Genomic DNA, 57,671 nt, shown 5'->3' on the forward strand with positions numbered 1-57,671 from the left:
CCCCGCCCGGTTTCGCGGTTGGGTATACTTTTATTCCCGGCCGTGGGGGGGGGGCGCGCCCCCCCCCCCCCCCCCCCCCACCACTGTGCGCTGTGGACTAGGCCGCGATCTTCCGCGCTGCCTTGCGGGCGTGAATCAGCGTACCAATCAGAATGAGCAGCATGCCCGCGACAGCCCAGATCGCCAAGGTCCACCACTGCCCGGACGTAGCCGCCTCGGGGAAGTAGTTGATCGACTTGATGAGGTTCACTAGCGTGCCAGTGGGCATGTGCGAGCCGATAGTGGCCATCGTGCCGGGAAGGAACTCAGAGGGAACCATGACGCCGCCCCAAGGCGTGCCAATCAGCATCACCAAGATGACGCCGAGGCCGGCTCCGGCTTTGCCCAGGAGGGATCCGAATCCGGAAATTGCGCCGGAGATGGCGAGCGCCGCACCCCCGAGCGCGAGGGCGTTCAGCCAGTAGCTGCCGGGAAGCAGATCGAACCACGGGCCGAGCACGGCTGCGCCCACGAGGCCAACGCCGATCGCACCAACCGAGATCGTGATGATGCGGTGCGCGGGGCGCCGAACCATGAAGATCGAGAGCATGCCGCCCATCATGCCGCCGATGAGCGCGGGGAGCATGGAGAGGTTACCGGCGAAGGCGTTTCCGCCACCGACCACATCGGTGACCGTGACGGGGAGCGGACCGTTCTCCTTCATGCCGGCTGCGACCTGGCCAAGCATCTGCGTCACCTGGGCGTTGCCTGCTGACGCGGTCATAAACTCCACGCCGTCAGCGCCGATCGCGATGCCACCGAGCACCTCGCGCTCAGCGATCGCCTGTTCCACCGCCGCGCGGTCGTCGAGTTCGGTGAAGAGGAAGAGATCTTCCTGCTGCGCCGTGAGCGCCTGCTCGATCTGCGCGACCTGAGCTTCGGGGCCTGCGATCGCGAGCGAAATATCTTTCGGGGCCATCTGGCTCATGGGCCAGAGGAACGCGGAAGCAAAGAGTCCGCAGACGACGGCAACAAGGAGACCCGGCATGAGGGCCTTTAACCATTCGGGTCGCGCAGGCTTGCTGCGATTGGGAGCAGCCGCCTTGGGCGTAGTAGATGTTTGCGCCGCTTCGGGATTCTGCACCGGGTTTACGCCAGGCGCTTCGAGGTTGGCTTCAGCCATTTTCTGATTCCTCAACTGTTGTGCGAGTTTTGTGAACTGTTTCACTATAAACTCAACAGCCGTTGAATTCAACATACGTTGAATTCGTTTTGACCGGCGATAGACTGAGGTCATGACCGAGACCTCGCCCGAGCAGCCAGCGAAGCGCCCCAGCGGCCGCCGCACCGGAAACGCATCGACCCGCGAAGCGCTCCTCAAAGCAGCAGTCGAGACCTTTGCCGAGAACGGCTTCGAGGGCTCAACGCTGCGCGCGATCACTGCAAAAGCGGGCGTAGATGTCGCACTCGTCAGCCACTTTTTCGGAAACAAACAGGGCCTCTTTGACGAGGCCGTACTGCGCCAGAGTGAGCAAAACCTGCAGCGAGTGATCAGCTTCACGCCGGGCGATGAGCCAGCACAACAGCTCCTCGAGATCTACCTCGACATGTGGGAAAACCCCGCAACAGCGCTCACCGTGCGTGCACTGTTCCGGGCGGCCTTCGAATCAGAAGACAACCGCGCCCGACTGCAGGCACTCATCTCAGAGACACTCAAGTCGGGGCTTCAGCTCATGGCAGAGCAGCGTGGGCCAGCCGCACTCGCCCAGCTCGAACAAGACCCCGCACTCGTTTCCGTGCGCACCCAGCTGCTCGGCGCACACCTGCTGGGAATCGGCATCAGCCGCTACATCATGCAGATCTCGCCGCTCGCCGACCTCTCCCGCGAAGAACTCCTCGCGCAGCTGGTTCCTGTCATTGAGGCGTACTTACCGTAACCACGCGGAGGCGGGCTGGTCGGGCGCCGCGATGTGTCGAGTGAACCCCGCGAGATGGGCCTGTTCTGTCGAAAACACCAGTTTCTTCGCACAGAAAGGGGCCACCTCGAGAGAAAGGGCCAGTTTCGCGGAGTTGACGCGCGAAAGCCCGAGGGAAGGCAAAGCGAAAGCCCCCGACTCAAGTAGTCAGACTACGAGTCGGGGGCTTTCACTGGCGGAGGGTATCGGTTTTCGACCGAAGCCCCATACTTCCCTTTATTCACATCGAAAAATAGTTTCAATGCCTCAGGCAAAGCGTAAAAGTATAGTTGGAAGTATAGTTAGGAACTTTCGTCTACCGCTCTCCTCGACCGTCTTATCGCCGTCGTTTACGCGGCTCAAGTTCAGCCAAGAATCCGCCCGTTAGTTGGGAATATTGGTGGAACAGCTCTTCAAGCACCCGTTCATCAGTGGCATTGGCTCGGAGACCGAGAGCATTCAGAGTTGCTTTATCAAGACGGGCATGTGCTTTACGGAGCTTCGTCGGCATCGAGAGCCTGTCATACAGGTCACCGAGCGAAGCTTCTGGGAACTCCGCACGAGCCTCAATGACAGCCTCAGCACTAGCGGCGATTTCCTCTTTCGCCGCGTCGTCAGCCTGGGGGAATGGGAAGTTATTGTAAGTAATCGTGTTCGAGATTCTCGGGTCTGACTTAATCCGTCCCGAGACGGCATGCGTCCACACGTTGAATGGCCGGGACATCAGCCAACCGAAGGTAAGCATCGAACCGTCAGGTATGACGGAGAGTGCGTTATTGATGATGACTTCAGCGGGCATTAGACCCATCGGAATATAGTCACGGTTCTCTGAAGTGTGGAGCGGGACCGCTATGTAGTCACTTTCAGGCTGTCGAATTTCTTGAAACTCGGAGGCCCGTTTGGCATCTTCAACCGTTTTTGCTTTGGATGAGTCTAGACGCATCTCCCGCACCGCTGTGATGCGTTCCCGCAAGACCGTTGAGTTCTTTAAGTCAGAAGGGCTCGCCTCCACAAGCCACAAGCAATATCGTTCTGTTCCTTCTATCAGTTCCTTCGCCCCGATTATTCTGCGGAGGTATTTCGCGGCGATGAAATCACTTTCGCGAATGCTTTCAGCATCTGTGATGGAAATGTTTGAGAGATGCTTGCCGTCGGTGGGTTTACTCCCGTAATCCATTTCTTGAATCTGAGGGTTCAACGGTTTCCTTCGCACACTAATGAGCACGTTCTCTGCGTTGAGTAGATACGCGTTGATATTTTTTACGGTTTCAAGTTCTGGCTCAGATTTTGGTGTTTCGTATGTCCATAGCTGTCGTGATGCGGATTTTGGGAGTGATGAGAATCCGATGATGACTGCGTGAACTGATGCGACCTTGCCGCCTTCGTTCCACCATGCGAACGACCGGTGGGCGAAGTCAATTCCGAGGCCCATTTTGTAGAGCTCGCCCCAAAGAATGGGTGGCTGTTGGCCTTGGGTGATTGAGTTCGTCGACACAAAGGCAGCTCGTGCCTTTATGTTGCGGATGTATTTTCCGGCGAGATAGAACCAAGATGCCACATAGTCGAGATTTCCAAGGCCTTTTACGTTGCCCCACACGAGCTTCTGGTCGACACTCTGTTCAGCGTTTAAGTCTGTTGCTGCCACAAATGGGGGGTTTCCCATGATGATGGTGTTGTCATCAATTGGGCATACTTCGTCCCATGCCGTTCGTAGGCTGTTGCCACAAACAATATTGGCACTCTCTTTAAGTGGAAAACGGTTGATTGGTTCGCCTATTACCTCTGCGAGGGCGAGGTTTGCTTGACGGTCTGCGAGGAACATCGCGACTGTTGCGATTTGCGAGGACCACTCTTCGTATTCGATTCCGTGAAACTGTGTGAGTTTGACGCGAACGCCATACTCTGCCGTTCCCGCGAGTCCGACGTTTCCTTGACCGCCACGAATTTCCTGAATTCGTGCCACCATTTTCAACTCAAGTTCGCGGAGTCTCTTATAGGTAACAATGAGGAAGTTGCCTGAGCCACATGCTGGGTCAAGATAGTTCTTCTGGCCGAGTTCTGTTCGGAGTGCTTCGAGTTTCTTCGGGTCGTCCCATGCTTTCCGCATGCGTGATGTGTAGTCGTCAAGGAAGAGTGGGCGAATAACCTTCAGAATGTTTGCTTCTGAAGTGTAGTGTTCGCCAAGTGCGTGACGATCTTCTTTGCTCTTGACGGTTTGGAACATCGCCCCGAAAATAGCGGGTGAGATGGTTGACCAATCGTATCGGCACGCGTCGAGGAGAGCTTCACGCATTTCTCGGTTGAAGTAGAAGGTTTTGAGTCGCTCATGGAAAAGCCCGCCGTTAACCCATGGGAATAGCGATATTCGCTGAGGGAGAGAAGGTGGCCGCTGTGAGGTTTCGCTGTCGAGCGTCTCGAATAGTTCCTGTAGCCAAGGTCCGAGGTCTGAGCCGTCTTCTCTGCTGTCTTCGACAATTTCCTCAAAAGCTCTCGGTTTGTGCCACATTTGGGTATCATCGCCGAATAAGAGGAAGAGGATGCGAACGAGGAATACCGAAAGCTGGTGACCTTCGTGTCCTTCTTTCTCAAATGCCGCGTATAAGTTCGCCATTTTCTGGACTGCGTGCTTGTCAGCTTGAGTTTCGTTAATCGCGGCACGGTGCGAGTAGTCACGGAACACGGCATTGACGCGATCCAAGTTTTTCGTCAAGTCACCGATGGGGAACTCAACTGTTTCATCGAGGAGAATGTTGACGATTCGGATTCGAGCGAAGTCTGAAACGATAACGTAAGGGCTTCTTAGTTTGGCGTCGAGAAGCATCATGTAGCCACGTGCTTGCTTTTCGGCCGCGTCTAAGCTTTTACCTGCTGACTTGTGCTCGATGAGGGCAACACCACCCCATAACACGTCAATGAACTGGACCGATTGAGTCGCATGATTCTTCACGGCATGCTCAAATTCGATGCCTGCGTTCATAAGATCACTGACTCCAACTACCTTATGGAAAAAGTCAGACCAAAAAGACTGTGCTTGTTGTTTCTCTTGGGTAATGGCTGCCCATTTGTCAGAGAAATGCTTCGCTGCGAGCCTCTGCTCGGCTATATCCAAACCCATAGCCCGAGCATATCGAGCAAATTCAGGCGAAGCACCCAAGAGATCAGTTACGACTATTCGGCTACGCACCCGTTGTTTACCCCCACAGGAACGAAATATCCTCTCTACCGAGGCAGCGATTCGTTACCAAAAGGTGCTTTCTATGCGATCCCCTAGAGAAGTCCATTTGGGATACATTTGTCATCTAATGGTGGTATCTCTCAGACAAAGGACATCATGAAGACAAGAAAAGGCCTTTTGCTCACCCTCGGAGGAATTTCCCTTACAGCGGCATTGACGTTGAGTGGATGCGGTGCCGTTGAGGGAGCACTTGAAGCCATTCAGGGAGACCAAGTCGAGGGGGCACTCAGCACAGAAGCACCTGAGCCTGTCTGGAGAGCGGAAATTCAACATGCCACGCCTCAGGTCGCAATTTCCCAAAACGCCAACGTGGCAGTGACCTACTTCATTAAGGACGAAGCACTCATGCTTGGCGGCTTCGACCTGAAAGATGGAAGCGAGCTATGGGCTTACCCGGCGAACACCGGGTCACAAACTAATAGCTATCCGCTCAAGATTCGGACGCTCGTGGACAATGGAGAATCTTTTGTTCTGAACATACTTGATCCCGTCGACGGTCCTGCTGACGATTCTGGCCGTTTCGACCGGTCGCACCCATTACAGATAATTAACATCGCCTCCGGCGAAGTCGCAGCCACGACCGAACCGGAGTATTGGGTAGGGACCTGGGCGACAGTTTGCCTCGACGAGAAGAAGGCTTGCGTTCCGGCAAGGAACGGTGATGTTGTCTCGACGCTCAGCGTCTCCTCACGGGGAGAGGTGTCTGTAGACGAAGCTGTGTCGGTGTTCCCGGGCTATGCCTTTATTGACCGCGTTGATGACGACGGAACGTTCATCGGCGAGACGAAGGAGGGCGTCCCAACTTTTGGTCTCTTCCGGGACAACGAGATCAAGTGGAGCAGGCCAATATCAGATCTCGGGGTTTCCGATCTGCGGCGATCAGACAGCCGTGTCGGGTATGAAGATCTCAACATTGTGACAAGCTTTTTCAATAAGGATGGAACAGAAGTAGTCGGCCAAGGGGAATCCGATGTGCTCACCATTGCTAGCCGCATGATTGACGTAGCTCCGATGAAGGACAGCGTCGGACACTTCTCGACGCTTGCTCTTGACACTAAGACAGGTGAGACTCTCTGGGAAGCCGAAGGAACTCCCTGCTTAAACGGCGTCGCTGTCATGTGTAGCGGCGAATCCACTATTCAGGAGAAGCAGGGTCGTTGGGATTACCTTCCTTCCACCCAAGCCGTATGGCGATTCGAGCCTATGACCGGAAAGAAAATCTGGGAAACGGAGGTTGAAAAGCTGACCCTTCTTGACAACGAAGGGTGGGAAGTCCCTCGCGGAAGCTCCATACAGGTCATCGCTGTCGGTAATGATCATAAGCTCATCGATCTGGAGGACGGCACCCTTTCAGCACCGACCGCCGAACAAGTGTTCCGCTGTGAAGTCTCGGGGCCGGACTATAAAGCTTACGAACGCTCAATTCCCGCGGAAGGAAAGATTACTTGGACGGGTAACAAAAGCACAGTGGGATGTGGTGTAGAAAGCAACGATATCCCCGTTAGTGGATTCTCGAAAGCGGTCGCTGTCACAGGTTCGCCACGTCCCTTTGATGCTTCTGAAGATTGGGATGTTTGGGATAAGCAGGTTCGAGTAGTTTCCACCATGGATGGACTTGTCGCTTACGAGTTCTGACACGGGAACTCACGAGCCACGTTTTCACGACGGTTCAGCGGTTCACAGTCTAGGGCCGGTCACCTTCAGTTGTTTGAGGTGACCGGCCCTTTGGCTGTCCGTAGTTCTTGAGGCTGAGATTGTCAGATGTTTTTCTTCAGACTGACGACAATTCCTCTGTCGCACGAATAGCTCTTACCTGATACTTACCCACACACGGGGCATGTGTTCACGCCTGAGATCCGTGTTCTTTTTCTGTTGAAGAACTGAACCTTCCGGGACATGGCTCGGCTACTTTCGCAGCCCAAAAATCGGTGATGATCAAGACGTCATTGTCGGTGTATTCCGCCTCGCTCTGATCAAGAAGCTCTTTAATACCCTCGGATAGCTCGCTTACCTCGTCGGAACACCTTTCACACACAGCCCCGCCGTGGGAAGGCGGTTCTTCTTCAGCCTCGAAGAATGCCATATACAGGTCATCCATCCGTGTGTCGATGAAGTCTTGTGCCTTTTCACACAGGAACGCGTCAATAAGACCCCCGGAGAGGCTGTCCGTGCGAGCGGCCGCGATGAGTTCATTCAATTCGGTCATACGGATAATCGTCCGGGTTTCAGACAATCCACGTCAAGGCAACCGTCAAGCCAAATATTCAGCCTGACCAAACGCTTCAATTTCGGTCCGGTCGTAACCCCTGAGGATGCTCAATGATTGGTGCTGAGAAACGCGAGCAATACGTTCGGCGGGAATGCTCTTTTGTGAGCTGAGCGTAATAAAGGTTGACCGAAGCGAGTGCGAAGAGAAGGCTTCCGAGCCGGTGCGTGAAACAATTTGTGCGGAGACAAGGGTGTCTCTCAGTAGCTTGGTGATGGATACGGCAGGGTGTTTCATCTCGGTGTGCTTGACCTGTTCGCCCCTCATGACCGGGAAGAGCGGGAACTCAGGGTTCGCCTCACGAGTGATGCCTTGAGCTTCAAGAACGCTCAACCACGCGTCAAGAGCCTTCACGGGGCAGATTCGAGAAGAAGGTGCGGCTTTTACCGGAATATCAACCCCGTTCGCCGTTTGGTCGGTTTTTGAGAAACGGACCCGGAGAAGCAAACCGTCATAAGTGCGGGTTCGATTTACGTCCTTAAGCTTCAGCTCACTGATGGAACTGGCTCGTAATGCGGCGGCAATGCCAACGGCAATGAGTGCTCGGTCGCGAACAGCCCGTGGACGCGAGTCGTCTCTCAAGTGAGCGTGAACCTGATGGAGCTGTTCAACCGTGAAGGCGTGAGCTTTATGCGGGGTCTCTTCACGTGCGTGACGACGAGTAAGGCCCGCCAAGAACTGAGAGACAAGCTCACCGTTAAGAAGCCCGAGAGCAAGCGGCGAGCGGCGAGAAGCATCGAATTTTAGTGCCGAGACAGTCTTGTTGATCGTTGAGAGAGTGACCCTCTCATCCTTTCGTTCTTGAAGGTAGCTCAACAGCTGTTGTGTGAAGAGTGAAGCATCAAGCTGACCCTCTTCGCCTTCAGGGTAGAGTGCCCACCCTTTTTCACTGAACCGAGACTGAAGGGTTGTTAAGGCTTGGGTATAAGCGAGCTGAGTAGAAGGAGCGACGCTCGCATCAAGAGTGCGAAGAACTTCTGACAAGTTGTTGATGGGTGCGACTTCAGTGTTCACGGTGGACCCCTTTCGATGATGATTTCATCTTCCCTTGGACCACCGACAAAACTTAAAGAATGAAACTTAAAGAAGGACAGTTCTTTAAGTTTGTGCCGTCGCTCAGCTCACGGAAGAGCGTTGCGGGTCAGCATGTGTTCAGGGGGAGGTGTTGAACGTTCAAGCTTGAAAACAGTTCGCTCAGGTGAACGGCGGGGCTTGAACTCGTCGCGGCTTCCTGAAGAAGAAACATCAGCTCGGGCGTCGTCTTCTTCACTTCAAGCCATTCCTTAGGGTCAACCACCGCTAATGGCTCTACGGAAACAGCTCGCCTACTCGCTTTCTTAGAAGCCCGAAATTCCTTCACGCGGTATCGCTGTAGAAGGCTCGGCGTTACGCGGTAGAGATGGATACCCGAGAAGAGAGCTTCGAGGTTTTTCCACAGGGAAACAGCCCCAACCGGAACCGGAAGCCCTTGAGCATGAGCTTTTGCGGCGTCAATAAGTGGGGCGAAGAGGCTTCTACCCTGAGTTCTCTCGGACCCGTCATTTGTTTTCTCAGACAAGCTTCCTTTGGGGAGGTAAGAGCTGAGGCGGGTGGCTGCGTTTTCGGAAGGAACTACGGAGACAAGCTGTTGGTGCTTGAGCCGCGAAGTGAACCCATGCTTCGCCAACACCCTACTCCACCGGCCATGAAGGGAGTCCTTTAAGGCTGTCACTCGCGGGTCAGCGTCAGGTATTACTTCTTCAGTGAAGAGAAGGAAATGAGCATGAAGGTTAGCTCTTATTTTCTTCCAACCAAGTTTTGGGTGGGGGTAAAGCGTCACCTCAAGACTTGAGACACGACCAAGAACACCAAGCTTTGAGGCTTCACGAACCCATACATTTCCCACGAATGTTCGCATCAAGGCTTCGCGAACGGCTTTCAGCTGTGTGGAGAGGGTCCAATCCTCCCAAGTGTTAGCTTCTACCTCGTGAGTATATTTCTCTTGGAGCTGAGCAATCAGATGCCGCCGTTCTTGATTTGACGCAAGTGGCATATTTTTTATCTCTTGATACTCCGGGAGAGAGCGGACCGCGATAGCAGAATTTGAGAACCCACGCGGCGAAGAGATGAAATCACTCTTTAGAGTAAGAGTTCCAAATAGAAGGCCACCGCCCGTCTCAAAGTGTTGAGTCAGCATGTGCTTCAACTCTTCAGAGTTTTGAGCTGAAGCGGAAGCGACACCTTTTGGGCAAGTAGTAGGAGAACACTTCTGAGTTCTCGACGCGGCAATAAATGAGGCTCTTGGAGTCGTGATTTTTTTAATCACTTGACCTCCGCTCTGTTGCCCCATCACCGGAGCTGAACCACAATATCTCCCCCCAACCGTTCCTGCTTTCAGGTTGAAGAATTGGTGTAGCTCTTCACGGGAGAGGCTCACTTCCTCCAATGATGATGCGGATGATGCGTTGTGCTCTGAGGCGTTGAGGGTGGACAAATGGACAGCTTTCTTCGGTATTTAGGGTGAGTTCTCCAATCAGGTCAGGAGCGGACAGAGGGAGGTGGTGGGCGTTATAAGGTCAAGTGACAGTTATTCAGTCGGAATTCCCTTGTTACGGCGGCGGGTGCGAATCTCGCTTTCACTGAACCACGTCTCAGTAACAACTTTCAGCGTTCGCGAACCTTCCATAATGGTGATTTCCGGAAGGTCCGAGAGAGTTTCACGAACGTGTGCGAGAGCTTCAGCAATCTCTTCCAAAGTCACTGAGCGAGGAGAATTCGGCTGTGACGGGGCGGTCAGTAGAGCGTCAGCGAACCGGAGATATGCGACAGGTTTTCCGGAGTTCCTGAATGACTCAGACGAGCGGACGGCGGTTTCGCTGTTATACCAAGTGCGGACACCACTCAGGATGAAACCGCGTTCAGCGAAGAACGCTTCAACCTCGGTTTTTATGCGTCGGATGTTGATGATGACCTTCGGGGGTGTAGACGAAGTGATGAGCGAATTATCGCTTGTGAGTGTGGGATTGGGCATGGGAGTATTCCTTTCTTATAGAGACCTCGAAGTGAGGTCGTCACCTTCTAATATCGGCAGCTGAAGTCGAAGCATGTGGGCTGTATTAGTCGTCACGCGACACCGCCCTGAGCACTGAAACTTCAGGTGAGTGTGAACTGCCGCAGGAAGCTTGGTCACTCGCCCAAACGGTTACAGGAGAGCTATTAATGGTGTCCTGTTGTTGAACCCGGAAGTCGCCGGTGAAGCGGTTCTTAGCGGTGAAACTGAAAGGGTGACCGGGGTCACTCGCCCAATGGAAACGAAGAGTGGACGGCTTCTTCGCTTCCCATTTGTCCCATTTCCATGAGGCGTCAAAAAACTGATTCTTCGAGTTCGGGTCACGGTTCTGTGGGTTCAGGGGCGTTGCCCCGTCAGTGAGCGAGACTCGCACTTCCTCGCCACGGACAGCTTTGACAGCTTCACCGGTGATTTTTAGGGCCGGAAAAACAACCGTTACAGGGTCACCGTTCCGCATGACCGTCAACGGGCCACTTTGTCCCGCCACCTTGATTTTCCCTTCGACTCCGCATTCCCACAGTGAGGAAACACAGTCAGCCGGACGGAATTTCGCACCCGCTCGTAAACCCTCTTTTAGGGGCGGTATTGAGTCACACGCGTAGGTGTATGGAGTCAGGATGGTGTCATAGCCCGACTGTCCGCAGTCCCACCGTGGAGTGTGCTCAACCCAAGACGGGTAACCCCATTTTTCACAGCCCCGGTAGTCGAGTCGCCATTGAAGGGAGTAATAGCCGTAGAGGGGGTCGCCGCTTGGTTTTGTGCCTGTGCGAGCGGTAAAGCTTGGTGTCCATGACCCCGCCCATTTTTCAGGAGAAGAGAGGTTGACACCTCGCGACACATACCCTGTTGTCGAGGTGACGGTTCCTTCACCAAGTGTTTGAGCGGTGACTGTAGAGAGGGAATGTCGGAAGTCGCCTTGACCACCGGTATAGATTTTCGCGACTGATTTTCGCGACTCGACTACCGGGTCGCTCGGGTAAACGCATCGCTCCCCAATCAGCTTTATGGTGGGGTTTCCAAGGCTGTTCCACCCATTTTTATATATCTGAACCCAACCGACAGGGGAACGGTCGGGAAGGGGTGGGCAGATGTTCTTCCATGGAACTTTCCCGCAGCTTGTCGCCGTTGTGGGGAAACTGATGCTTGAAGTGTTTCCGTAGAAGCCACAGGGAACAAATTGGGTTTCGATTGTAGGGTCCACCACCCCACCGTTACTTGACGGCGGCGACGCTACGATATCTGAACCGTCGGATTCAACGGTTGAATTTGTTGGAGCCGTGGAAGAAACGGAGCAAGACGGAGCGGGTCCACATTCAACCGCGAACGCGGGAGCGGAGATAAACAACAAAGAAGCGAAGACGGTCGTGCTGAGCGACAGGAGGGCGAAGGCGAGGACCCTCTTCAGCGGGGTAGAAGTGAAACAGTATTTGAGCATTGACGGGTGGACATGAGCGAGAGGTTTTTCTCTTAGTTGATGTCGATTCCTTCCTCTTCAAGCATCCGAAGAAGGTCATCTGACGCGGGATAACCGCACGTCAAGAGGACCCATTCCCCGGTGTCGAGCTTTACAGCATCGGTGCTGTTCGCGGGCACAATCGCAGTGTTGATGCTTGTCGCTTGACCCACTTCGGGGTCTTCAGCACAGGTATGTTCAACACCCCCAATCGTGAGAGTTGAGACACCTTCGGGAAGCTCATAACGTTCCTGAATGACGTCTTCTGTAGGAGTCTCTGTGGGAGCAACAGACGATGATGATGCCGGGTCGTCGGAGGTCTTCTCGGCGGGAGAAGACACAGTGCTACAACCCGCGAGCACTAGTGCTGTGAAGACAGTTAGCGTAGCCACGCTGATTGTCTTCGGCGTAGGGAGGTTCATAAAGGTTCCTTCTTTCTTGTATTTCCATAGTGACGCAAACGGGCGACAATTTGGTCGAAACGGCGATTTTGGGGCGTCTCAACTTTGAGTATCGGTAGAAACAGCCCCTCCAACGCCGGGTGGCTTAAAGCTTCACGCCCTCAGGGATAACATATTCAGCTTCATCCGCCGCGTTAGGTGTATACATCGACCGAATCTCTTCGATGAGGTCGTCAGAGGTGTAGAAGAATCGCATCATCGAGAAGGCGTTCGTTTTGGCGTCAAAGCTATATGCGAGACCCGCCGTTTTATAGTTGTTCGCTGAGCTTGGATTTTCAATCGCTTCAGGGTGGACACCTGACGCTGAGAGTTCAGCGGCATCCATACCGAAGAGCGTGGAAGCGTCAGCTTGTTTAGAAAGCCTCAAAGCAGTTTTCGAGAGGAAGTTGTCACGAAGAACCATGGACTCTTTCGTTACTTCCTGTCCATAGGCATACACGAAGATACCTTTGCTTCGGCCCTTGACAAGGATATTACGGAGCAAACGAATCGTCTCTTTGTCAGCTTCCTGAAGCATCGCTAGCACTTCATCAATGACAAGTAGCAGGAGGGGAGCTTGGGTCGAAGGAGTGAAGCTTCGGCCTTTCAGCTTCAAGATACGGTCTTCCATACGGCGTGAGACTTCACGGATGGTTCCCGCAATTTCATTTCCGTCTACAGCGACTCGCCATGAGCGATTTTCCTCTTCAACTTCGGTGAGGAAGAGAGCATCTGAGTAGCGTTCCAACTCGGTGAATTTCGGGTCAACACCATAAATCTCAACGAGGCCCTGAAGAAAGAATGATTCCTCACCCTCAGGAGCGAGCAGGTAGTGGTTCAGGACCGCGTTTACAGCGGAACCCTTACCTGAGCCTGAAGTGCCGACGAACAGGCTCTGTGACAGTGGCATATGGACCACCTCAGCTTCAGCGTTGAGTCCAACAGCGATATTTGCCCAAGACCGGTCTTCCATGGGGTAGTTCTTATAGAATTCCGCAGCGTCTAATGGGGCGGAGAAGAGTGGGTTGTTAGCGGTGCTTGGAGTAATGATGACACGGTGAAGCCCGCCTTCCGAGAAAGACGAATCTTTCCGAATTTCAGCCCACCCGAGTTCGTGTTGAATGTCACTCATGAGTTTCTGTAGTTTTTGTGGGTCAGCGAGAACGCGGAACGTAATCAAGTAACTCTCAATCGACGTGTCTTTTTTCGTGGCATCCACAATGAAGCTCTTCACGACACGGGAGCGGGTTCTCTCGTCAACAGCTTTAGTTTCAGGGTTTGTGAAATCACGCTCAGGAGCATAGAAATCCTTCAAGTGAGAGGAATTTGCGAGAGCGGCAACAATCGCTTTCACTTCCCCGCTGTGCGAGCGTTCCTTGAGCTTGAAGCCAAGGAAGATAGGGAGTGAAACCACACCTATAAGAAGGGTGATTCCGCCCAAGAACCCAAAGAAGCCTGAGTTAATGAGCTTCAGTGAGAAGGGTAAAACAACAGCGAAACCGAGGACGGCTGAAGCTACAACGGGGGCCACCCGAAAGAGCTTCACAATCCCCTTCACGACGTGCTTCAAGAAGAGTATTAATAGCCCGCCTAAGGCGAGAGCGATTGGGATAAATGGCATGATTGACCTTTCTGTAGTGACCGCCGATTTAACGGTCACCCTTAGATATCGGTCGTTTTCCAAGGTGGCGTCCAAATTTGAGACGCCACTCGACTTAACCCTCGCGGCTCTTCAGAGTGGGTGGAGATTTAATAGCGTCGAGGATGCTCTTCACCTGTTCTTGCTCAGACACAGCTGTAGTGACACCGGTGTGAATATCTTCTACGCCCCCGTCGTTGGCCCACCCAAGAAGGGAACTCACGACGAGTAGAAGAGCGGTGGCGGTGATGGTGATTTTGTTAAGAATAATTCGTGCGAACATTGTTTTTCCTTTGGTATTTAAGTCTCGATTTGAGGCTTCTACTTAATAGCTAACGGATGATTTTTTCGCGGCGAACATTTTCTGTCGTTTCTTGGTTTTTGTCTCTCACTGTTTCCGTAGAAACAATGTTGGGCCTACGCCGGTGACTCTCTTACCGGCGTAGGCCCAACAGGTTAGAGAAGCTAGCTAGAACTTTCTTAGCTTCTTCTTCCTCACGACAGGCGGAGGCGAGGGTCGAGCTTCTGATACCTGAGCTTGGGCTTGGATAGTTTTCCGGCGGGCTTCTAAGAACTCTTTCTCAGCATGCTTCTTGGAAGAGGGCGAAGAACGCGTGATGCTAGGAGGCGGAAGTTTCTCATGTTTCCGTGAAGAGGGTGTTTTGTTTACAGTATTGGTGTCGGAGGCGGCAGACTTCCCGGCGACAAGCTCACGCTTCGCAATAGCGAGAATTTTTGCTTCCTTCTCGCCGTATTCTTCCGAAGCTTGTTCACGAAGAAGCTCCATCAACTCGACCCGAGCCTGATTTAACTCGGGCAGTTTCCCGGAGGCTCTGTAAGCCGGGAGAGCCTGTTTCGCTCTCACGAGGCTGTGAAGAATCTTGAACCCCTCAGGTGAGCGAGCCTTCAGAGCTTCCACGTCAGAAACAGTTTCTGTAGCTAGTAAAAGAGCTTCGCTCGGAACCGCTTTCTGTTCTTCTTCAGCTTGTTTTAAGAGAGCTTTAGAGGAGGGGTATCGGGAAATCGCATTTTCAAGGGCTTCAAGCTTTCGCTTCTCTAAGACCGCATGAGCGGTCGTTAGCCGACGAGAGATTTTAGGGGGAAGCTCACCTTCCTCATATGAAGAGGCAAGCTGTTGAGCTGTTTTCAAGGCACCTTCGGCCTTCTTCAGCTCAACTTGAGCGTGAGTGTAACAACGGAGAGCGGGTTTTTTTTGACACATGGTTTTTCCTTCGAGGTAGATGAGCCGGAGATGACTCACCCGTAAATATCGGCATCTCATGGCGGAACGTGTCAGAGCGTCTTTAACGACAATGAAGAGGGATGAGTTCCCAAGCATCGTCAGTGCTGAGGAGCATTGGCTTCTCTTTAGTGGACGGACGAATCTCTTCGCCGTGTGGTGGAACAATCCACCAATAAACCTCTAACCCCGTCATTTTTTTGGTTTCTTTAACCTTCGAGAACAGGCGACGGCGGTCAGCTTGAAGTTGAGGGTTTGAGGGGCCACCCCTAAAAAAGGAAACCGGTTTCACTTGAATGAAGTAGCTCTCTAAACCTTCTACCCAAGAGAGGGCGAAAAGGTCAGCTCCATAGCGAGCGTCGGCTTCAGAAGTAAGAAACTCCACTTCCTCATACCCGCACATGAAAGCGTTAATGAAGGCTCGGATAGCATCTTCGTCTTGATAGCCGGTAAAGGTTCGGTCACAGAGGAAAACAGCGGTGAGGAGGAATGCGGTGGCGAGAGGTGAGTGGCGACCATCAACAGACTCAAGGCCCATCTCAACGAGTCCTTCAGCACAGAATCGCATGTGGTCTTCCTTCGCTTCAAGATAAGCAAAGAGCAAATCATCGGCAGAGAGAGGGAGAGTCTTCTTGAAAAAGTCGCCCATACTTCCGGCACGGTGAGGGGTTTGGTTTCGGAAGTCGGGCCGGGAGTTCCATAAGGTTCTCTCAACATGACGGTATTGAGTCGCGAGTGAACGGCGATATTCAGCGGGGTAAAGCTCGTAGAGACGGCGAATTTGTTCAGTCGTTGGGGTGATAGTCATGGGTGTTGTTTCCTTCACCCTTGAATATCGGCAGTTTTCTCGAAGTGAGACTCAAAATATTTTCAAGCCACAAAAGCTTGGGGAACTGAGTGACCCCTTCCGGGAATACCTCGGAAGGGGTCACTTAGGGTGAGTGGACTTATTCGCCCGCACCTTCTTCGCGGCGAAGAATTCTCGTTAGTAGTAAGCCACCACCAAAGAGTGACAGCAATCCGCTCGCGGCAAGGAATGAAATATACGAATCACTACCTGTCTGAACTAAACGCTCGGCGGTGGAAGGGTGTTCTTCAGGGCTTGGCGTGTCAAAAGTCCACTTCCTTGTGACGCCGTAGTCGTCGTCGTCAATGCTTGGGCCGGAAGGAACTTTGGTGATTCCCTTGTCAGGCTCTTCTACCGTTGGTTCTTCCGTGGTTGGAGGGGTCTTATCTTCAGGCTCTTCTACCGTTGGTTCTTCCGTTACCGGAGGTGTTTCCACCGAGCAGTCTGAAACCCCGTCATTTGGAAGCCTCAGAGGGCCTCGTTCGTCAGCGGGGCAGACAGCGGCAAAGTAGCGTTCAAGAAGGAATGGCATTTTTATGTAGCCGGTTTCTTGGTCAACTATTAGGTCCGCGTCACCAACCACGACTGAACCCTGAGGACTCTTGACATAAACAGCGAAGTCGTTGAAGTTCACGCCGAGCCGGAAGTCACGGGTTTTCGTTGACTTCCACTCGCCCGGAACGCCGGTTGGTTCCCACCCCTCACCAATAACTTCGTATGAGACCCCCGGATTGGAAGCATCAAGCTGAAGGTAAGCGGAGGCTGTCAGCAAGCCTTCGGGAGTGATGCTGTCACTCTCGAAACGGATGTCCGGGTGAGCTATGCGAATCTCTGAAGGCTCGTAAGTGAGCCACCATGTGTGGGTCTTCTGACCGGTCTCGAAAATATAGCCTTCGTCTGCGACCGCATCAATCCTGAAGAGCGAATATTTCATTCCGGTTGGAGTATAATCCGTGGAGTGCTCTACGAGCTTCCATGTGAAGTCGAGTTCTTCCTGCGGGAACTCAATATCGTCTTGAGTGAACCCATGAACTGACGGAGCTGAGGGGCGAGGAATCGGCGTCAGCATAGCTTCGCTTGGGTATGAACCTTCAAGCGTGAAGAATATTTCGGTTTCGCCGTTCTCGAAAATGAAGCCGTCAAGAGGCGTGGCCGTCACAAAAAAGGTATATGAGATTTCACCGTGGCGAGCTGAAGAGAGAGAATTCGTGAGTGTGTAGCTGACACCCTCACTCTCAGGGAAGACAACTTCAGCACCTCGTGGCCCCTCAATTACTGACGGTTCTTGAGCGAAGGTGACGGTCAGTTCAGGTGACTCTACAGCATCTTGAACAACCTCTTCCGCACCCTCGGGTTCAACGGTGGTCTCTTCCACGACGGCGGGTTCGGCGGGTGGTGGCGTGTCTAAAGCAAAAGCTGTTGTGACCGGTGTGCTGACAAGCAGAGCCGTCAAAGTTAGAGCTGTGGTGGATGTAGTGATGAATTTCATGGGGTTCCTTCTTTCTAGGTATTTACTGAGCGTTTGGCTCACCGTAAATATCGGCTAATCGAAGGGATTTGAGCATCTTAATTTCAGACACAAAACCACCCCATTACTCAGTAGTGAGTAATGGGGTGGTTTAAGAGCGGGGCTGAAGGTGATTTAACCCGTGAGGACGAAAAGCACCCGAGCCACCACGGCGAGAGCCAAGGGGACGGAGAAACAGAAGACTACGAACCACCGAAGCGGCGTTCCACCAAGACTTTCGCTCAAGACGAAAAAATCCCCACCATGTTGACGGTGAGTGAAAATTGTTTTCCCGCCGCTAAGGGTTAAAAAAATACCGAGCGAGAAGGCAACCGGCCCGGCAAGAAAAGGAAAAAAGAACAACCCAACTACCGCGACTGTCGCCACAATGAGAAAACCAAGTGAACGGAGGGAGTCACCTTTCCACACGGTGAAAAGATGATTCCAAAGCCCAATGAGGCTGACGGCGTAAATAGCGACAATGATGAGGGCGGCGGCCGCCGGGCCGGGAGCTGTTCCACCTGTCATAAGCTCAGGCGGGGCGATTAAAAGAACAACACCCCCGAGCCACAGAGCGAGAGTTAGGAAAATTCGAGCGGCGGGAAAAAATATGAAAAGCGTGGAGAGGGCCACAAAAATACCAAGAAGAACAAAAAGAATAAACGGGGTGTTCACTTTAGGGGTGACACTCAGAACAATAAGAGTCGGGCCGAGAGCAATTGGGCCTAGATACCCGCCAAAAGCGGTCACAATCGCGGCAATCCGAGAGTCCGTCGTCGTGAGACCAAAGACTTCGGCTTCAGCCTCACGACGAAGAGTAATCCTTAAAGGAAGCGTTCCACCCACGGTGAGGGCGGCGAGCGAATGGCTCACTTCATGGACGATAGTCTCTACAACCTCAGGGAGACGCCTGAGTCGAGCGTTAAAAACTACTGCTGCTACGGCGAGGATGCCAAAAAGAGCATAAAGGATGACGGTAATAGGGGTGCTTAGTTCAAGATTCATGTGGGGTCCTTCAGTATGAATTGAGGGGCCTGAATGGACACCTCATATAGAGGTATCGGTTCGTTTCGGGTGAACCAAGCAGAATTAATGGAGGGGACGGAGATTTCTCTCACATCCCTTCACCAATCGAACCTGAAGGGTCAACGCCTACGGGCGAAAAGACCTCCACGTTTCTGAGTTCGCTCTTCTTGAAGCTGAGCCTTCAATTTCTCTACTTCGAGCTTCAACGCTTCAACAGCCTGTTCCGCCTTCTGAAGCGGTGAGAGTTCCAACGTGGATACTTTCTCAGCCGAGAGCCACCCGAGCTGAATCAAGACCACCACCGGGATACTCCACCCTGAGGATGTAATTTCGACGCCGAGCTGTTCAAGACGCGTTCGGTTGTAGCGGAAGCGACCTTCCGAGAAACCGGTTGCGGTCGCGGCTTGGGCGAGCGAGAGGGAAAGATTTTCAGTGGTGAGAGCAGTGACAGTCATGAGCGGGTTCCTTTCAGAAGAGGAGAGTCCTTTGTAGGGGGTGGGTGTAGTTTCTCCCGGACCACCGACACTCACATAAGGCATCGTTTTGCCTCCCATTGCTAAACCTTATGCCTCCAAAGTCTCACAATGAGGCCGCAAACGCCCCCTAACGCCACTCTCAGGGGGTTTTGCGGCACGTATGGACCATTGGGTGCCCTAGATGATTTAATGCCCTCAGATGCGATTTTTTCTCATTTTTGCTGACAGAAGCATTTTTAACCCCTCCCCTACAAAAACACCCCTCAGCCTGAGGACTCATGAACAGGCGTTGAACCCCTCCCCTTCAGAATCAACGTATCGACGGAATTAGAGGGGACGAAAACGGAGAAGCTCTCTCATTTCTCGTCCCCTTAATTCCGTATACAAAATCAACGGAATTACAGTCGGGACAAATTGGCCGATAACTAAGGTGACCGTCACTCGGCGGTCACTACAGAAAGGAACACAAATGTGTCGGTCAAAACAGCAGGGTGGACAAAGATGCCTCCCGCACTTGAAAGAAAAGCTCGGCCCCGCAGAGAGAAAAAGCGAGAGAGCGGTAGCCATGCTTGAACGAATCGAGCAGCAGCTTATGGACGACTCTTCACTCTCACCTCGCCAAAAGGAGAGGCTCGAAGAGAAGAAACAGGAAGCCAAAGCTTCGGTTGAGGGAGCACAATCATGGCTCAAAGAGCTGAAGAACCTGATAGAAGTGCGGGAAGCAGTTAAAGCAGAAAGGGAGCAGCGAGCAGCAGACAAACTCCAAGAAAAGGCTGACGCAGTTCAGGAGAGAGAAGAACACGGGCGGCGGAAAGCAGCGAACAGCGGTCAGACAAAACGCCCGTCACAGCGACTCGCCCTTACGGAGCTTGAGCTTGGCGACCTGAAGGCAGAAGCGAAAGCATCAGGCATGACGGCTACCGCATTCGTGGCGGGGCTGTTTAGCTCACCCCCTTCATACCGAAACGTCAGAGCTGAAGACGAAAACGCGGGGCTATACAACCTCACAAGCGGTGAAGGTAGCGGAAAAGTGGGCAGAAAACCGGTGAGTAATAGAGCTTCCGTCGAGAACTCTCCAAATATCTCAATGCGGGGAGAAGCTCTACTTCGAGCTGAAGCGGAGGCGAGAGTCTTCAAGCTCAGCCTCAGCGACCTCATCCGGAAAAGAATCATGAGGCAGGACCCCCGCGAACGCGGGCGTCACCTCGGAAAAATCTCTCAAGAAATAGCGGTGGCGGAATTCATCCAAAGCGAGAAAGCGTTAAAGAATGAAGCGACTGTTGAAGACATCGAAGCACACTACGAAGCTCTCATTCAGGAGGAGATGGAGGTCCTTCGCCAAGAGAAATGAGGCCCTCTTGTCTCAACACAGAAGAACCCCTACACCTAAAGTTACAAGGTGTAGGGGTTCTTCTTTATGAGGCAGCTACTTCTCGACGGTCGAGAGTAGCTTCACGGCATCGAGCACGACAGCCTCAGAAACCACTAAATCTCGCAGCTCGGCGTCGTTGAGTTCACTCGCGGCCTTCAGCAGCTGAAGCGTCTCACTCAAATTCTCGACCTCCGGAAGAGCGATAGGGTCAGGATGCGGCCCTGTGCCTTGAGGGGCTTGTGCGAAGACGGCGTGAACAGCAGCAACGCCCGCAAATTCTTTCGCTGAAGCGGAAATTATTTCAAGCGATATTAGGTGGTCACCTTCTGAAGTAAGGTCCACACCGTCTACCTGAAATTCCTTCGACGCGTTTTCGACCGTCGAGTTGAGGTCAGCGAACGCTTCAGAGCCTTCGACTATCACCATGCGACACTCAGGGTTGCCCCACGAAACGCTCTCGCCGCCTCCCGCTACCTGTGTGTGTGAGGTTTTCAGAGCATACAGGCTTTCAAGAGACGGAGAGGAGGTGAGGTAAGTCATTCCATCTCCCTTCAAGCACGCGAACCGAGGAGCGTTCGTGAAGTCTTGGCGGACGGTGATGAGAGCTTCGATAGGTTTTTCTTCCACAACGGCGGGTTCGGCGGGTGGTGGCGTGACTTGTGCCGGGGTTGGAAGAGTTCTTAAAGCTAAAAAGAGAGCCAAAATGGTCAGAAGAAAAACGACAGCTACGGCGAAGAGAAGTCTCTTAATTGAAGTTTTCCTTGGCTCGCCCGGTGCGGAGTTTGGCGGCAGAGGCGGGAAATTAGGTGTTGGGGCAGTCATGAGAGGGTTCCTTTTCGATAGAGATGATTGCCTCTCAAAGAGAGAGGCAACCGTAAATATCGGCACTTCCTCGTGAGGCGGGTGAAAGCGGGCGGGGCACCCTCTTCGCCTTAGAGCAGCCCGGTCGAGAAAGCCTCTACTTTTGTCCCTACGCATTTCCGTATAAATCACTTGAGACAAAAAGAACCCCCTCTCAAGATGCTGTCAGACCTTGAGAGGGGGTTCTTTATACCGAAGGACGGAGAAGCTCTATAGCGTCTCCACCCTTCAATATCGGCATTATTTGGGGGTGCGGGACTTCAGTATTTCCTCCGCGAGAAAATGAAGCTCATGGAAGTTGTCGCTCGCTACACGCTCAAGAAGCTCACGTGGGCACCTCGGATTCTCCAAGACCGCTTCAAGGACTGTCATGAAAGAAGTTGAGTAACCCAAGTAGCGAAGAGCGTCTTTGGAAGCGGTCGGACTCTCAGCTATTTCAAGCTGTTCTATGAGGTCGAGTTGATGGATTGGTTTAGTCATTCTCCTACCCTCACGCCGCTTCGCCGTAGGCTTCAAGCACCGAAGCAATTTCCGGTGAAATATGGGAACGGAGGCCAAGCGTTTGCTCCTCCGTGAGAGTCCACCCCTCAGGAAGAGTGAATCGCCCATCCTCAATCAGCAGTTCAAGAAGTTCGCAGAAGCGAGGGTGCTCGGCTATGTAGTGGAGCACGGATTTATCTCTCCGGTCTGAAAGCTCTCTCTCGGCCACCACCTTTAGGGCGGCGAGGCCACAGTTGGAGTGTCTCACAATGACTCGGCTAGCGGTGACGCCTTCAAGCCTTTGAGCTATAACGGTGAGGGCACCTTGCGGGGTTCTCTCGTTTGTGAGCAGGTGGAAGAACGTGAAAATACTTGTGTCCTCACGCTTAGCGAGGGTGAGCAGGTTCACTTCGTCGGTTTTCCGTGAGCGGGCGATTAGCATCTCTTGAGCCTCAGTCAAAGCTTGAAGAGGGTGAAGTCTCCATTCAGGAAGAGCGAGAGCCTCCTCGACCGTTCTTGGTTCCACCGTTTGGTAGCCGGTGTAGCCTTCACTTCCGCATTCCTCAGAATCCCACTCAACAATCGTTGAGAGTTCTTGAGGGGTGAAGTTCGGGGTGATGATGTTTCTCATTGTGTCTCCTTCGAGGTAGTAATTAACCGCCGCTTTTCTGAGAGCGGAAAGCGGCTTAATTAATACCTAACGGGGCGTCTCAGAAAGAGGCACAAAGAAGGACTTTTTAGGTTTTCGGGTGTATTTGTCCCCACATATTTCCGTATAAATCAAGTGAGACAAAACACAAAACCGCCCCACTCAATTGTTCAAGTGGGGCGGCGGGGAAGCCTAGATTATGTGAGGGGTTTAATCTATGCCTCTTCTACGCTTGTGGCTCAGCATAAAACGATTCAATTACAGCGTCGTAACATTCGCACTCGCCTCCGCATTCATCGAGTTCACTATGAAGCCATTTGTCAAGATTCTCGACGAGATACTCGCTCAAAGCATTAGAAATTAACCTGTCATTCTCGACACCCTCAGCGAGGAGCTGGGTGGTGGTCTGAATTCCTTGAGTCATATGGGTAGAGTTTGGGTGGATGCCGAGGTCATACATGGCATTTGGTGAAAGGTCACTTCTCTTCGCGATAGCTTCCCGAATAGCCTTACTCTCGGGTGTGTAAGGGGCGGCGGTCTTGAGAAGATACTTCAAGGACTCATTTGGAAAGGTTTCGTCTGAAATCTTCAGCAAGAAAGTTTCTGAAGAGCAAAGGTCCCCCCTTCGTAAGAACGCCTCTACCGAGGTCGGAGCGTAGCCTACCTCTTCGAGGAGTTGGAATGCGAAGAAGAGGTCGATGGTTTCATCGCTGAGCATTTCGTTTATTGTCATTGTGTTTTCCTTTGGTATTTAGTTTTGGTGGACTCCTCTCGATTCGATTGGTTGTCTGTTATATATCTAACGGCGTGTCTCACTACGAGACACAAAAACGTTCTTTTGAGGTTTTCGGGACAAAGATACGGCTTCACTCAATCGTCGAGCGGAGCCTCTCCCGCGAAGGGCTTCACCGAACGATGGAATTGAAGATGAAATCGAACGCTTCCTCACTCAAATCGAGGTAGTCGAAATATCCACTCCTTGCTTCAATCTCACCCCAAATTGCCTCTACAGCGTCTTCATGAACCTCTTCATCACCACGGCAGTCCACGCCCTCCTCCTCGTGCTCCTCACAGCCACAGCTTCCGCTTTCCCACTCACCCAAGATGTAGTAGTAATAATCGTGAAACGCATATTCAACGACGAAGTAGGGGGGATTTTCAGCCGAGTCCAAGCCAAGCTCAACTTCCTTCAGCATCACAAATACAGCTTCACAGACAACCTCACGAGGCAGCTTGTAAAGAACGTCGAGGGTATCAAAGTATGAGTATGAGAACGGGTCAATGTATTCTCTTTTTACTGTGGCGATGAGGTCGCGAACGGCTTTATTAGTTGTTAATGCTTTCAATTTTTTCCTTTTCTATTTCTGTGTGTATGAACTCCCTTCGCTCGGGATTTCGGATTTGAGGGGCCGGTTTGACCCTTCTATTTCATAGTGACAGGTTTCGAGAATCCTCACGTTAAAACAGCGTTTTTGAGGCCTTTCGAGAAAACGCTTTTTCCAAGAACCGCAGAATCATGCGGTTTTGTCTCGGATTTGTCCCTAGCGTTTATACGGAATTGAGGCCGGGACGGAAGCGGAGAAGAGAACGACCGGGCCGCGAAGAAGCTCCATCGCGGCTCTATAGCCCACTAACGCGTGAGCGGTGTAGAAGTTCAATCCTCTACACCGCTCACGCGTTCGGGGTTAGGCGTCTGTTGGTTGAACCCATCCCACGATTTCGACCCCTTCGGGCCATGCCCACAAGTCAGGCATAAAGTTCAATAAGTCCAAGGCGTTGGCGGCTTCAAGGTTTGGAGTTACCCCGCAGCGGAGGAGCATGCTCATGAGGGCGTTGTGGTAGTCCGGCCTTTTCTGTGCCGCAGCTCGGACAGCTTCAGATTCATCAAGGGAGAGAGCGACAAGAACGTCCGCATCTAAAGCGGGCCGGGCAGCGACAGTCAGTCGCACGTCAACGCTTCGGTCTTGAGCGAGGAGCAGGAGGTTTTCACGAGTCAGCCCCGCGTTCCCGGCGAGCATCATCATCACTTCAGGTTCATCACCGATGAGAGCGTTTTGTTGTTCGCTCGTGAGAGTGGCTTGAGCGGCTGCTTCGATGCGGTCTTCAAGGTTGGTCGAGCTAATAAGAGTATTCATGATGGGATTCCATCCCTGTGCGTGTAACGGGTTGCTCATTATAGGCATCCACCACCGACACTCAACCTTCGAGTGTTCTCGCTTGAACGCACCTGTCTACCCATGGGGAGCAATCGTCTTCGGGGTGGTCGCATTCGCCAAGCCCGTTTTCGAGTCGCCATAGTCGGTCCATAGTTTCCGGGGTGGCGAGGTTTTCCGGCAGGTGCGGGCGAGAAGAAGGCATCGCACCTGTGAGGGCGTGGTGGGTGAGGAACGCTGTCGCTTGGTCGGCTTCGGTTTCACCATAGCGGGTCACCGTTTCGAGCATGTAGGTGGAGGCGTGAGCTGAGGCGAGGGCGGCTTCCCGCACTGTTTCGTCTTCATCACTCATGAGCGGGTAGAGCGTTTCAGTATCTCGTGAGCATGTCGCTACACGAAGCCTCACAGCGGGGAAATCGTGTTGTGCGAGAGCTTGTTGAGTTTCTCTGCTGACGACGGGGTTTCTGAGGGCGGTTTCAATAAGCTCAAGAAGGGCCGGGGGGTATTCGTCTTCATTGAGCTTTGTAGTCCACACGCCACTGTTTCGGAGAACATTGTCGAGTGCTTCGGGAGAAGACGCTTCACGAGCATAGGCCGTGTGTGGGTGTAAGTCCGAAGCCATATTCATCCCGTTTCTGTCCTCAAACGTTTCCGTATATTTCTTTCAGAATACTGAAGCGGCCAAGAATCTGTGTGTTCTTAGCCGCTTCAGTTTCAGTTCTTGGCGGGGCTACCCGGCGAAGGTTGAAAGGGTGCCGTCATCATAAAGCTCAATACGCTGCGTAACCCCGGAAGGGTCACGCACCTCGTAAAAATCCTTCGTCACGGTGAGGCTCGGAAGCTCGGCATCTGAAGAGGTATAACTCAGCACCTCACCCCCAAAGGCGGCATACACCGAAGCGTAGTGAGAGGTGTCGATGTCTGACACAGACTCATATCCCCAAGCGGGAGAGGTATCGACCGGGATAGGTGTGGTGGTGAGTAGAGCAGTGGTGAGTAGAGCAGTGGTGAGTGTGAACATAATTCTTCCTTTCTGTTGTGAGATGGGTTCATCACTCTTAGTTATCGGTCGCTCACTTTGAGATTTGCGATTTGGTGACGCTCGCGTTCTACCGGTTTGTGTTGGGACGCTTCCACACCCCCATACATAGGGCGGAACTCGACAGGAAACCGCTCACAGATTCAGGCAGGAACGTTTCAGGCAGACAGGAACTTGTCGCGGACAGGAACTCGAACGCGAACCGAAGGGAAGCGTGAAGAGTGGATGGTCGTGGCGAGTGGATGGTCGGCTGAAACGTGGATGCTCGAATCGGTGAGCGGTGGACGGTCGAGTGGAGTCTCATGTATGGGGGTGTGGAAGCCTGGGTATGTAGACTTTTCACCTTTTCCTTTCGACCTTTTGAGCACATCTCTTAAGAGCGTTGAAGACCGGGTGGAAGTAGTTGCTGAAACGTGGGTTGAGTGAGGGTAGAGGGGTATAAGCATGAGGGTGGAATCTCAGAGTGAGAGTTAAAAATATCCGTTAGGAATACCAAGAACCCCCTGAGGCTGACTGGCGAAGGTCGCTGGGGGTTCTTGAGGGAAGGTTTCAGCGTTAGATGCGGAGTGAGGACTCGGCCTGGCTGACGATGCGTCTCAGGTCATCCTGTGAGCGGTGGCGGTAGACGTTGTGGGCACTCACGGTCGAGTGACCAAGGATGAGTTTCGCGTCTTCCACCGATGTTCCCTGTTTTGCGAGGTAGGTGGCACAGATATGTCGGGTCGCGTGTTGTGGGAGTGTTTCAGGAATGAGTTCTTTCTTCTGTTTGCCAAGAAGAGCATTGGTGTTGCGGAGAAGAGCATGCCAAGCGGCGTTGTCACTCTTTTGAGTGGTGGGACGCCCGGTCTTTGTGGGGAACACGAGGACCCCCATCTTGTCCACGCCTTTTTGGATGTAGGGCTGTGGAATGAAGGATGCCTGTTTCCGGAGCGTTTTGAGCTGTTTGAGGTGAGCTTTCGCTATGAGGGTTAAGGCTGGTGGGAGCGGGATGATTCTCACGCCGCCGTGTTTTGAGCGGCTGGTCTTTGTGGAGTCATCAATGAAGTATTTCCCGGTGCGGAGTTTTTGTGGGCAGCGGTGAGCGAATTTCTCCCCGCATGGGAACACTCGTGCTTCACCCTTCTCACCACAGCCGTGAAGATGCCGGTCGAGAGCGAGGACTTGTTGAACGACGACTTTGCCGGTGCCGTTTCGGTCGAACACGAAACAGTCGTCGGTCAGCCCGAGGACCTCTGACTGGCGAAGGCCAAGCTGTGTGGCAAGAAGCCACCTGAGTTCTTCTTGAGTGGTGGGACAGGTCGAGCGAAGATGCTCGATAAGAAAATTCCCCCATTCGGCTTTGACGTCGAGTTCTTTATGGATGAGGCGTGGAGTTTCGAGGTCTTCGACGGGATTACTCGTGACAATTTCTTGAGCCTTCGCATACTTGAAGAGCAGGCTCAGGAGGTTTTTGACGCTTCTGATGGTTTTCGCCCCGAGCGTGGGAAGGGTAGCGAGGTAAGCCTCGTATTCCATTCCTGCGTGTTTGGCTCGCTCTTTCATCCGAACCTTCCCCACGCGTCCAAGGGAAGCGGGAGTATTCGGGAGGGTGTCGTTTAAGAGCTTCGTGAGGACTCGCACCGTGACTTGCTTCACAGGGATATGGCCAAGATGCGGACCGATATGGCTGTTGATGATGCCGACGTAGGCGTCGAGGGTGGATTGGGCGAGGGTGCCCGTTCGCACTTTGGTGAGGCGGTCTTTCTTCCACATGTCTACGAGTTCGAGCATGGTGATGGATTGGGCTTGGAGTTCTGGGTCTCGGATTTCTTCGTCGAGGCGTCGTTGAAGTGAAGGGTCCGACCATCCTTGTGAGGCGACGAATTCGGCGTAGGCGAAGTTTCGTCGCACGAGGGCTAAGTCAGCGGTCTTCCCGTATTTGACGATGGATTTGACGGGTTTTTGGGTGACGGGGTGTCGGACTGTGATGGATGCGGCCCATCCAATGGTGCTGCCGTCTGCTCGTTTTCGGAGGTAGACGCTTCCTTCTCCGTCGCGGCGGCGTTTAGGTCCGCGATGTAGGGGTGTTGATTCCATTGGGGAGTTCCTTGGGATGGGCGAAAAGTATAGTTAGTTATATAGTTACAGGCTTCCGACTGGGATGGAAGTGCTGGGTGGTGGTTGGGTGCGAAATTGTTGATTTCATCAGGGATTTAGATACGAAAAAGCCCCCTACCGAAGTAGGGGGCTTTTTGCTGAGCGGAGGGTAGGAGATTTGAACTCCTGAGACGGGATCACCGCCTGCTTGTTTTCAAGACAAGTTCCTTCGGCCGCTCGGACAACCCTCCGCGAACGAGCTTAGCAAAACTTTTTAGCCGAGCAGAACCGGGAAACGCTCACGAAGCGCAAGAAGTAGCCCGTCGTCGAAGACCGAGGCCGTCGTACGAGTCGCGGCGTTACGCACCTCTTCGCATGCCTGCCCCATCGCGACGCCCTCACCGAGGCGGCCTGCCCAGCGCAGCATTTCGATGTCGTTGCGTCCGTCACCAGCCGCAAAAACGTTGCCCTGACTGACATCCATGCGCTCGCGCACGACCTCGAGCGCGCTCGCCTTGGTCACGCCTGCGGGCGCAATGTCCAGCCATGACGTCGTGCCAACGACGTAGGAGACGTGGGTGAGACCGAGCGATTCGACGGTCTCGAAGAACTTTTCCACGTTCGCGTTCGGCGACACGACAACGACGCGCGAGGCGTTGACGTGCAGCAGGTCTTCAAAGGCGACCTGCTTCTGCTCCGAGGGTAGTGTCCCCGCGGGGATCTGCTCGGTGTAGAGAAACCCGCCATCGGCGAGTTCGACCGCGTAGCGGGCGTTGAACAAGTGGGGGCGGATCCGCAACAGCGCATCAGTCGGATCAAACGCCTCGACGATCTCACGGCGGTACGCACGCGTCGCGAGTGGATCGCGCTTAAGCGTCACCGCACCGTTTGCCGCGATGACCCACTCTGCCGCGATGCCGAGACGCTCGACAATCGGCAGGGTGGCGTCCACCGAGCGCCCAGTCGCAACGACGACCAGGTGCCCGGCGTTATGGAGGGTGCGGATCGCCTCAAGCAGATCCTCTGAGATGTGACCCTCTGATGGGTTGTCATCTGCGCCAGGCATCTCGTGCCCGAGGACGGTGCCGTCGAGGTCGAGCGCAATGAGGTGTCGTTCGTCTGAGCGAAGCGATGCCGCCAAAGATTCCTCCTACTTGGTGTCTCCCGAGGTTGCTGCGCCTGCGGTGGGCTCGAGTACTTCGAGGCCACCGAGGTACGGGCGAAGCACCTCAGGAACAGTCACGCTGCCGTCAGCGCGCTGGTGAGTTTCAAGGATCGCTACGATCCAGCGAGTGGTCGCGAGCGTGCCGTTCAGGGTCGCGACGTGCGCGGTCTTGCCGGTCTCGGTGCGGTAGCGCGTCGAGAGGCGGCGTGCCTGGTAGCTGGTGCAGTTACTCGTCGAGGTGAGCTCGCGGAACGTGCCCTGGGTCGGAACCCATGCCTCAATGTCGAACTTCCGAGCCGCGCTCGAGCCGAGGTCGCCAGCGGCAACGTCGATGACCCGGTAGGTGAGGCCGAGCGCCTGCAGCATCTCCTCCTGCAACGCGACGAGGCGGTCGTGTTCCGTCTCTGCGTCCTTCGGATCGATGTAGACGAACATCTCCAGCTTGTTGAACTGGTGCACGCGCAGGATGCCGCGGGTGTCCTTGCCGTGCGAGCCAGCCTCGCTGCGGTAGCAGGTCGACCAGCCGGCGTAGCGGAGGGGGCCGCCCTCAAGATCAATGATCTCGTCTGCGTGGTAGCCAGCGAGCGCGACCTCGCTCGTGCCGGTCAGGTACAGGTCCTGGTTCGGCAGGTGGTAGACCTCGTCAGCGTGCTCACCGAGGAAGCCGGTGCCCTGCATGATCTCGGGCTTCACCAGCGTCGGAGTGATGAGCGGCGTGAAGCCGTGCGAGAGTGCACGGTCAAGCGCGAGGTTCATGAGCGCGATCTCGAGGCGAGCGCCCACACCGCGCAGGAAGTAGAAGCGAGCGCCCGACACCTTTGCGCCGCGCTGCATGTCGATCGCACCGAGCATCTCACCGAGCTCAAGGTGGTCACGGGGCTCGAAATCGAAGGTGGGAACCTCACCAACGGTGCGGAGCGTCACGAAGTTCTCTTCGCCGCCCTCGGGAACACCGTCGATCACGAGGTTCTCAATTGCCAGTGCCGCCTTCTCGAAGACCTCAGCGGCCTCCTTCGAGCGGGCATCAGCGGCCTTGACCTTGCCAGCGAATTCCTTCGCCTCGGCAGCAGCGGCAGGCTTGTCTTCCTTTGCTGCGGTCTTGACCTTGGCACTGACATCTTTCTGAGCAGCGCGGAGGCTCTCAAACTCTGCCAGTGCGGCGCGACGGGCAATATCTGCCTCGATGGCACGATCAACCACCGACTCGTCGTTGCCACGCGCTCGCTGGGAGCGCTTAACGGTCTCGGGATCGTTGCGGAGAAGTACGGGATCGATCACACCCCCAAGCTTAGAGCCTGCAGCCGGGCATCTGCTTGAAAGATGCACAACCTACTACTCTTATAGCCATGTCGAGCGAGCAGAACGAGCCCATCCCTCACGCAGCAGTGGTGTATCAGCCGTTCAAAACCGATGTCGACGCGTTGCGGATCGCCGTGTCGATCGCCGAGACCGACGCAGGCTGGGGTCCGACGCAGTGGTACGAGACCGCGAAGGAAGATGCGGGCACGAGCGCGGCCCAGCGCGCCATCAACGAGGGCGCCGCTGTTGTGCTTGGTGCGGGCGGCGACGGCACGATCCGCGCCCTGGCCGAGGGAATGCGTGGGACCGGGGTCCCGCTCACGATCGTTCCACAGGGCACCGGCAACCTCCTCGCGCGCAACCTGGGTGCGCCGCTTGATGACATACAGAATGTCGTGCGGGCGGCATTCCAGGGCGCGGATCGCCCCATCGATCTTGGTGTCCTCAACATCGTCCGGCCGGACGAGTCTGAGGAGGAACATGTCTTCCTCGTGCTTGCGGGCATGGGTCTCGACGCGCGAACCATCTCGGTGACGAATCCGAAGCTGAAGAAGAAGGTCGGCTGGCTCGCGTATGTGAGCGCCGGTCTGCGCACCATGGTCAAGGAGAAGCCGCTCGAGGTGCATTACTCACTCGATCAGGGTGCGGTGAAGTCGCTTCGCGTATTCACGGTGATGATCGGTAACTGCGGCCTGTTGCCAGGCGGCGTACACCTCATTCCCGACGCAAAGCTCGACGACGGCCTGCTCGATGTCATCGTGTTGAAGCCGCTCGGCCCGTTCAGCTGGTTGAGCATCTGGCGCAAGATCGGCCTCGAAAACGGCGTGCTCTCGAAGAGCCGCTTCGGTCGCCGCTTCATCGACCTCGGCCGTGGCCGTCGTGCGGTGACGTATTCGTTGGCGCGGAAGTACGCGCTGTCGGTTCCGCACCCCGAGCCGGTACAGCTTGACGGTGATGACTTCGGTCTGGCCGTGCAGGTGAGCGGATCGGTTGACCCGCGCTCACTCGTGCTGCGTGTTGATCCCGAGTGGGTGCCCGAGGGCTAGGTTACGGAACCGAATCAAGCTAAGCACGAAGCCGCATCGACAGCGCTTCTAAGTCGTGCGTCTGCTCAGAGGACGACGACCCGTCATGAGTGGAAGAACAAGTACTGCAATTATTCACAGGAACAACTGAGAACTCCTCGATGTGGGTGTAGGCCAAGCCAGCTTTAAACACACGCGGCCAAGAATCAGAATTCCCAGCAGGTTCGAGGTCAGCAGCTCCGTCAAGGTTTTCCAGCGCTCTCGCCAGTAGTTCTCGCGCCAGCAGGACATGCGAAGGAAGATGGCCGAAGGCTTCCCGAGTAAATCCCATATTGAGCTTCCTTGTTGTCTCAATGAAATCGTCGGTTTGAGTCAATGCTTTGTGCTGCCACTGTCTTGTATGGAAACACCAGAAGCATCCATCAGTGCCCACCGTGCGAAGGGGACCGACTCGGAGATGCCTCGCTTCGAGCACAATTGCGCAGTAGGCCCGTCGCGAAGGCACACATGTTTCATTAATAAAACGCTCAGCGTCCAGAATCGAGACTCCACTAATCGGCACAATCACACTCTCCCGGCGCCAGGTCTCCGGGAACCAGATTTGTTCCCACAAATGAACCTCGACATTGAAACTGTCTTTGAGAAGCTCTGCCACTTCTTCGCCGAAACGGTCTCGCACGAAAACATCAATTCTCATTTTCACAAGCGAACTCCTATGCAAATGGCTGAGGGTACGGGTTAATTTCCTCATATGGACGTTTCCCGAAACCCATACGATCCGGCGCATCGTAGAGGCGTTCATGAGCAAGGAAGCGTGCGGAATGAACGAATGACAGCGGCATCAACTGCGGGACAATAGCCTTCACAACATGTATTCCGGCCGCCTTCGCTTCCCTCGTTGTAATGTCTGCGACCACAACCTCCATTTCGGCTTGCGCCAGACGAGAGAGCACAAATCTCAATTTCTCAATCGCAGAAGGAAACTCGTACACGGGTAGATCGTTGAGACGTACCTTCTCCACATCTCTTGTTTCACTCAGAAGGAAATCAAAGACATGAGCTTTCGACTCATGACCCATGTAGAGCGCTCCGTCGTACACCGTTGTAAACTCATCAGGTTTTTGGGGTGGAGTTTGGTTCCCGCTCAGGCCTAGTTGCGAAGCAGCTAATTCCCGAAAGATCTTTAGGATCGATGTACGAGGATTTAGATTCGCATCGCACATCACCACCGTTCGCAGAGACTTACTCCGCTCATTTACTTCGACGCAATACACCGTAGGAATTCCTAGATTGGTTGTGGCATCAAAAAAGTGAAGCATTCTGCCTCGTTCACGCGCCTTGTTCAGCGACCGTTCAATTTCTCTGTCCTGCCCCTCTAAGTCAATCTCCGGAAGCGTAAGACGTTGCAACCAAACCAACGAAATTGCGTCTCGTTCCACCACCTCGAGAATCCCGTTTAGGACTGCGGCTTCCAAAGTCGAATGCGCTGCAGCTCCCGTAGAGATAGGCAATGTGAAGCATTCATCTGGGGTAAGAGGCGGGACGTTCAGCCAAACCAGCACCGCTGGCACCCAAGTTGACACGCCTTTTGTGAACGACCAGGCCTTTGCCCACCGGATTGTTGAGTCGGACTCGTAAGAACGAACTGGGCAGAACACGGATGCCATTTCGTTGGGCGTGCAGGTAGGAAGCGTTGCCATATCTAGAACATGACCATCCAGCTCATTAGCGGTAGCCCAACGCAAGCCAATCGGAACTGCACAATTTGCATGCCTTTCAATTGCTTCCACCGTCGCTATTCCCCTGGCAAGTTCTGAATCGAGCCCGCCTCCAGAACCACCAACATCCAATGACCTCGTGTTGGAAACAAAGCCGCGCACATTTGTTGTCCCGGCCCCGAGATCACCGAGACTTGCACCAAACACTTGATATGGATAGCCAGTTGGAGAAATTCGGTCAACGCTAGCAACGAGTCCTCCTTGCGCTGACACGATCTTGAGTACACGCTCAAAGTCGGTTTGGGTCAAAGGTCTCAACGCTCTCGATCGTCCCAAACGAATAGCCGAGCTGAAAGCATGGCTGCGCAGATCGCAGTTCCACCCATTAGCCCCCAATACAAAGCGAACTGGCCCGGATTCAAAGCCTCGCTTGTCAAATCGGCCGAGGCAACTCTCGTGTACCAAGTCGTTGGCAAAGCATTCATGGCCCACGTCAACCAGATCGGCAGCAATTGCGGCGGAAGAACCTGACCTGACGCCAAAATCGCAGTCACGGGGAGTATCGCGGCTACATTATTCACAGTTTCTGCTCGCCGTGACCGCGCCGCAACCAAATATGCAAGCGCAAAAAACACGGTCAGCCCTAACGTCATTGACAGTAGGAGCCGTGGCAGCTGAGTCCCCTGTGCATAGCCAGCAATGGCGGCCACGCCGAAGATGGTTCCAATGACGACCAAGCCATAGATCAGGCGAATCGGAGTTTGGGCCAGAATAAAGGTCAGCTTGCTCACTGGCGTTGTCCCGAGCAGCCTAAGCGAACCGTTCTCACGCATTCGAGTAAGCGGGACAGAAGTTCCCATAAATGCGATTGCCATCAGCCCAAGCGCTGACAGCGCAGGCAGATTAGTGCGGAGAAGGTCTATATATGGGTCGCCTAGGTCATCCTGCACTGTGAGTTTCTCAGCTGGAACACCAATGCTCTCAATCACAGCGATGATTGGAATCCATATCGGTTTTTCTACGCTACTCAGCAAGATAGTCATGTTGCCCTGTGCTTCTTGCACCGTGACATTGGCTCGGCCGAGGTCTTGCGCTATTTCAATTCCTGCAGCGCGAAACGCGGTCTCAAGTTCAACAGCGCTAGGTACGGTTTCTCCAATGGCGACAACAGGGTCCACCCGTTTGCTCACATTGATCGTGTAGTTCAAGCCAAGTATTAACAACAAGAAGAACACAAACATGAACAGTATTGAGAACGAACCTTTTTTGTCTCGATAAAGATCCTTTGCGCTCGCAGTAGCGAGCTCAACAAATGCTGAGCGCGGCGCATAAGCGTTTTTAACCATGGTCTTCCTTAGCGTTGTCGCCCGCAGGTAGGTCTTGAACTATCGAAAGGTAAAAATCTTCAAGGCTTGGAGTTTCAATTCGAAATTTCCTTCCCCGAACCTGACTGTCACGAACCAAGCTCTGAAGAAGACCGTCCGGGTCTGCGGACTCAACCTGTACGCTCCAGCTTTCTCCGACATTCTTAGCGCTCACTGAATTCGCGCCAAAGAGCTCGTACACCTTTGTAAGCGCCTGCCTCGTGGCAACTTCAAAAAGCAATTTAGAATGCGTTTTTGCGCTTTCGATGAGACTTTTTGGTGAACCATCCGCTTTGATCTGTCCGTTCACCAGGATCACGACACGATCGCATGCTTGCGCAGCCTCACTCATGTCATGAGTAGACACAAGCACTGTCGTACCTGATTCGCCAAGCTCCTTAATGAGAGCAACAAGCTGTAGCTTCGCTTCTGGGTCAAGGCCGGCAGAAGGCTCGTCCAAGATCACCAGTTTGGGTTTACCGATGATGGCTACGCCAAAGAGCAGTCGACGCCGCTGCCCTCCTGACAAGTTTTCTACTCGGGAGTCTTCCTGGGCGTTTAATCCAATTTTCGCGATCATTTCAAACACATCACAAGGATCTGCATGAAATGAAGCATGAAGCCGGAGCGTTTCACGTACCGTGAGTGCTCCAAATACATTTGCCGTTTGCGGCTGGATGGAGACTAGCCTTGTCATTAATCGGCGTTCTTCGGAAGGGTTTAGCCCCAACACCTTCACTGACCCTTCAGTGACCTTCCGAAGTCCCGCAACGATTTCCAAAAGCGTAGATTTGCCTGCACCGTTCGGGCCGAGTACCCCCACCACTGTCTCCTGTTCGATACTGCATTGCAAGCGGTTGAGGACAGTCCGGTCTCCGTAAGTCTTGACTAGAGACTCGAGCACGACAGCTGGCGCTATATCTGTCGCAGACATAATGGTTGTCATGCCAACTCCTCACATTTTCGGACGCGTTTAGGCATTCGGGTCATGCCAGTTGGACCAATAGAGAAACCCAACTGACTCTGACTTCAACGTAGGTATTACAGAGTCTCGGCAGCAATCGGTTGGTGCGCGTTGTTCTCTCATTGCCGAAAACTGACGATAGAGGCAACCAGCTCACTGATTGGTTCTTACAGGTGTAAGGTCGACGGCCGCTATGACGAGATGTGTACGTGTTTCGCGACAGAGCGCTGCATAAATCGATTTGCCATTGAATTTTCGGGGCCCAGAAATTAGCTTCTAAAAACGGTCATCGCTTCCACCTAATTGATGTCCGGATCATCTGCGGCGTTGATGCTAATTCAATGCTTCGGCGAATAGTTTAAGGAGTCAAATCATGACTGAAAATGAGTTGGTATCGGTTGAAGAGCTGTCTATCGAAGATCTCCCCAACACCGTGTCTCCCGGGGTTAGCAGTGCGGGTACGTTCTCCACATTCTCATGCGCCACAGGCTCAGCTGCAACAGGAAGCTGCCTGAGTACCTGGCGGGCATGATTCAATATCTTTCGCGAAGGCCCCGATAGACCGACTTCGACTTGCAATCTTGCCCAATGAAATGGATCGAGGTGCCTTTTCTTCAACTGAAGACCGGTATTGAGATCATTGTTGGTGCTGAAGGACGTCTCTACATAGAGGTGCCAGGCGAAACCTATCTTTCCCTGAGCAAGCCCAGTATCGGCCTTTTGGAGATACTTAAAGACGGTGTCAGCGGTCAAGAACTCTTTAACCGTTTTGGCGTGTTAGAGGTAAGTAGCGAGGGAAAGAGACTCGCAGATCTACTTGAGATTCTGCAAGACTATTCGTTGCTCAACCTTTCCCCTAATGATGAACGTCTGCGAAGGCGTCAAAAGGTCCATACCACTCTAGGGCTTGATTTCTTCAAGCGGATTCCCATCCGTAATGCACATTTTCTCGCGCGATTTGGGCAATCCGCTTCCGATGTCCCGCGCGTCTATTTGTGGGTCTGCATTTGTGTTTTGGCCGTTGCCACTTTCTTCGCTTGCGCAAACGTCTCACCGCCAGCTGCTCCGCCGCAAGTTCAGCAGCTCCTAGTAATCGCCCCCTTGCTACTACTCCAATTGGCAATTCATGAAGCATTCCACGCATTCGCCATGGGGTACTTCGGACTCCCTGTGACAGACGTAGGCATTGGCCTGATGTTCTACGTCATACCAACAGGGTACGTAGATCGGTCGGCAGCGGTCCTCCTCCCTTCCAGAGCAGATAGAGCGCTAGTTTCTGCGGCCGGGCCGGCAGTGGATCTCGTGGCACTGACTGTGGTTGGAGCCACGAGGGAGTTCAGTAATGAACCATGGGTCGCCCTTTGGACTTGGCTTCAGATATTCCAGTTAGGAGCATTGGCAGTGAACCTCAACCCACTTTCACGCAGCGATGGGTATTACATGTTAGAAGCCTTGACAGGCCATACAAACCTCAGAACGCACGCGCTAAGACTCATCTTCCATGACATAACTAGAATTCCTCCGCCAAATTATCTAGTTGGTGTCAGTAAACAGCGACATTTCGCGTACTACCTCTACGTCGTTTCAATTCTGCTCTACGCCGCCTTCAGCTTCACTCTCGTTATCACGGCGGTGTTATATGCCAGCGGCTAAGCCTGCACTAGGTCCCACCGTCATGAGGAAAGCCTCGTTGCCGCTGAACGCCTTGGACTTCGTCCAAGCCGAAACAGTCCAATCCCTTGATGATGTAGCTGCAGCAGAGGAGTCCCTCTTGGCGTCCAGCTCGACTTTGTCCTCTCGGATATTCTCGGTTGTCCCAGGGAGCAACCCTCAAGTTCGTCGTGAGTTGCTCTCTCTCCGCCGCAAGACAAAGAGTCGTTTCAGCCCCTCCACCAGTGAGATCGAAACTGCCACACGCACGGGCCTGCGATCGGTCCTTGAGAGTTTCTTGCGCGACCTTAATAGATGGAATGCGTCTACTGAAGCTCTATCGCGTGCAATCAGGAAAGATGAGCAAGAGGTCCGGTCGTCGCTTATCCGCTCGTTAAGGTCTTCATCCGTAAGCGACGCATTGGCTGTCACCTCCGACAGTTTCGCATGCAAATTACAATTCGCGCCGCTCCGCCCAGGGCAGAGTTCTACTCGCTCAGCGATCAACTACGTAGTTCGCGCAACCTTGAAACCCACACCGCTTTCAAGCTTCGCCCACGCTTCATACCCAGGTGCAAAGCTTGGAAAGCGGACCCAACTTGCGCCGCACGTAGACACAGCGTTGATTTCTGCTCTTGTAGAACGATTCGGTGCATCTTTATGCCCAGCTTTGTCCGTCATACGTCACAAGAAACTGAATTCTCAGCTCTTTGGACTCACGGAATCAGTATCCGCACAATCCTCGCTAATCACAACCAGCCTCAAGAACATCACCTGTCATGAAGCGGAGGTCATGTCATACGTATCCAATCAGGCGGCAAGCGATATGCTCAGCGATTTCAGAATTAGAAGGCTCTTCGAAGCGGGTCTCCTCAGAACCAGTTTCAAACAGCTAACAGGTCATTTGACTCATTTAGACAAAAATACTCGGGCGGATGTAGAAGAGATCATTCGCATGAGAAATATAGTGCACGTGACCGCAAGGAAGCTTTCCACCTTCACCGGCTTTCGGAAGAAAGCTGAGCTTTCTTTGATACGGAATCAGATTGGTTCACTCTTCCAAAAACTAGCGTTCCCAGCACCACGTGGCCCGTTTATTCACGAATCAAGCGTCATCGAATGGCGCCCCTCGAAGTCCGGGAAAGATTCAGCGGTCGCTACAAGCCTTGTAGCGGTCGCGAAGGAGCTGGGAAAACAAGTCTTTCTCTCCAGTGCATACGAGCTTCTGGCTAAACGGCTGCAAGGCTACGGCGGGCGATTGAATCTAGAGGCTTTCCTCTGGGCGACTTTGGCTGACCAAACCTTCATGCGCCAGTTACACCAAGCATGGGCATCGAACAGCGTTGGGCGCCCGATGCATCAAGTGCAAATTAGCGGCAGCGTGCCCTCACCCGCAGCAATCCTCAGTTACCAGCATTCGAGTAGCAGCAACGTACTCATCCTGAACAATGTTTTCCCAGCCGACTACGGTCTACTTGCGAGGTATTACATCGACTCTGACAAAGCCAACAGGGATGCGCTTTCAAAAGCTCGCACGGAACTAACCGCATTCTCAGAACAGCAATTCTCAACAGGCGTGACCGTGTTGTCATTTCTTCCAATTGCGAATTCTTCGCCGCTTCACGCCTCTATGCCAACGCCTTCGAATTGTTTCACTTTATGCTCTTCCACTCATGAGAATGGCCAGTTGACCGCCAGTGACCTGTTCATACACTGGGATGCATTCTCAAACACCATCCAGCTGTCCAGATCCGACCATTCAAAAATCGGAATCTCTTATTGGGGTGTAACGCCGCAATGGACGCATGACGACCTAACAAGGGTTCTGCTCAGCATTGCTAACCCTTGGGCGAACTACCACCCTGCCGCGCTTAGGGGGAACCCTCTCATCCGCACAACCCAGTCGATGGGAGTTCATGGTTCTTCACACCCGCGTCAGACTCTCGGAAACATTGTGCTTCGTAGACGCTCATGGACATTGAATCTCTCAGATTTTCCAGACCTCGGAGGTCACGAAACAAACGTAAGCCAGCTTCTAGCCGTAGAAAAATGGCGCGTTCGCCATCAGCTACCCACCGAAGCCTTCGTCTATCTGCCTACGAAGAGTCTGTCCGATCTTGGCCAGCACAAACCATTTTGGGTCTCGCTGCGGTCTCTTTACTCAATCCATCACTTCTGTCAGATGGTTCGCAATGTTTCAGACGTCTGGTTTGAAGAGGTCTTGCCAGAAAGAGGGAAAGGATCTACACGTTATACGGAAGAACGACTCACTCTGATTCAAATTGCTAGGGCGGAGACCAATTGAGCTGGCTCTTCCTAAAGATCTACCCTGCGTCCCCTTCAGAGTTGTCTTCACTATTAGGAGTTCTAGGTCCCCTAGTCCTGGCCCACATTAGAAATCCAAATCTACAGATCACGAGATGGTTTTTCTTACGGTACGCGGACTTCGACGGGGTTCATCTACGGTTCCGGTTCAGTTCTTCAGATTTAAGAAGCCTTGATAACTTGTATCGCCTACTCAAATCTGATTGCGCCAGGCTAGGCGCGTCAGCCCAATCAGACGTGTATGAGCGAGAAGTCTCTAAGTGGAGTTCGACATACATAGATTCCGCTGAAAAGGCGTTCCAGAGCACAAGCATGGCCGTATTGCAGCTACTTTCTATGCCTAAAGCAGAATCTCTCCGGCAAAAACAACTCATGTTGCGCGCCTACTTCGAAGCGACAAAGTTCGCTTGGTCACCTACCAACGAGATCTGGCAAGGCTTCTGCCAAACCCATCAAGAGTGGTGGGGCGCACGCAATCCTCTTCCTGTTGTTGGGAAAACGCCAGCATTCTTCTCGCAGCAAGCGGCAACGTCCTGGATTCCGCACGCTGTGATGCTCTCACAATTAGAAGATGTCCTCCCCAGACCACCGAGTTACTACTTCCATCATCATCTCCACCTCATTGCAAACCGGCTAGGGCTAATTCCAATTGAAGAGGCTGCCGTCGCTTTCTCCGCAAGACACAGAACTCCCAAGGAGGGAGCCAAATGAATTCAGTACCGTCCGCTGCGGTCTCATCGCAAGAAGACCCGCAAATGCAGTTACCGACTTTCCCAGCAATTTGCCCCGGGTTGCCGACGACCTGTGTGGACAATACGCTGGTAGTTGACGGCTTGCTCTCACGACGTTCCATCAGTGGAGAGATCATCCGCTCTTTAGGTTCCAAGGTCTTCAGTGTGTTAGACGGCGCCACACACATCGCGGAGCTCCCGAAGCTACTCAATCTGAGCGCTGCCTCGTGTCACGAATTCCTCTTCCAGCTTTTCACTGCGGGTTTACTCCTCGACGGCGAACTCGGGGAGTGGGAAAGCGACCCACTGCTGAGCTTTCTACACCGAGCCACCGATCAAACGCGGAAGAACAGTTCTGGAACAATTGGCCTTTCGAACCTCACAAACGCAAAGATCGCGATCCTCAGCCAAGATCCCACGCTCAAAGCAACGCTCGAGAACAGGCTAGTTTCTGGCTATGGGGTGTCGATCGTCCACAATTGGGTCGCTGTCACTCGCGTTGATCTACTGGTGATGCTCCTCACCAATAGTTCGGCTAAGGACTCGAATTGGAATGATGCCATTCGCGACGCACATGAACAAGGGATTCCGATCCTCCCGGTGCATTTCGGTAATAGTGAGGCGTTGATCGGACCGTCATCGTCGTTTGACTATGGTCCTTGCCCAATGTGCGGCGGACACACATGGGACTATTCATTTCCTAGTGAAAAGTACCAGCCCCTCCTACTCGGGCTGGTCGAGCAGCAAATCTCACTTCTGGTCGCCGGCGTTGGAGCCGCGCAAAGTGAAAACAACGGAATTCATATTCACGGTTCACCGTTCAAGACTGATGCCGTCGTTGCCGTTCCGGAGCCCGGGTGCACCATCTGCCAAGTTGCTCCTTCCACAGCGAGCAACCCTATTTGGAGCTATATTTTCGAGTCGAGCGTTGCTATTCCACCAGCTCGTGCCCGACGCCCGCGGGGGCATCAAAAGCACTATGAGCCGAGTAACGCTTTACTCCAAGTGGAGCAGCGAACCCCTGTCCATGGCTCCCCCGAAGTACTGCTTCCTCATCATTTGATTCGAGATGTGCATCTTTTCAAAGGTCTAAACGTGGACTCTCTTGCGATCCTCTTGGAATACTCGTTCGGGATCAATCGAACTCGGTCGTCAGCCGAGAACGCTATCCGCAGATGGGCTCCAAGCGGCGGGAATCTTGGCTCGCCCCAGGCATATCTCCGAGTTGCAGGCTTTCAAGATTTGCCTAATGGAAGGTACTTCTATAACGCTCTGAACCATTCTCTTGTCCCGATCATGGACACCAACAGTTGCGGCTCAACTGAGCTAGAGATCCTCATATCGGGAGAAATTTCCAGGACCTGGAAAAAATACGGAAACTTCGGCTATCGAATAGTGCATTTCGATACAGGTATCGCAATTAGCCATCTCACAACGATCGCTAGCGCTTTCGGGCTTGCCGTGAAGAACGCCCAGGCATGGGAAGATCAGCATCTTGCTGACGAGTACGCACTCGATAGGAACTCTCAGGTTGTTACTGCACAGATGGACTTCAGAGAGGACCCCAAAGAATGAAGACATCGCTAGACCTATATCTGGGGCTCTCTGCTTCAGTTGAAGCTGCTTCCTTGGAAATCGTAGATCTACTTCAGCGCCAGCCCTCAACCGATGCTGCCGGTAATAGCGCGTCCGGCTTTCAACTAAGTGCTCTGCAAAGCCGTCGAGCAGTCAAACGTTTCACCACTAGTACGATAAAGCAGAGCCTGCTCACGACCATTTCGCAACGGGTCCAACAGCTCGACCAAAACCTATGGCCCCGACAGGCAATAGAAGTTCCACTTCAAAGCTTTGTGATTGCGCGGAACGTTGAAAATGCAAGTCCGGGAATCTATAAGATCGATGTATCAGGACTCGAATTGGCAACAGAGCACCGTAGCATTGACGTCCAAGAGTTCGTGTTGCAGCCGGAATTTGCAAGTGCTGCCGCGATTGTATTCCTCATTGGCTCTTTAAAGTCCGCGCACGAACTAGACGGAGATCATGGCTACCGGCTGTTGCTTGAGCGGTCTGGGGCTGCTGCGGAGGTTGCGTGGATGTCCGCGGTCGAAAACGGCGTTTCTGGCTCAATATTTGCGGGTTTAGTTCCGTCTACACTCAAACAGCTACTGGGTGTTGACGGATTCAAACGCGTCCAAACTATCGCGATCGCGATCGGCTACCCAACAGAGGAACGCTCCGCAGCGACGTAAACAATGTGTTGATTCTACGCGCGTGACCCGTCGACGACGTCGCTCAGCCAGTCGCGAGCCTCGCGGAACGAGTCATCGCTGTGCCCTGCGGCGTATGACGCCGACAGGCGGTCTGCGCGCGGGTACGAGCCGAGGAATACGACTCGGGGGCTGAAACGCTTCACGCCGAGGATCGCGTCTGCGACGCGCTCGTCCTTCACGTGGCCCTCTGCGTCGATGACGAAGCGGTAGCGGCCCATGCGGTCGCCGATGGGGCGTGAGGCGAGCAGGGTGAGGTTGATGCCGCGGGTCGCGAACTGCTCGAGCAGCAGCAGCAGGGCACCCGACTTGTCTTCGGGCAGCTCGACGATGAGCGAGGTTTTGTCGGTGCCGGTCGGCTCTGCGACAGGCAGCACGCTGCTGACGAGCACAAAGCGGGTCTGCGCGTCGGGGTTCTCAGCGAGACCAGACGCGAGCACCTCAACGTCGTAATGGTCTTCGATGCCGGGCGGTGCGATCGCCGCGTCAATATCGGCGTTCGATTCAAAGAGGTCGACAACCGCCTGCACGTTCGAGGGCGCGGGGATGTGCTGGTGTGCAGGCACGTGCTCATCGAGCCATGCGCGGCACTGCCCGTAGGCGACGGGGTGGCCGCTCACGACGCGCACGTCTTCGAGCTTCGTGCCGGGTCGCACGACGAGCACGAAGTTCACCGAGACGAGGTACTCGCCGATGATGCGCAGGCCCGGGATGGTTGCGAGCGCGTCTTGTGCAACGGTGACGCCACCGTCGATCGAATTCTCGATCGCGATCATCGCTGCGTCGCTCTCGCCGCTCACGACGTCTTGCAGTGCCTCACCGAGGTTGGCGACCGGGTTCCAGTTCTGGCCGACCGCTTCTGGCACCTGCTTGAGGGCAGCCTCGGTAAACGTGCCGGCCGGACCGAGGTACGAGTAACGACGGAGGGGCACAGCGTTGTTCGAGGACATGCTCACCAGCTTATTCCCCCAGCACGCGACCCACGAGTGCCTGCGCCGCCTGCTGCACCTCAGCGAGGTGTTCCGCGCCGCGGAACGACTCTGCATAAATCTTCATGACGTCTTCGGTACCCGACGGCCGCGCGGCAAACCAGGCGTGCTCGGTCTGCACCTTCAAACCACCAATACCCGCGCCGTTGCCCGGCGCTTCGGTGAGCACAGCGACAATCGGGTCCCCCGCGAGCTCGGTGGCGGTGACGTCGTCGGCACTCAGAGCGGCGAGCTTCGCCTTCTGCGCAGGCGTCGCCGCAGCGTCGATGCGAGCGTAGGCGGGAGCACCGAAGCGCGTTTCAAGCGCCGCGTAATGCTCTGACGGCGACTTGCCAGACACCGCAAGAATCTCGGCCGCGAGCAGCGCGAGCAGGATCCCGTCCTTGTCAGTGCTCCAGGGGGTGCCGTCGAAGCGTAGGAACGATGCGCCAGCGCTCTCTTCGCCACCGAAGACGACCGTACCGTCTGACAGCCCAGGAACGAACCACTTGAAGCCGACGGGTACCTCGAGCAGCTGACGCTCGTGTGCCGCGACGACGCGGTCGATCATCGCAGACGACACCAGGGTCTTACCGATGCCGGCGGCGGTCGACCACTCGGGACGGTGCCCAAGCAGGTAGTCAATCGAGACTGCGAGGAAGTGGTTCGGGTTCATGAGGCCAGCGTCACGGGTCACAATGCCGTGGCGATCGGCGTCAGCGTCGTTACCGGTCACGATTGCGTAGTCGTTGCGGAACGCCTCCACCGTCGACATGACGTGCGCCGACGAGGGATCCATACGAATCTTGCCGTCCCAGTCGAGGTGCAGGAAAGCCCACTGCGGGTCAACGCCTGGGCCAAGCACGGTGAGGTTCAGGTCGTACCGTTCAGCAATCGCGCCCCAGTATGCCTGGCTCGCGCCGCCGAGCGGGTGCGCGGCAATCGCAATGCCAGCATCGCGGATCGCAGCCATGTTGATCGCCTCGCCGAGGCTCTCGACGTACGCGCCGAGGTAGTCGTAGGTCGACACCGCGTCAGCGTCGCCGCGCGTGATGTCAGTGCCTGCTTCGAGGAGTTCATTCGCTCGCCCCGCGATCCACCCGGTGGCGTCGGTGTCTGCCGGGCCGCCGTGGGGCGGGTTGTATTTGAAGCCACCGTCAGCTGGCGGGTTGTGGCTGGGCGTCACGACAATGCCGTCAGCGCGCGCGGGATCGTCGGCCGCGAGGTCGCGGTTGTGGGTGAGGATCGCGTGGCTGAGCGCCGGGGTCGGGACGAACGTCGCGTCCCCCTCGCCAGCGGGAACAATCACGTGCACACCAGCAGCGACGAGCACCTCGCGCGCGGTCGTCTCGGCGACCGCCGAGAGGGCGTGCGTGTCAGCTCCGATGTAGAGCGGACCGGTGATGCCCTGCTCAGCGCGATACTCGGCAATCGCGAGGCTGATCGCCGCGATGTGCGCCTCATTGAACGACGCCTTCAGCGCCGAGCCGCGGTGGCCAGAGGTGCCAAACGCGACGCGCTGCGTCGCCACAGCGGGGTCGGGCACCACATCAAAGTACGCAGCTCGCAGCGCCTCAACGTCGATGAGGTCTTCTGCGATGGGCGCTTCGCCAGCTCGTGCATGCATGGCTTAAGTCTGCCAGCCGCCGCTGACATCACGGTTCAGACGACTCGGCGAGGCGAACACAGGCCTGAACGCGTCCGTGTTTGCCAACCGTTCACCTTTCCGGCGTAATGTAAACACTATGAACACGCAGGCATCGCACCGCGAGAACATCGAATGCTGGCTGACCGACATGGATGGCGTGCTCGTCCATGAACAGGCCGCAATTCCCGGCGCCGCAGAGCTCCTTCAGCACTGGCGCGACACTGAGCAGCCCTACCTGGTGCTCACCAACAACTCAATCTTCACCGCGCGCGACCTCTCCGCTCGCCTCGCAGCTTCGGGCATCGATGTCCCGGAAGACCGCATCTGGACGAGCGCGCTCGCGACCGCAGCGTTCCTCAAGCAGCAGAAGCCAGGCGGATCCGCCTTCGTCATCGGCGAGGCAGGCATCTTGACTGCGCTGCACGACGCGGGCTACATCATGACGGAAACTGATCCGGACTTCGTGGTGGTCGGCGAGACCCGCAACTACTCGTTTGATGCGATCACGAAGGCGATCCGCCTCATCAATAACGGCGCACGGTTCATCGCAACCAACCCAGATGCGACCGGGCCGAGCCCCGAGGGCCCGCTGCCCGCGACGGGCGCAATAACTGCACTCATCACCAAAGCAACCGGCAAGGAGCCCTACATCGTGGGCAAGCCGAACCCGATGATGTTCCGATCCGCGCTCAATAAGATTGGCGCGCACTCACACAACACCGCGATGATCGGCGACCGGATGGACACCGATATCGTCGCGGGCATGGAGGCCGGACTCCACACGGTCTTGGTGATGACCGGCATCTCGGATCCCGCGGAGATTGAGAAGTTCCCGTTCCGCCCTGATGAGGTGCTGAATTCGGTGGCGGATCTCCTAGTCCGCTGAATACACCCGGTAGTCGAGGGACTCAGCGAGTGCAACCAACCGGTCGTAGCTCTCGGCCGGGACGATAAAGAGGTGGTAGCTGTCGCTCTCGGTATCGAGGATGGCGAGCGCGAATCCTGACATCTCGCAGAGGTTCGAGATCGCGCTCAGCGCGGTCATCGTGTCGTCAGCGGTGCCCGTCTCTTCAATTGCGATCTCGGCGGTGGTGAGGGGGTAGCCGAGCTTCTCGAGCGCAGCATCAAGCTGCGCAGTGATCTCTTCTGGCGCCTCTTTCCAGTCGATGTATGCACCGTACTCGAACGGGGTCTCGTACCCGACGAGCCAGTACGCAAAGATGTCACGGATCTCCTCGGATCCGAGCTCCTCGTCTGCTTCGTAGCCGAAGTCAGCCAGCCACTCGCGGTGCTGCGCACTGAACGCCGCGGGGTCGGTCGCGAGCAGAGTGATGTCTGTGGCGACCTTGGCGTCACCGTTTGAGATGATCGCCGCCATTTCGATAAGCGGCGAATAGTCGATGGGTGCAGCCGCAGACGGTGATGCCCCGGCCGCCTGAGGCTCCTGTGCAATTCCAGGCTTTTGCTTCTTGAAGAGGTCGAAGAATCCCATGCGTTCACCCTATGCGGGAGGATGACGCTTAGCCAGACGCAAAACACGGGGCTCGTGCGGGATGCACGGGCCCCGTGTTCAGACGGGTACTGCGTCAGTCGCGGCGAGCGCTACTTACTTGCTGAGGCGACGTGCGCGACGCATGGTCAACACGCTCGCGCCGCCGAGCAGCATGGTCGCTGCGAGTGCGATGAGCCAGCTGTTCTCAGCCCCACCGGTGTTCGCGAGTGCGGGCGCATTAGTGGCCGCCACGACCGTTGCGGGCCGCTTGTTCACGATCCCGACGGGCGTGCTCTGGAAGTCGTCCGTGCCGTCCATCGGGGTGCAGGGACCCTCGTGATCGCCGGGCACCTCGGTGTCAGGATCGATCGGGGTCGAGGGCAGCTCGGGTTCTTCCGGAATCTCTACATCAGGGTTTTCGCCACCGGGATTAATGTCAGAGCGGCACTTCTCAATGAAGGTGGTCAGCCGCACTGCGTCACGTTCGACCTTTGTGTTCAGCAGCGTGACAACGTAGTCACCGTCGACAACTGACGAGAAGGCAATGCCTTCCGCTGTGGCGGAGGCGACAAACGTGTCGTGCTCCTGTTCGGTGCCCTCGTGCGAAACGGTGTACCGGTACTCGTGGCCGATCTGCAGGTTCGAGAAGTTGATCATGATGCGGCCGGACAGGGTTCCATCGGTGCACGCACCGGGATCTGCGGTGAGTACGGGCGGGGTGTACTCCTCGAATTCATCATCAATCTCGGCGAACGTGCAACCGTTGAAGGTGACCTGCGCGGTGAGAACCTCGTTGGCAGAGTCAGCGGGCGTGAGCGTCAGCGTGAAATCGCCAGGCTCAGTCGAGTGCAGGGTGAATCCAACCGCGTCGCCGCCACCGATGATTGCGCCGTTCGCCGCGACGTTCACGGCGTCGCCGGCAGCGTCAGCTGCGGTCAACGTGTAGGTTTCACCGCGCACAAGACCATTGGCGGTCAGCGACCCGGTGCTGCCAGCAACGAGTGCAGTTTCGACGGTCGTGCCGTCAGGAAGCTCCAGCGCAACGCACTCCTGGTTGAGCACGATCGAGGTGAGTGCGGGCTGAATCGGGGTTGCACATACGGGTACCGAAACCGCGGCAGAACTCGATGCGCCATCAACGGTGACCTGCACCGTGTATGAGCCAGCGCCCGGGACTGGAACCGTCATGTCGCCATTCTCAGTCACGGCGACAGTGTCGACCTCACCAGCAGCGTTGCTCACAACAACGGTGCCAGCAGCACCTGCAGCAATGTTGCCAACAGTCACTCGCAGCGAAGCCTCACGGTCAGCAGCAGCGGTCAAGCAATCAGCGTCAGCAACAACCGACACGGTCGGAACGGGCTTCACTGGGGTCGCGCACTGCGCGATCTCGACAGCGCTCGACGCGATGAAGCTGCCGGCAGTGATCGTGACCGTGTAGGTGCCAGCGCCGGGAACGAGCACGGTCGAGTCACCGTTGCGCACATCACTGAGCGTTGCGGTGAAACCGTTCGGCCCGCTGACCGACAGGTTGGTGACGCGTCCCTCAGGCACCTGTGACAGTGTTGCGGTGATCTTCGCCTGGCGCGCACCGTTGGCTGCGAGGCAGTCTGCGTTGCCGAGTACGGTCAGCTCGGGGTTCACCACGGGGATGCCGGGCTCGATGACCGACGCACACACAGCGACCACGATCGAGGTCGTCGACACGGTCTTGCCAGCAACGATCAGCTGCGCTGAGTACGTGCCAGCACCGGGAACCTCGACGGTGATCTCACCGTCTCGCAAGCCGGTCACGGTCTTGCTGAACGTGTTCGGCCCGGTCACAGTGAGCTGTGCAGCGGGGCCGCCGGTGATCTCGCTGAGCGTTACGCGGATCGTTGCCTGACGGCTCGAAATCGGTGCGGTGCAGTCTGCGTCGGCTGCATAGCTAGCCTTCGGGGCGAGCACGACAGGCGGCTCTGCCTTGCCGTCGCACTTTGCACCGAATACTGCCTGGCCCTTTGCATCCCAGTTCAGGCCTGCAAAGCTCACCGGCTTCTTCTTGTAGGTACCGGAGAACGGCGGAATGATGTCTTTCCCGTGGAAACCGTGACCGTTCTTCGCAATGGAACCGTCCTTGGTATCCAAGAACGAATTGATGCTGACCTCGTTCAAGACGTACGGGTTCTTGGCGCTCGACGTCGCGTGGCAGAGCGAGATCTTCTTGATCTCGCCGTCATTACCGCTGTTGCCGTTGTTCCCGCCGAAGGTAGCTGGCGACGACGCGGGGGTGTCGACCGAGCGCGACACTGCGCGCGCAGCGGGAGCGTCTGCCGCCGGCGTCTGCGCCGCGGCCTGATCTGTTTCGGAAGCCGCGGGAGCCGCGATGTCAGCATCCGTTGCTGCCTCAGCGGCTTCCTCCACCGCGGGCTCCGCCACGAGAGCCGCAACCGCGGATTCCTCAGCTGCGGGAGCCGCAGCCGGAGCTTCCTCGGTCGCAGGCGCCTCGGCTGGCGCAGTCTCAACGATCTGCTCCGCGGTCGTCGCAGCGATGTCGTCGAGCGCGTATGCGCTCACGGTCCCCGGACCGACGATGAGCGCCGCTGCTGCCACGATCGCTATGGCACCCTTGCGGAGTGACCGCAGTGCGCCCTTCTGGCTGTTATCCCCCTTGGATACGGCCTTACCCATACACATTCCCCTTGAACACGGCCACGCCAGATGCCGCGGTCAATTTCGGGCATCAGCGCATGAAATTGGCCAATCGTAGGATTGAGATTAGGTCGGGCACACAGGCCTTCACATCGGGAAAATTTACGTATCTTTCAGAAAAAATACCTGTTTAGTCTGCAAATCCGCGCCGTTCGCGCGCTGCCCACGCCCCGAGCTCGTCTCGGTTGGTGACACCGAGCTTCGTGAACACTCGCGCAAGGTGCGTTTCGACGGTGCGCGCAGAGATGTGCAGGCGATCCGCGATGAACTTACTGGAGTATCCAAGTGCCGCAAGCGACATCACTTCGCGCTCTCGCACGGTGAGTTCGACGGTTGCGGGCGCCGGCGGCGGGAGGTGCACGCCGAGGCCAGCGAGCATCCGTTCCTCGGTTTCGCCCATTTGTCCCCGAGCATTTGGGTGCGGATCAGCAAAGCTCTTCATATGTGCAATGACTGCGTGCGCTTTTGGCGATTGAATATGCACGGCAAGCCAGGTTGCGCGGTCGAGATCAGCGATAGTCACCTGGCCGCGTGCGCACACCGCAACGTGCAGTGCGTGCAGCTCGATCTCGTGCAGGTTTTCGCCGCGCGCCCAATCGAGCGTTTTCCTTGCCTGTTGTTCGAGGTCTGGCATGTGCAGCCACTGCTTGGTGCGCAGCGTCAGCAGTTGGACGAAGCCGTCCAACGCGCGGCTGATGCCGCGTGACTGCACCGAGGCACCCTGGAGCGATTGCAACGCGAGCGCACGATCGCCAAGTGCAGCCGCAGCAAGGGCGCGGATCGCATACGCCAACGGCAGCATGCCGTAGCTGTCGTAGGTGCTGAGGCCGTTGAGCAGCCGTTCCGCTGCGCCGGATGCGACGCTCCAATCTCCCTCTTCAATCGCGATCAGCGCGTTGCCCGCTTCCAGCACGACTGGCGTCTCACCTGGCGCACGCCCTTCGAACTCAACGATGGCTTCATGCGCTGCAACAAGATCGCCGCTGTAGATCAGGCCGAACATCCAGGCACACGAAATCAGCAGCGACGTCTCTGGCTCACTTGCTGGCCCAAAGGAGTGCAGGTTTCGCACGACGGAAATTTCGGCAAGGGCCTGGCCAGGCTTGCCCATCTGCGTGAGAATCATTGCGCGGATCGCGCTGCCGAGCGCCCCCGACCACATGTCGTCGTGACTCGCGAGGTAGTCGTCTGGCAGGACGATGTCGACCGCTTCGGACAGCCGTCCGATCCAGGCCAGCACCAGCGTGCGCACGCTGCGCAGATAGCCGTCAAGTTCGGGGCTGTACCCACCGTGGCTTGCATCGAGCGCATCGAGTTCTGCAAGGATGTCCTCTTCCGGACGCCCCTCTGTCACGTGCCAGAGCAGGAGCTCCACGCGAATATGTGCGAGTGAAACGACCGGGATTTCGTCGAGATTCTCTGCCCGCGCCAATACTCCAGCTGCGCCCGAAATCGCCCGTTCAAGGCCGACCTCATCGCCCTCGTACCGCGCGATACTCACGGCCACGTCGGCGCTCATGACAATCTGCGCTGGCGTCGCTTCTGGGCTTGCGATGACATGCTGCGCGAGCCTGAATCTCATGCTCGTATCGTCGCTTCGCTTCAGATACTCAAACGCAGCCCAGATCCATGCAAACGGAAGCTCTTTACCGGCTGAGATCCCGAGCAGCACCAAACGCAACAGCCGGTCCGGTTGATACAACGGATCAAGATGCGCCAAATCATCTCGCACCGCTGCGAATGCGCGGTCGAAAATCTCGTGCCGGGTGTTCGGCAGAATTGTCTGCCGAATCGACTCCCCCATCATCGGGTGTCCGATGATCAGCTCAGTATCGATACGCGACTGACGGCGTGAGATGACGAAATCTCGTTCCATGAGCGTACGCAGTGCGCGCGCATCGAGCGCACGCAGAATCGCAGGTTCGGAGACAGGCTCCAGCAGTGCAATCTCCTGGAGCACGTCCCATTCCGTTGGGTCGCAAATTCCTTCGATAGCTTCGGCGAGTTCACGGGGCGCGGATCCGTCAAACGACGTCGTCCAAGCCCCGTCCCGCGAGCGACGAATGCGTCCTTTCCCTTCGGCTTCAAGGGCGAGCATCGAGAGCAGGTAGGTGTTACCCCGAGCTGTTGTGTGCCATCGGCGCAGGGTCGAAGGCACAATGTTGCGCACGCCGAGGAGACCCGAAAGGAGACGATCCGCCTCCGAGAGGGTCAGTGGCTTGATCGCGATCCGCACGAGCTTGGTGTTCGTTGTCCACTGACTCAGGGCGCCGGTCACGCGTGCGGCAGAACCAATCACCGAGATGCCGGGCATGCTGTGCAGGAACATGAGCGTCGCGAGGTCGCGCGGGCGGTACATGTCAACGTTTGGCGCGATGAACAGAATGCGGTCGCGGTGTTCCGCCGCGGCCTGTTCCTTGAGCGCAGCACCAACCGTCTCGGCGCGATAGGACGGGTCTTCGCCCTCGATCGCGTGGTCAGGGAACGCCGTACCGAACACCGACATGAGTCCCCCGCGCGGAGGCGTCGGCAGCTTCACGACGAGCGTCGGATTTTCCTCGCGAGACGCCACAATGTCAGCAGCTTCTTCTGCGAGCACGGTCCTGCCGCTTCCGGCTTCTCCCACCAGCACCACAAAGGTATTGGGGTCGTTCAGCTCATCAAGCAGTCGACCCAGACGCTCCGGTGCGACCTCTGCCGCACCCACCAAACGACTTGAACCCAGTACGGCCTCGTGTGTGCCGTAGGGATAATCCGAGCGCATTCCGCACCCTCCAAACGCAATACTTCCTGAGAATAAGCGTTACACGCATATTCTTCCCCGGAAAGAAGATAATTCACATTTGTCGCCAAAGCACTCATAAGTTGGCATTTGGCGAGTAGTCGCCATAGCTTTCAAACAGTCAACAAACAGTGTTAGCGTGCGCCGCCAACTGGAAGCGCGTTGCCTGCTCGATGGCGACTGCGTAAAAACTACGTATGTCGCTTAACTGAGGGCTTCGCGCATTCGCCCCTGCGCCAACCTCGACGCAGACGCAGACGCAGACGCAGGTGAACCCGAGCTCTCGCCCGGGTTCACCTACCCTCACCTAGTTCGAGTCAGTCTCAGCTACCGTCGACCGTGAGGCCGGTAGTCATTGCCCTTCGACCGGTACCCGGCGAGGACAGTGATGCCACCGATCAGAGCGACTGCTCCAGCCATTGCAGCCCACATGGTCCCAGCCTCACCACCGGTCACCGCGAGGGTGGCTGGTGTAGTGGTGACCTGCGTCTTCGGTGTGGGATGGGTCACCTTGACCACCGGTGTCACCGGTACTGGCTTCGTGGGCGGATCGACGGGAGGCTCAACCGGCGGCTCCGTGTCACAGGCCGCGACCGTTGCATCTGCGCTGATCACAATGTCGGGGAGCTCCTGGTTTTGCAGCACGACCGTGTAGGTTCCTGCCGCGGTGAGCGGCACGTTCCTCGTCGCGGTCTTGCCGTCTGCCACGAACGTTGTCAGCACTGGTTCGTCGCCGGTGCGGGTTACGGTGAAGTTGTACTCGTTCGCGTTGATGAGCTTGGCGAGCGAGACTTCGAGGACCGATTCCGCATCTTCCGAGAAGCACACGGTGCCGATACCGATGGTCGGGTCTTCGTAATCATCCTCCTCAGGGTCGACGTCCTTGATCTCACAACCGGTGAAGGTGAAGGCGGTCGACATCGTCGCTACTTCGTCGCCCTCGGCAATGAGTTCGAGCGTGAAGTCACCCGTCGCGTTTCCAAGAATTGCGAGCGTTGCCGTTGCCTGGCCACCTACGACCGGTCCCACAATTGCTGGGATCGGCGTCCCGTTCGAGTCCCGCACGAGGGCGATGTAGTTCTCGCCTTCGGTGAGCCCGGTGAGCTGGAAGGCCCCGGACGATCCGCTTCGCACCGTGCCAACCACACACTGCAGTGTGACAGTGGTCGGGTCTGCCTCAGCCGGCGGCTCTTCGTCACAGAGCTCGATGGTGACGTCAAGCGAGCTCACGACTTCGTCGCCAAGCATGAGCGTCAGGTGGTACTCGCCGGAGTCACCCAGCGTGAAGGTTGTCGTGCCATCACCCAGGCCGGTCAGGCTCTTAGTGAAGCCGTTCGGGCCGGTGACCTCAATGCTCACACCAGCGCGGCTGTTGACCTTGCTGACAAGCACTGCGAGCACTTCTTGCGTGGACACCTCGGCATCGATGCACTCAGGCGTTGCCGACAGCACCATCGCTGGCGGATCGACTACTGGTGGAACCTCATTACAGTCGTTCTCGAAGATCGCTTGACCGTCAGCGTCCCAGTTCTGGCCGACGACGGTGATTTCTTCACCATCAACAGTGAAGGTGAAGTCATTGAAGATTGACTGTGGGTTGGCTGTCGCGTAGCCGCCTGCGAACTCCTCGCCAGTGACGGTGCGCTTTTCCCATCCGGCCTCGTCCGAGATGAAGTGACAGACCTGAGTTTCACCGACGTAGACGGGCGGCTCTTCTTCACAGGCTTCGAAGGTCAGCTCCATCGAGCTGACGGTCACGCCTGCGAGCTTCAAAATCAGGCCGTACTCACCTGGCGAACCAAGCGCGAACGAGGTGACTCCGTCACCGAGGTTGTTCAGCGTCTTCGTGAAGCCGTTGGGGCCGTTCACCTCAATGCTGACACCGGCACGTCCCTGTACCTTGCTCACCAGCACAGCAAGCATCTCCTGCGTGGTCACATCAGCGTCGATGCACTCAGGTGTTGCCGACAGCACCATCGCTGGCGGTTCTACCTCTGGGGGAAGCTCCTGGCAGCCATTCGCCAGAATCGCCTGGCCAGCAGCGTCCCAGTTGAGGCCCGGATAAGTCAACGTCTGGTGCCCCTGCTTCACCGTGAACGGGGGAATGATGTCTCGGTTGCCCTGATGGGAAGTGTGCCCCTGGGAAATAATGCTGTTTGCGTTCGAAGTCAGCGGCTTCGCCCACCCCTTTTCCTGGCCTCGCCAATGACAGAACGTGATGTTGGCATCGTTGCCACCACCGCCGGTCTTTGCCGTTGCGGGAACCTGGGTCTGCGTCTCAGCAGGCGCAGCGGTTCTGGCCGCACTCGACCGTGTTGCCGGGGCAGCAGTATCGGTGCCTGCGTCATCTGCGTTGTCCGTTGCCGGTGCAGCCGGCTCGTCAACTGGGGCAGGCGCCTCCTCGGCGGGCGCAGCAGGCTCCACAGGCGCTGCAGGTTCAGGCTCAGGTACCGGTTCCGGGGCTGGTTCTGCCGCGGGTGCCGGCTCAGGCTCAGCCTCCGCAGGCGCGTCAGTAGCGGGTGCCGCAGCCGGTGCAGCTTCTGGCGCTGCATTCCCTGCGTCAGCTCCCGCAGCCTGCCCCGCGACGGCCTGATCCGCCCCCTCATCAACCGCGTATGCGGCGAGCGCTCCTGGCCCAAATGCCAGCGCGCCAGCGCCGATCAAGGCGATGATGCTGCGTCGCAGCGTTCGCCAGGTGACCCTTCTTCGTGCGTCCCGTTCGTGTCGTCGAGCGCTCATGATCTTTCCCTCCACAGGACCGAGCACAAGGTCTCAGTCGTGTCGGGAGCCTGCGCATGATTTCGGTCATCCGTGGAAGGAGGTTACGTATCAGGCTGTCTCGAAAACATCGTGGCAAACCACGTATATTGCCTAGCTGTCGCGGCGCCACCGTTCTCTGGATGCCCACGCGCTCAGCTCGTCGCGGCTCGTGACTCCGAGTTTCTGGAACACACGCGCGAGGTGCGTCTCGACGGTTCGGAGGGCGATGTAGAGGCGATCCGCGATGAATCTGTTGGAGTAGCCCAGCGAAGCGAGCATCATAATCTCGCGCTCGCGTGCGGTGAGGTCAGACGTCGGAGGCGGCGGGAGGTGCACACCGAGGCTCGCAAGCCGCCGCTCCTCTGCTTCGTCAACGCGCACTGGCCCGTCATCCCGATGCGCGAAACAGCGCATGTGCGCGAGCATCGCATCACCCTTCGCTGTCCCCACGACATCAGCGAGCAAGCTGGCACGCGCAATCTCCTCGCTGGTCGCCATGCGTCGTTCGCACACCGCAACGTGCAAGGCCTGCAGCTCGGTGTCAGGGAGCTGCTGCTCGCGCGCCCACTCTGCGGCTTGGCTTGCTTGAACGGCAACGAGCGGATCTCGCACCCACTGACGAGCGCGGAGCAAGAGGATCCGTGAGATGCCGCCTACCGCACGGCCGAGCCCGTTCGATGTCTTTTCTGCGAGGGTGATCGAACGCTCGGCAAGGTTGTGATCGCCGAGCGCTGCCGCAGCGAACGCCCGCATCGCGTACACGACGGGGAGCACTCCGTACACGTCCCGCTCGTTGATCCCATCGATCAGGCGTTCTGCCTCGCCGAGGGCGACGTTCCACCGTCCCTCTTCGAGTGCGATGAGCGCCGCACAGCCACCGAGCAGCACGAGAAACTCTCCCGACCGCAGCGCGCGTTCTTCCATGTCTGCGAGTGCTTCGTGGGCAAGTTCAACGTCACTGTTCGCGACCAGGGCGAGCACCCACGCGAATGACACCAGCTGTGTCAGTTCAGTGTGGCTGGTGAGTCCGACGCCGTGCAGCACGCGGATCGCCGTCACCTCATCGACCGCGGCTGCTGCCTCACCGCGTTGGGTCAAGATGAGGGCGCGGATCGTGCTGCCGAGTGCGCCTGCCCCCTCTGAGTCTCCGTCATGCGCATCATCGGGTTGCTCGGTGGCGGCGAAGGCTTCCCGCAACCTGCCAGTGCACGCAAGCATGAGTGCCCGCATGCCTCGCACATACTTCGTCCCCTCGCCGGCCCCCGCTCGAGATCGGGACTCGACTTCCGAGAGCACTTCGAAGGCCCGAGTCGGCTCTGCGTCGTGCATGAGGTGCCACAGTGCGAGCTCCGTGCCGACATGAGTCGCGACGGTGAGGGACAGGCCGGAGGTTTCGTCGCCCTCTGCGAGCGCCGCTTCGGCGGCACCTACCGCAGAGGCGTAGGCGTCGAGGTCACCTGCAAGCCGAGCGACGCTGATCACCACGAACGCACACTCAATGCGCTGTTCTGCCGTTGACTGCGAGCACGCTATGACTTCCTGCGCGATCCGCATCTTCAGCATGAGTTCGCCACTGTACTTCGTCGATTGGAACGCAGACCACAGCCACGCGATCGGCACTTCCCGTTCCACCGCAAGCGCCAGCATCACCAACCGCAGCATGCGCGCTGGTGACTGCAACAGATCGTACTTTCCGTACTCCTGCTCCAGGGTGTCGAGCGTCTCGTCGAAGACCTCGTACCTGCGCTGGGGCAAGATCATTGCGCGGATCGAATCCGCGAGCATCGGATGGGCGATCTCAATAGCGTTTCCCGCTTGGTGGTGCGAACTCGATGCCACAAACCCGTATTCAATGAGCGCCTTGAGCGGCGCCGCCGGCATCCGCCGCAGCAGTGCCATCTCGGACAGGGGTTCGAGCAGGGAAATGTATTCGAGCAGCGCCCATTCGTCGGGATCGCACACCCCGGCGATGGACTCTCCCAGGCCACGCAACGGCGCCTGAGTATTCTCGTTCACCCATGCGCCGTCACGGGAGTAGTGGATGCGACCCTGGTACTCCGCCTCGATCGCAAGCATCGACAGCAGGTAGGCGTTGCCGCGCGACACCGCGTGCCAGCGGCGCAACGTCGACGGCACGATGTGTGGCACGGCGAGCAGCTGCGCCAGCATGCGGTCGGTTTCTTCCACCGTGAGCGGCGGCACAGGCAGCCGTACGAGATTGGTTCCGGCAGTCCACCGGTTCAGCGGGCCGGTCAACCGTGAGGCTGTCGCGATGAGCCGCACGTACGGGAGCCGCTGCAGCAGCATGAGCGTTGCAATATCGATCGGCAGCGCAAAGTCGATGTTCGGCGCAATGATCAGGAGGGGCTCGCCCTCGGCGACACCGCCCAGTTCCTGCAGTGCCGCAGCAATGCGGTCAGCCCGCACTGCGGGGTCGTCATCCCCGAGATCTACCTCGGGAAACGCGATACTGAACACTGACACGTAGCCTGCGCGAGCGGGTGGCGGGAGCTCGACCACTCGCCACGGGTGTTCGGCCAGCGTGGCAAACATCTCTGCAACGTCTTGGGCAAGGCGGAGCCGGCCGCTCCCCTGCGACCCCAGCAGAAGCACGCTCGCATTGGGCCGCGCAATCTCATCGTGCAGTCGCTGCACACGGTCGGGCGCGATGACCGCCGCGGAAATCATTGGCGGGAAGCGGCTCTCTGCCGCACCGCCAGCTTGGAAGTGCTGTTCACGCATTTTGTCCCCCCTACGAAACGCGCTTGGTGGTTCACAAGGGTTACACAGAGCGCTCAAAACACACAGATGTAGTCCAACGCCTGTAGATACAACACGTGTAAACCGCAGAAACTGCGAAGAAGTTGCGTGAAATCCACAGAAAACAACAGGGCGGACAAGCCGCTGCATCACACGCAACGCCTTGTCCGCCCTGGTTCGTGGCAGCTCAGCTGCCCACAATTCGGCTCACCCGATTACTTCTGCTTCCGCCCCTTCAGCGCCTTCGTTGCCATCTGAATAATGACAATGACGAGCAGCGCGGAGAACGCGATGTTCGACCACATCGGAGTGATGTACGT

At 56.0% G+C, this 57,671-nt stretch carries 48 protein-coding genes and 1 tRNA gene (1 of these 49 running past the window's edge); 11 read left to right on the plus strand and 38 right to left on the minus strand.

Annotation, left to right across the window (positions count from 1 at the left end; all coding sequences use genetic code 11):
- Positions 1-97: 97 nt before the first annotated feature.
- Positions 98-1,162, minus strand: coding sequence for an ABC transporter permease (locus ICM05_RS05255; RefSeq protein ID WP_188023540.1), 1,065 nt, complete (start codon positions 1,160-1,162; stop codon positions 98-100).
- 112 nt (positions 1,163-1,274) lie between these two features.
- Between ICM05_RS05255 and ICM05_RS05260 the strand changes: the two genes are divergently transcribed.
- Complete coding sequence (locus tag ICM05_RS05260) at positions 1,275-1,916, plus strand: TetR/AcrR family transcriptional regulator (RefSeq protein ID WP_188023541.1); 642 nt, start codon at positions 1,275-1,277, stop codon at positions 1,914-1,916.
- Between the two features lie 355 nt (positions 1,917-2,271).
- On the opposite strand, the gene ICM05_RS05265 is transcribed toward ICM05_RS05260, so the two are convergent.
- Complete coding sequence (locus tag ICM05_RS05265; protein WP_188023542.1) at positions 2,272-5,049, minus strand: class I SAM-dependent DNA methyltransferase; 2,778 nt, start codon at positions 5,047-5,049, stop codon at positions 2,272-2,274.
- Between the two features lie 177 nt (positions 5,050-5,226).
- Between ICM05_RS05265 and ICM05_RS05270 the strand changes: the two genes are divergently transcribed.
- Positions 5,227-6,804, plus strand: coding sequence for a hypothetical protein (locus ICM05_RS05270; RefSeq protein WP_188023543.1), 1,578 nt, complete (start codon positions 5,227-5,229; stop codon positions 6,802-6,804).
- Positions 6,805-7,012: 208 nt separating this feature from the next.
- Here ICM05_RS05270 and ICM05_RS05275 read toward each other — a convergent pair whose 3' ends face one another.
- The 13 genes from ICM05_RS05275 to ICM05_RS05335 form a co-directional block, all read right to left on the minus strand.
- On the minus strand, positions 7,013-7,375 hold the full coding sequence (locus tag ICM05_RS05275; protein ID WP_188023544.1) for a hypothetical protein: 363 nt from the start codon (positions 7,373-7,375) through the stop codon (positions 7,013-7,015).
- Between the two features lie 45 nt (positions 7,376-7,420).
- Positions 7,421-8,449, minus strand: a complete 1,029-nt coding sequence (locus ICM05_RS05280; RefSeq protein WP_188023545.1) for a tyrosine-type recombinase/integrase — start codon at positions 8,447-8,449, stop codon at positions 7,421-7,423.
- A gap of 127 nt (positions 8,450-8,576) precedes the next feature.
- Positions 8,577-9,908, minus strand: coding sequence for a hypothetical protein (locus tag ICM05_RS05285; protein ID WP_188023546.1), 1,332 nt, complete (start codon positions 9,906-9,908; stop codon positions 8,577-8,579).
- Between the two features lie 93 nt (positions 9,909-10,001).
- Positions 10,002-10,445 (minus strand): hypothetical protein, encoded by a 444-nt coding sequence (locus ICM05_RS05290; RefSeq protein ID WP_188023547.1) that lies wholly within the window; start codon positions 10,443-10,445, stop codon positions 10,002-10,004.
- An 85-nt stretch (positions 10,446-10,530) separates the two neighbouring features.
- On the minus strand, positions 10,531-11,685 hold the full coding sequence (locus ICM05_RS05295) for a hypothetical protein (protein ID WP_188023548.1): 1,155 nt from the start codon (positions 11,683-11,685) through the stop codon (positions 10,531-10,533).
- Positions 11,686-11,951: 266 nt separating this feature from the next.
- Positions 11,952-12,359 (minus strand): hypothetical protein, encoded by a 408-nt coding sequence (locus ICM05_RS05300; protein WP_188023549.1) that lies wholly within the window; start codon positions 12,357-12,359, stop codon positions 11,952-11,954.
- 124 nt (positions 12,360-12,483) lie between these two features.
- Positions 12,484-13,998 carry a hypothetical protein gene (locus tag ICM05_RS05305; protein WP_188023550.1) on the minus strand — a complete coding sequence of 505 codons (1,515 nt, stop codon included), beginning with the start codon at positions 13,996-13,998 and terminating at the stop codon, positions 12,484-12,486.
- A 94-nt stretch (positions 13,999-14,092) separates the two neighbouring features.
- Entirely contained in the window at positions 14,093-14,299 is a 207-nt protein-coding gene (locus tag ICM05_RS05310; RefSeq protein WP_188023551.1) for a hypothetical protein, read from the minus strand.
- A 186-nt stretch (positions 14,300-14,485) separates the two neighbouring features.
- On the minus strand, positions 14,486-15,238 hold the full coding sequence (locus ICM05_RS05315; protein ID WP_188023552.1) for a hypothetical protein: 753 nt from the start codon (positions 15,236-15,238) through the stop codon (positions 14,486-14,488).
- Between the two features lie 82 nt (positions 15,239-15,320).
- Entirely contained in the window at positions 15,321-16,064 is a 744-nt protein-coding gene (locus ICM05_RS05320) for a hypothetical protein (RefSeq protein WP_188023553.1), read from the minus strand.
- 139 nt (positions 16,065-16,203) lie between these two features.
- Positions 16,204-17,592, minus strand: coding sequence for a hypothetical protein (locus ICM05_RS05325; protein ID WP_188023554.1), 1,389 nt, complete (start codon positions 17,590-17,592; stop codon positions 16,204-16,206).
- A gap of 153 nt (positions 17,593-17,745) precedes the next feature.
- Positions 17,746-18,615: a M50 family metallopeptidase gene (locus tag ICM05_RS05330; RefSeq protein WP_188023555.1), complete on the minus strand. Its 870-nt coding sequence runs from the start codon at positions 18,613-18,615 to the stop codon at positions 17,746-17,748.
- Positions 18,616-18,755: 140 nt separating this feature from the next.
- Complete coding sequence (locus ICM05_RS05335; protein WP_188023556.1) at positions 18,756-19,091, minus strand: hypothetical protein; 336 nt, start codon at positions 19,089-19,091, stop codon at positions 18,756-18,758.
- 535 nt (positions 19,092-19,626) lie between these two features.
- Here ICM05_RS05335 and ICM05_RS05340 point away from each other — a divergent pair.
- Positions 19,627-20,463, plus strand: a complete 837-nt coding sequence (locus ICM05_RS05340) for a hypothetical protein (RefSeq protein WP_188023557.1) — start codon at positions 19,627-19,629, stop codon at positions 20,461-20,463.
- 75 nt (positions 20,464-20,538) lie between these two features.
- On the opposite strand, the gene ICM05_RS05345 is transcribed toward ICM05_RS05340, so the two are convergent.
- The 11 genes from ICM05_RS05345 to serS all read right to left on the minus strand — a co-directional run bounded on the left by ICM05_RS05345 (position 20,539) and on the right by serS (position 30,185).
- On the minus strand, positions 20,539-21,306 hold the full coding sequence (locus ICM05_RS05345; protein ID WP_188023558.1) for a hypothetical protein: 768 nt from the start codon (positions 21,304-21,306) through the stop codon (positions 20,539-20,541).
- Between the two features lie 529 nt (positions 21,307-21,835).
- On the minus strand, positions 21,836-22,456 hold the full coding sequence (locus ICM05_RS05350; protein WP_188023559.1) for a hypothetical protein: 621 nt from the start codon (positions 22,454-22,456) through the stop codon (positions 21,836-21,838).
- Positions 22,457-22,700: 244 nt separating this feature from the next.
- A complete protein-coding gene (locus ICM05_RS05355; RefSeq protein WP_188023560.1) occupies positions 22,701-23,207 on the minus strand; it encodes a hypothetical protein in 507 nt (168 codons plus the stop codon).
- A gap of 172 nt (positions 23,208-23,379) precedes the next feature.
- A complete protein-coding gene (locus ICM05_RS05360; RefSeq protein WP_188023561.1) occupies positions 23,380-23,820 on the minus strand; it encodes a hypothetical protein in 441 nt (146 codons plus the stop codon).
- Between the two features lie 339 nt (positions 23,821-24,159).
- Complete coding sequence (locus ICM05_RS05365) at positions 24,160-24,609, minus strand: hypothetical protein (RefSeq protein ID WP_188023562.1); 450 nt, start codon at positions 24,607-24,609, stop codon at positions 24,160-24,162.
- A 61-nt stretch (positions 24,610-24,670) separates the two neighbouring features.
- Positions 24,671-25,255 (minus strand): hypothetical protein, encoded by a 585-nt coding sequence (locus ICM05_RS05370; RefSeq protein WP_188023563.1) that lies wholly within the window; start codon positions 25,253-25,255, stop codon positions 24,671-24,673.
- Between the two features lie 102 nt (positions 25,256-25,357).
- Complete coding sequence (locus ICM05_RS05375) at positions 25,358-25,648, minus strand: hypothetical protein (RefSeq protein WP_188023564.1); 291 nt, start codon at positions 25,646-25,648, stop codon at positions 25,358-25,360.
- Positions 25,649-26,221: 573 nt separating this feature from the next.
- On the minus strand, positions 26,222-27,742 hold the full coding sequence (locus ICM05_RS05380) for a site-specific integrase (RefSeq protein ID WP_188023565.1): 1,521 nt from the start codon (positions 27,740-27,742) through the stop codon (positions 26,222-26,224).
- 163 nt (positions 27,743-27,905) lie between these two features.
- Positions 27,906-27,993 (minus strand) — tRNA-Ser (locus tag ICM05_RS05385).
- Between the two features lie 23 nt (positions 27,994-28,016).
- Positions 28,017-28,883 (minus strand): HAD family hydrolase, encoded by an 867-nt coding sequence (locus ICM05_RS05390; protein ID WP_188023566.1) that lies wholly within the window; start codon positions 28,881-28,883, stop codon positions 28,017-28,019.
- 9 nt (positions 28,884-28,892) lie between these two features.
- Entirely contained in the window at positions 28,893-30,185 is a 1,293-nt protein-coding gene (gene serS / locus ICM05_RS05395) for a serine--tRNA ligase (RefSeq protein ID WP_188023567.1), read from the minus strand.
- A 68-nt stretch (positions 30,186-30,253) separates the two neighbouring features.
- On the opposite strand from serS, the gene ICM05_RS05400 reads away from it, so the two are divergent.
- Complete coding sequence (locus tag ICM05_RS05400) at positions 30,254-31,252, plus strand: diacylglycerol kinase family protein (RefSeq protein WP_188023568.1); 999 nt, start codon at positions 30,254-30,256, stop codon at positions 31,250-31,252.
- Positions 31,253-31,271: 19 nt separating this feature from the next.
- On the opposite strand, the gene ICM05_RS05405 is transcribed toward ICM05_RS05400, so the two are convergent.
- The 4 genes from ICM05_RS05405 to ICM05_RS05420 are packed head-to-tail and all read right to left on the minus strand — an operon-like array spanning position 31,272 to position 35,259.
- On the minus strand, positions 31,272-31,928 hold the full coding sequence (locus ICM05_RS05405; RefSeq protein ID WP_188023569.1) for a hypothetical protein: 657 nt from the start codon (positions 31,926-31,928) through the stop codon (positions 31,272-31,274).
- Between the two features lie 16 nt (positions 31,929-31,944).
- Positions 31,945-33,258, minus strand: coding sequence for a YcaO-like family protein (locus ICM05_RS05410; protein ID WP_188023570.1), 1,314 nt, complete (start codon positions 33,256-33,258; stop codon positions 31,945-31,947).
- Between the two features lie 5 nt (positions 33,259-33,263).
- Positions 33,264-34,295 carry an ABC transporter permease gene (locus tag ICM05_RS05415; RefSeq protein ID WP_188023571.1) on the minus strand — a complete coding sequence of 344 codons (1,032 nt, stop codon included), beginning with the start codon at positions 34,293-34,295 and terminating at the stop codon, positions 33,264-33,266.
- Positions 34,288-35,259: an ABC transporter ATP-binding protein gene (locus ICM05_RS05420; protein WP_188023572.1), complete on the minus strand. Its 972-nt coding sequence runs from the start codon at positions 35,257-35,259 to the stop codon at positions 34,288-34,290. The genes ICM05_RS05415 and ICM05_RS05420 overlap by 8 nt, the downstream gene beginning before the upstream one ends.
- Positions 35,260-35,650: 391 nt before the next feature.
- On the opposite strand from ICM05_RS05420, the gene ICM05_RS12930 reads away from it, so the two are divergent.
- From ICM05_RS12930 to ICM05_RS05450, 6 genes are all read left to right on the plus strand, one after another.
- On the plus strand, positions 35,651-35,809 hold the full coding sequence (locus ICM05_RS12930; RefSeq protein ID WP_188023573.1) for a thiocillin family RiPP: 159 nt from the start codon (positions 35,651-35,653) through the stop codon (positions 35,807-35,809).
- 56 nt (positions 35,810-35,865) lie between these two features.
- Positions 35,866-36,930 (plus strand): hypothetical protein, encoded by a 1,065-nt coding sequence (locus ICM05_RS05430; protein ID WP_188023574.1) that lies wholly within the window; start codon positions 35,866-35,868, stop codon positions 36,928-36,930.
- 790 nt (positions 36,931-37,720) lie between these two features.
- A complete protein-coding gene (locus ICM05_RS05435) occupies positions 37,721-39,232 on the plus strand; it encodes a hypothetical protein (protein WP_188023575.1) in 1,512 nt (503 codons plus the stop codon).
- Positions 39,229-39,963, plus strand: a complete 735-nt coding sequence (locus ICM05_RS05440) for a thiopeptide-type bacteriocin biosynthesis protein (RefSeq protein ID WP_188023576.1) — start codon at positions 39,229-39,231, stop codon at positions 39,961-39,963. Before ICM05_RS05435 ends, ICM05_RS05440 begins: the two co-directional genes overlap by 4 nt.
- Positions 39,960-41,558, plus strand: coding sequence for a hypothetical protein (locus ICM05_RS05445; protein WP_188023577.1), 1,599 nt, complete (start codon positions 39,960-39,962; stop codon positions 41,556-41,558). Before ICM05_RS05440 ends, ICM05_RS05445 begins: the two co-directional genes overlap by 4 nt.
- Positions 41,555-42,232 (plus strand): nitroreductase family protein, encoded by a 678-nt coding sequence (locus ICM05_RS05450; protein ID WP_188023578.1) that lies wholly within the window; start codon positions 41,555-41,557, stop codon positions 42,230-42,232. Before ICM05_RS05445 ends, ICM05_RS05450 begins: the two co-directional genes overlap by 4 nt.
- A 14-nt stretch (positions 42,233-42,246) precedes the next feature.
- Here the strand turns inward: ICM05_RS05450 and pheA are convergent, their stop codons facing one another.
- The gene (pheA, locus tag ICM05_RS05455) at positions 42,247-43,200 is read right to left on the minus strand and encodes a prephenate dehydratase (protein WP_188023579.1); all 954 of its coding nucleotides are present in this window, start codon (positions 43,198-43,200) and stop codon (positions 42,247-42,249) included.
- Between the two features lie 10 nt (positions 43,201-43,210).
- A complete protein-coding gene (gene pgm / locus ICM05_RS05460; RefSeq protein WP_188023580.1) occupies positions 43,211-44,845 on the minus strand; it encodes a phosphoglucomutase (alpha-D-glucose-1,6-bisphosphate-dependent) in 1,635 nt (544 codons plus the stop codon).
- A gap of 118 nt (positions 44,846-44,963) precedes the next feature.
- On the opposite strand from pgm, the gene ICM05_RS05465 reads away from it, so the two are divergent.
- Positions 44,964-45,752, plus strand: a complete 789-nt coding sequence (locus tag ICM05_RS05465; RefSeq protein WP_188023581.1) for an HAD-IIA family hydrolase — start codon at positions 44,964-44,966, stop codon at positions 45,750-45,752.
- Here ICM05_RS05465 and ICM05_RS05470 read toward each other — a convergent pair.
- From ICM05_RS05470 to ICM05_RS05495, 6 genes are all read right to left on the minus strand, one after another.
- Positions 45,741-46,358, minus strand: coding sequence for a DUF6630 family protein (locus ICM05_RS05470; RefSeq protein ID WP_188023582.1), 618 nt, complete (start codon positions 46,356-46,358; stop codon positions 45,741-45,743). The two genes, ICM05_RS05465 and ICM05_RS05470, sit on opposite strands and share 12 nt — an antisense overlap.
- A gap of 114 nt (positions 46,359-46,472) precedes the next feature.
- A complete protein-coding gene (locus ICM05_RS05475) occupies positions 46,473-49,028 on the minus strand; it encodes an LPXTG cell wall anchor domain-containing protein (protein ID WP_188023583.1) in 2,556 nt (851 codons plus the stop codon).
- A gap of 151 nt (positions 49,029-49,179) precedes the next feature.
- Positions 49,180-51,813 (minus strand): helix-turn-helix transcriptional regulator, encoded by a 2,634-nt coding sequence (locus ICM05_RS05480; protein WP_188023584.1) that lies wholly within the window; start codon positions 51,811-51,813, stop codon positions 49,180-49,182.
- A 345-nt stretch (positions 51,814-52,158) separates the two neighbouring features.
- Positions 52,159-54,570, minus strand: a complete 2,412-nt coding sequence (locus tag ICM05_RS05485) for a hypothetical protein (protein ID WP_188023585.1) — start codon at positions 54,568-54,570, stop codon at positions 52,159-52,161.
- A gap of 132 nt (positions 54,571-54,702) precedes the next feature.
- Positions 54,703-57,333, minus strand: a complete 2,631-nt coding sequence (locus ICM05_RS05490) for a LuxR C-terminal-related transcriptional regulator (protein WP_188023586.1) — start codon at positions 57,331-57,333, stop codon at positions 54,703-54,705.
- A 233-nt stretch (positions 57,334-57,566) separates the two neighbouring features.
- Positions 57,567-57,671: the end of a sulfite exporter TauE/SafE family protein gene (locus ICM05_RS05495; protein WP_188023587.1), read on the minus strand. The gene runs 690 nt beyond the window's last position; the window shows 105 of its 795 coding nt (coding positions 691-795); its start codon lies off the right edge, out of view — the gene reads right to left on this strand; it ends in the stop codon at positions 57,567-57,569.

This window comes from Leucobacter sp. cx-42, from assembly GCF_014529985.1.
In the GTDB taxonomy this organism is placed as follows: Bacteria; Actinomycetota; Actinomycetes; order Actinomycetales; family Microbacteriaceae; genus Leucobacter.

Coding starts and splice junctions, on each gene's coding strand:
- ICM05_RS12930 (WP_188023573.1), top strand. CDS start 35,651: ATGACTGAAAATGAGTTGGTATCGGTTGAAGAGCTGTCTATCGAAGAT.
- ICM05_RS05435 (WP_188023575.1), top strand. CDS start 37,721: ATGTCATACGTATCCAATCAGGCGGCAAGCGATATGCTCAGCGATTTC.
- ICM05_RS05405 (WP_188023569.1), bottom strand. CDS start 31,928: ATGAGAATTGATGTTTTCGTGCGAGACCGTTTCGGCGAAGAAGTGGCA.
- ICM05_RS05335 (WP_188023556.1), bottom strand. CDS start 19,091: ATGACTGTCACTGCTCTCACCACTGAAAATCTTTCCCTCTCGCTCGCC.
- ICM05_RS05290 (WP_188023547.1), bottom strand. CDS start 10,445: ATGCCCAATCCCACACTCACAAGCGATAATTCGCTCATCACTTCGTCT.
- ICM05_RS05310 (WP_188023551.1), bottom strand. CDS start 14,299: ATGTTCGCACGAATTATTCTTAACAAAATCACCATCACCGCCACCGCT.
- ICM05_RS05450 (WP_188023578.1), top strand. CDS start 41,555: ATGAAGACATCGCTAGACCTATATCTGGGGCTCTCTGCTTCAGTTGAA.
- ICM05_RS05415 (WP_188023571.1), bottom strand. CDS start 34,295: ATGGTTAAAAACGCTTATGCGCCGCGCTCAGCATTTGTTGAGCTCGCT.
- ICM05_RS05355 (WP_188023560.1), bottom strand. CDS start 23,207: ATGACAATAAACGAAATGCTCAGCGATGAAACCATCGACCTCTTCTTC.
- ICM05_RS05430 (WP_188023574.1), top strand. CDS start 35,866: ATGAAATGGATCGAGGTGCCTTTTCTTCAACTGAAGACCGGTATTGAG.
- ICM05_RS05315 (WP_188023552.1), bottom strand. CDS start 15,238: ATGTGTCAAAAAAAACCCGCTCTCCGTTGTTACACTCACGCTCAAGTT.
- ICM05_RS05350 (WP_188023559.1), bottom strand. CDS start 22,456: ATGAGAAACATCATCACCCCGAACTTCACCCCTCAAGAACTCTCAACG.
- ICM05_RS05365 (WP_188023562.1), bottom strand. CDS start 24,609: ATGAATACTCTTATTAGCTCGACCAACCTTGAAGACCGCATCGAAGCA.
- ICM05_RS05300 (WP_188023549.1), bottom strand. CDS start 12,359: ATGAACCTCCCTACGCCGAAGACAATCAGCGTGGCTACGCTAACTGTC.
- ICM05_RS05465 (WP_188023581.1), top strand. CDS start 44,964: ATGAACACGCAGGCATCGCACCGCGAGAACATCGAATGCTGGCTGACC.
- ICM05_RS05445 (WP_188023577.1), top strand. CDS start 39,960: ATGAATTCAGTACCGTCCGCTGCGGTCTCATCGCAAGAAGACCCGCAA.
- ICM05_RS05375 (WP_188023564.1), bottom strand. CDS start 25,648: ATGTTCACACTCACCACTGCTCTACTCACCACTGCTCTACTCACCACC.
- ICM05_RS05380 (WP_188023565.1), bottom strand. CDS start 27,742: ATGGAATCAACACCCCTACATCGCGGACCTAAACGCCGCCGCGACGGA.
- ICM05_RS05490 (WP_188023586.1), bottom strand. CDS start 57,333: ATGCGTGAACAGCACTTCCAAGCTGGCGGTGCGGCAGAGAGCCGCTTC.
- pgm (WP_188023580.1), bottom strand. CDS start 44,845: ATGCATGCACGAGCTGGCGAAGCGCCCATCGCAGAAGACCTCATCGAC.
- ICM05_RS05255 (WP_188023540.1), bottom strand. CDS start 1,162: ATGGCTGAAGCCAACCTCGAAGCGCCTGGCGTAAACCCGGTGCAGAAT.
- ICM05_RS05400 (WP_188023568.1), top strand. CDS start 30,254: ATGTCGAGCGAGCAGAACGAGCCCATCCCTCACGCAGCAGTGGTGTAT.
- ICM05_RS05275 (WP_188023544.1), bottom strand. CDS start 7,375: ATGACCGAATTGAATGAACTCATCGCGGCCGCTCGCACGGACAGCCTC.
- ICM05_RS05265 (WP_188023542.1), bottom strand. CDS start 5,049: ATGGGTTTGGATATAGCCGAGCAGAGGCTCGCAGCGAAGCATTTCTCT.
- ICM05_RS05260 (WP_188023541.1), top strand. CDS start 1,275: ATGACCGAGACCTCGCCCGAGCAGCCAGCGAAGCGCCCCAGCGGCCGC.
- ICM05_RS05330 (WP_188023555.1), bottom strand. CDS start 18,615: ATGAATCTTGAACTAAGCACCCCTATTACCGTCATCCTTTATGCTCTT.
- ICM05_RS05305 (WP_188023550.1), bottom strand. CDS start 13,998: ATGCCATTTATCCCAATCGCTCTCGCCTTAGGCGGGCTATTAATACTC.
- ICM05_RS05475 (WP_188023583.1), bottom strand. CDS start 49,028: ATGGGTAAGGCCGTATCCAAGGGGGATAACAGCCAGAAGGGCGCACTG.
- ICM05_RS05485 (WP_188023585.1), bottom strand. CDS start 54,570: ATGAGCGCTCGACGACACGAACGGGACGCACGAAGAAGGGTCACCTGG.
- ICM05_RS05370 (WP_188023563.1), bottom strand. CDS start 25,255: ATGAATATGGCTTCGGACTTACACCCACACACGGCCTATGCTCGTGAA.
- pheA (WP_188023579.1), bottom strand. CDS start 43,200: ATGTCCTCGAACAACGCTGTGCCCCTCCGTCGTTACTCGTACCTCGGT.
- ICM05_RS05325 (WP_188023554.1), bottom strand. CDS start 17,592: ATGAAATTCATCACTACATCCACCACAGCTCTAACTTTGACGGCTCTG.
- ICM05_RS05420 (WP_188023572.1), bottom strand. CDS start 35,259: ATGACAACCATTATGTCTGCGACAGATATAGCGCCAGCTGTCGTGCTC.
- ICM05_RS05345 (WP_188023558.1), bottom strand. CDS start 21,306: ATGACTGCCCCAACACCTAATTTCCCGCCTCTGCCGCCAAACTCCGCA.
- ICM05_RS05470 (WP_188023582.1), bottom strand. CDS start 46,358: ATGGGATTCTTCGACCTCTTCAAGAAGCAAAAGCCTGGAATTGCACAG.
- ICM05_RS05320 (WP_188023553.1), bottom strand. CDS start 16,064: ATGACTATCACCCCAACGACTGAACAAATTCGCCGTCTCTACGAGCTT.
- ICM05_RS05480 (WP_188023584.1), bottom strand. CDS start 51,813: ATGCGCTCGGATTATCCCTACGGCACACACGAGGCCGTACTGGGTTCA.